Genomic DNA, 57671 nt, shown 5'->3' on the forward strand with positions numbered 1-57671 from the left:
TCCCATCGCGTTCCCTGAGCGTCGACGAACGCTGTGGTGCCGGGGGGCTGCGCGTCGAACTGGGGGCTGAGCAGCAGCCGGCCGTCGGTGTCGTCGCGCCAGTACAGGCGGCTGAGGGTGACACCCTCACCGGCGTTGATGAGGAAGACGCCGGGGTCGATGGGCGCCGCCACTGCGGGCCCGGTCTCGGATCCCACTAGCGTCCACGTCGCGCCGTCCAGCGAGGTGAAGAAGCTGAACCGGGCTTGCCCGCCGCCGATGTTCTGCTCGTAGCGGCAGCGCAGCCACCGCCGCTGACGGGGGGTGAGCTCCAGCGCCTCCGCGCTCACGCATGCCTCGAAGTCCTCCTGCGGCGCGCCTACGGAGGCGCACATGCCCAGCGACGTCACTTGCACCTTGATCCGGGCAGTGATCGTCCTGTCCTGTAGGGACAGCTGCTCGATCCACAGGGACCAGGGGTCCTCGGTGGTCGGGCGTAGCAGCAGCTGAATGTCGAGGTCGCGGGTGGGGGCGCGGACCTCCAGGTTGTCGACCATCAGTGTGAGGGTGCCGGGGTTGGTGATCTCCGCAGTGCCGGCGGCGCGTACGCCGATCCGCCCGGCAGCGGTGATGGTGCCGTCGACGGCGTGCACGCGATTTTCCGGTGGCCGGGTGTCGGTGAACGCCTGCGCCATCAGCACGTGGCCGATGACGCGCAGCCTCAGCGTGATCCACTGCCAGGGGGCGTAGTGCAGCGGGGCGTCGTCAGTGGTGGTCTGGACCTGTTCGGCGGCCAGCCCCGTCCGGACGCCGGCGTCGATCCGGTCCAGCGACACCGCGATCTGCCCGTCGACGCGGAACACCAGGTTGGCCCGGTAGTAATCGCCCGACGAGACCCCGCGGGCGATCAGCCCCGCCGTCACCGGCGCCCCGGTCGGGGTCTGGTCGACGCGGAACGATGCCCGAACGTCGACGTCGGCCAGCACCGGCTCAGTCACGAGCCGAGTGGTGCCCGGGGCGCGGGCGATCGTCGCCTCGTCGACGTGCAGCAGGTGGGTCACCGCCGGGGTGCCGGGCAGGACGACGTTGACCGCGGCCCGGACGGTACCCGCGAAGGTCGACGCCGCAGTGAGCGTCAACCTGGTCCAGGTGTTCGCCGCCACGTTCACCGGCGCTGCGTTGGAGGTGCCGAGGTAGGTGTCGGCGGCGTCGAACCAGTTGATCGACAGCTGCACGGTGCGAGCGACCGGGCACCGTACCCAGGCGGTGGCTTGCCAGTCCACGCCGACGGCCGCGCCGACGATGTGCTCGGACTGCACTCGGGCCGTATCCGTACCCCCGGCGGGGGTGAGCAACAACGATCCCGTGCCCTCGTGCGCCTGCGCGGTCGAGTGCGTCGCGGTACCGCCGAACGCCGTCCACCCGGCCACGCCGGTCTCGAAGTTTGGGTTGCTGTTGGCCACGTCGATCACCCGGATCTGCCCGGCGCCGCCGGACACCGACAGCGCCGACGCCGCACCTTGCAGCAGCTGCCACGGCCGGGCCGGCATCGCCGTACTCCCCCATCCGGCAGGGACCTGCCGGTCGAAGCCGTCGGTGCCAGCCCGCACCGACATCGTGTCGACAGTGATGGCGGCGCGGGCATCGCCCGACCCGGCACCTTGCGGGCGCAGACCCTCGCACGGGGCCGGGCCGCCGTCGACCGGTGCGGGGGTGTCGGTCACCTCGATCACGGTCAGCTGCGCCACCTGCAGCTGGGCGCGCCCCGGTCGGCGGCGCACCGACGCGGACGGCACCAGCACCGTCGACAGCCAGCGGTGCTCGAGTTCGTCGCGGACACACACATACGGCACCGACTCCCACACCAGGTCGCGCAGCTGCCGGAAGCCGGCGTCGAGGGTGGCGGTCGGGATCGCGGCGGCGTTGACCAGCACGGTGCGGGTGAACTCGATCCCACCGCGTTCGACCGGCCGCATCGCCACCCGGTAATCGCGGCCGTACATCGCCTGCAGGTCGACCTGCGCCGCCTCCGGGAAACTGAAATCTTCGGGGGTGCGCCGGTCCCAGCTCATCACGTACGCCAGGTTCGCCGCCGGCCGCGCGTTGCTGGTCATGATGAGCACACCGGTGTCGACGTTGCGGCCGGTCACCCCCGGCACAGGGATCGTGGCGGTCACGGCCGGAGTCCACGGCCCGCCGATGCCGGTGCGGTGCACCGCCCGTACCCGGTAGCGGGTGGCGACCCCGACACGGGCCTCGTAGTCGTCGACGCCGGTCAGCTGCGGTTCACGGACCCGGGCGATGACCTCCCACACCTGGGCGGGCATGGTGTCGTCCTGGCGTTGCACTTCGAAGAAACCCCAGCCGCGCACCATCGGCGAGTTGATCGGATCCCAGCGCAGCCGGTAAAACCGGATGCCCGTAGGTACCGGCGCGTCCGGCCGGCACACGTCGGCGTCGACGACGGCCAGGTCCTGCACTGCGCTGGTGAGCGTCAGCCCGGTGACCGGGTCCATGTCGCGCGCCAAACTGATGGCGAGGTCCGCGGACAGGTCGTTTTGCCTGTCGAGGCGCGCGGCGCCGGCCTCGCCGTCGAACGATGCCCAGTTCGCGAGGGCGGTCAGCTGCGAGGCCGGGTTCGTGTCGGCGCCGAGGACCTGCCACGGCGCCGACGCGTCTCCCAGGGATGAGAACCCGAACCGCTGCGGACTGCCGTCTCCGGTGAGGACCACCGGCGGGTCGAGCCGCACGGTGACCTTCTTCCAACCGTTGGCGGCCTCCGGCAGCGCGTCAAAATCGGCCACGCTGATCGACCCGGTGGGGCCGATCGAGGCCCATTCGTCGTCAAGGTCGATCTGCTCGACGGTGAGCGGGGCGGCGGTGCCGGGCGTGGGCCGGGCGTAGAACGTCGCCCACACGTAGGCGCCGGCCGCCCGGTCGGCCAGCACCTGCGCGTTGGCGCTCGGCGCGTACTGCTGATGGCAGTTGCCCACAGCCTGCGCCGTGTACGGGTGTGAGCCGGCCTCGACGACGTTGTTCGGTGCGATCAACACCATCGCGGGCATCAGCGTGCCCACTTCCATCGTCGGCGTCGACCCCTCGCGCAGGGTCTTGCGCAGCACGATGCCTTGATGGTCGGTGTACTGCCCGAGCGTGCCGAGCCGGTCCAGAACGACCGGTACGGGGGAGGTCAGCGACAGCGCCCCGGCATGCGCCTGCGTCACCGTCACCGCAAACACGGCGCCGCGTATACCCAGGTCTACGAAATGGCCGAAGTTGCCCATCTCCCGGATCGGCACGTCGAAGTGATAGCCGCCGTCGGCGTGCACCGCACCGCCGGAAATGTCCAGGCCACCCGCGGCGATGCGCGACTCCTCGCAGAAAGTGACCTCCAGCGCGACATAGTGGAGCTGAAACACGGCCCCGGCCGGGACACCAGGGGTAGTACCGAACCGCACGGCGATGTTCGCGCCGCCCGCCGCCGCGAGGGCGTCGAGGCCGGTGGTCGGGGTCGGCGCGAACGGCGACCCGAACGCCCGAAACGGCAACCGCATCGTCGTCGCAGCCGGGGTGAGCGTCGGCGACCACCACGGATTCAGGTCCCCGAGCGCGGCCCGGCGCACCGCCACCCCCGCCCGGGCGGTGGCCGGGCCGGTCACCGTGTCGTCCATCCACCAGGTCAGGTTCGCCGCAGGCCGTTCCAAGCCGACGGTCATCGCCGCCGGCACCTCGTCGAACGGCCCGGACACCGCGTACCGCACGCTCACGTCCAAGATCCGCTGGTACTGCAACGTGGCGGCGTGCGCGGCGCTCATCGCGAACCAGAACCGCGCCCCGGCGTTCGGCCCGGTCAAGGTCACATGCCCGGCGTCGGACGGGTTCTGCACCCCCGCCGCCACGGTGCCGGCGCCGCCGCCCAGCCCGGCGCCGGCCACCGCCGCCCCGGACGAGCACGGGATCACCAGTTTGCGGACCGGGCCCGTCGCGGCCTCCGAACCACTTACGTACAGGTGCACCGCCACACACTTTTGTGCCGGCTGGCCCGGCGGGGGCTGCACCAGCACCCGCACCCGGTCCGGGCCGATCTGCATCTCCTGCCAGTCCGTGACCGACCGGAACCGGTATCCGACCTCCGTGGCCGGGTCGAGCAGCACCTGGTCGGCGACCAGCGGCGCCCACTGCATCCCCACCACGTACGGCAGGTCCGGGTTGTAGTTGCCCATCACATCGTCCTCACCGTTGTCGCCACGTCGCGGCGTGCCAATGTCCGCGCGACTCCGTCACCGACCGCCTCACCCACGCGCAGGGCTTCCTGCCGGGTCGGTACGACACCTTCGAACGTGATCGAGATGGCACCACGGCCGAACACCACCGCCCCGCCACCCGCCTCACCGGTACCGAGCAGGTCAGTCAGCCCGGACTGCTCGGCCAACTCGCGGGCCCGCCGCGGGCGGGTCAGCGGGATGACGACCTCGCGGCCGGCCTCACCGAGCACGGCGAGGGTGGTCCGGTTCACCACCGCACCGTTCGCGAGGTACGGGATCCGGGGCAGGGTGCCGGGCAGGTAGCGGTCGATGTCGCCGATCCCGGCGTTGATCCGGCCGATCACCGAGTTGAGGCCGGAGCGGACCGCCGCGGTGATCGACCCCGCGATGTCGCCCAAAGATCCGACCCGGCGCAGGCCACGCATGAACCCGGCGATCAGGTTCGCCCCCGCGGTGACGAACTTGCCGGCGAGGGCGGACAGCCGGCCCGCGGCGCCACTCACGTACGACACCACTGTTGCGATACCCGAGGACGCCGCGTTGCGGGCTGCGTTGAACGCGCTGGTCAGCAAGCCGCCCAGCAGGCCGGGCAGCCGCGACCAGGCCGCGCTGATCCGCCCCGGAAGGCCGTTCGCGAACGCGACCAACGCGGCGATGCCTTGGCCGGCGAGCGACGTCGCGTTGGCCCAGATCCCGGCGAAGAACCGGCCGATGGACCCGGCCAGCGACTGCACCGCCGTCATGATCTTGCCGGGCAGGGTGTCCACGGAGAACACCAGCAGCCCGATCCCGCTCCCGACCGCCTGCAGCCCCGCGTCGAAGGCGAACTTCAGTACGTCGACCAGCAAATCGGGCAGGGCGTCGAGCGCGGCGAGGAGCCGGCCGGGCAGCGAGATCAGGAAATCGCCCAGGCCGGTGAAGAAGCCGACCACGGCCTGCCACGCGCTGGCGAACGCGCCGCTGATCGCGGCGCCCACACCAGCCCAGTCGATCCCGGCGATCGCCGTCGACAACCGGCCGATCCAGTCCGCGACGTCCGACAGCGGCGCCAGCAGCTCGGCGAGCCCGGACGCGATCAAGGAGATCAGCGGCGCGACCGCCTTCGACACCAGCAACTGCACCAGCACCGCGACCAACTTGATCAGAGGGGCGAGGATCTGCGCCGCGAGCACCAGAAGCTCGGCGAGGACCTTCGTCAGCGGGGCCGCGGCCACCACAATCTCGGTGATCGCCGGAACCAAATCCACAATGGCTGGGATCAGCGGCATCAGCGCCTCGACCAGCGCCGTCACGACCGGGCCGATGGCGTCCAGGGTCGGCTGTAGGGCGGTGCCGAGCGCGGCGACCAGCTCACCGATCACCGGGCCGAGCTGCCGGAACAGCTCGGCGAGCAGCTTCGCGATGGGGGCGAGCGCGTCGGACAAGGTGCGGCCGAGCTGCAGCAGCACCGGACCCAGGGCGGTGACCAGCGGCGCGATCAGCGGACCCAACGCCGACAGGGCCGTCGCGAGCGGGCCGACCAGCATCGTGATCAGCTGACCAACGATCGGCAGCAGCGGCGTCAGCGCCGACACCACCGAGGCGATCACCTCGCCGACCGGGCCGAGCGCCGGCGCCAGCGCCTTGATCCCGTCAGCCAGCGCGGACACCAGCTGCGCGGCGACCGGCGCCAGCGCGGCAATCGCCGGACCCAGCCCGGTTGCGAGGGCCTGGATCGCGGGAACGACCGCGGCGGCGACCTCGCCCAGGGCAGGCACGATGGAGCGGGCGATGATCCCGAGCAGCGTCGTCAGCACCGGGCCGAGCCCCGCGGCGAGCGTCGACAAGGTCTGGAACAGGCTGGTCAGCGCCTGCTGCCCGACGCCCGAGTTCAGGAACGCCTTCAGCTGGCCGGTGACGGCGACCAGTGTCGACAGCAGCTGCCCGCCGCCGCCGGTCGCGGCCGCGCGCAGCGCGGCGGAGATGATCCCGCCGACGTTCGCCGCGACCTGACCCAGCTGAGTCAACACCTGTACCGCGTTCTCCAGCGCGGCGGTCGCCGCGCCGGAGGCGGCCATCTTCGACAGCCACGCCCCGAACTGCGCTGCGAGGGGGCCGGCGAGCTGGACGAGCCGGGTCAGGGTCGGCAGCGCCACCACGGCCAGGTCCCGAAACCCGGCAAGCAGCGGAACAACTGCCTGCCCGGCCCCGGCGACCGCGGTGCGGGTGGTGTCCAGGACGGCGGTCAGCGCCGACACCGACGCGGACTGCCGGACGAATTCCAACGCCCGGCGGGCGATCGTGCCGTATTCCGCGGCGATCCCCGCCAGGCCGGCACGCAGCGGACCCGAGATCACCGCCGACGTCGCCGTGATCTGCCCGACCAGCCGGCCCGCAAACGCGTCCTGCGCGCTCGCGCGCACCGCGTCCAGCGCCGGCTTCACCCCGCGCAGCTCCTGGGCGAGCTGCTGCGCCCGCGGCGACAGCCCTTCGAGCGATTTGGAGAACGCGGCGGCGTCGCCGGTCGCCGCCGCCGAGAACGCCTCCCCCAACCCGGACGTGGCGAGTTGTAGCGCGCCGATCGCGGCGGACGCGACCGCGATCCCGGCCGGGATCGCCACCGCCGCCCCACCCACCTGAGCGATCGCCCCCGCGACCCCGATCAGCTGCGATGACGCGACCGCCGCGACGGACGTGACCGCACTCAGCTTGAAGATCGAGGTCAGGCTGCGGCGCAAGTCAGGGGCGAACTTCGAGACGTCCCCAACGATCTCGATGTACGCCCGCCCCAACGCCATCGCCCTAGATTAATACGGCCGCCATAGCTGACTGTGGCCGTGTATAACGTTCCCTGTCCACAGCGGAGGTCGCCTGCACGAGTGCGGCATCCCGCCAGGGCGGTCTCACCTGGTTAAGCTGCGCGCGTGCAGGCGACAACGGCGGGTGCCGTTCAGGAGATCGAGGTCAAGTACCACGTCTCTGACGAGGCGGCGCTACTGCGGGCGCTGGACGAGCGGGGCGTGGTGCTGTCGGAGCCGGTACGCCAAGACGACCAGGCGTACGCCCCGGCCGGTTGGCGATACGGCGTGAGCAAGATCGGCGTGCCGTTCGCGCGACTTCGCACCCAGGACGGCATGCACCTGTTCACCGTGAAGCAGCCGATCGACAACGAGATGGCCTGCCTAGAGCACGAGACCACGGTCGCCGACCGCGAACAGATGCACGCCGCGCTTACGACCATGGGGTACGTGCCGACTGTACGCATCGTCAAGAGCCGCCGCAGTGGCCGGTGGGACGACGCCGCTCTCTGCCTGGACACCGTCGACGGCCTAGGTACCTTCGTTGAGCTTGAAGCTATGGTCGGTGCCGACATGTCCGGCTTGGACGTGCAGTACCGTCTTGACCGGCTCGTTCACTCGCTTGGCGTGCCGGTACAACGCACCACGGATACCTACGACTCGCTGATCCGCGACGCAGGTGAGCTGGCGAGAGGTGCTTAGCGCGTGTTGGCCAGGACCATAAGTAGCGCGTTGAGGGTGGTACCAGCGGTGATCTGTCGGTCGCGGATGAGGTCGTAGACGTCACCCAGGGGCACCCAGTCGACCTTGTCGCTTTCGAAGTCGTCGCTAGGCGGGCCAGTGTAAGTGGCGGCGTTTGCTCGGAAGAGGTAATGCTCGGAGCCCATCAGGCCGGGAGAAGGTTGGGTATAGAGCAGTGGCTCGATGGGGCCGTGAGGCTTCCAACCAGTCTCCTCCTCGGCTTCGCGGGCGGCAGCTGTCGCGGGATCCTCGCCGGGCTCGATGGAGCCGAGCGGGATTTCCCAGCCGTAGGTGTCGGTGATGAAGCGGTGCCGCCAGATGAGCAAGACCTTGTCATCCTCAACGACGACAAGGCCGGCGCCGGCGGCGGAGGTACGGATTAGGCGGTGGTCCAAATGTCTGCCGTCCGGGAGCTCTACGTCGGCGGTGAGCAGGTGCACCCATTTGTCCTGGTAGAGGGTCTCCTCGCTGTGAACGGTCCAGCGCATCATCGTCCTCTCAGGCTCAAGTGCTGTTCAGCGCGGTTGAGGAAAGCGTCCACGATGGGATCGGTGGCGTAGAGCTTCACGGCGTCAACGACCTGGGTGACGCGGTCGTGAATGCGTCCCGACTCCATTCCCTCGGCGCGGTCGAGCATGTGGTGTCCCACCGCTGCAGCCTCGTCAGCGCGTTCCCGGCCAGCGAGAACTAAGGCGAGTCCAGCGTAGCGGTGAACCTGCCCTCGGGGATGCGCCGCGGGGGCGGTACGCACCGCTTCACGGGCGTGATCTTCGGCGGCGGCCAAATCCCCGAGCCGCCGGAATGCTTCGGCCGCCTGGGTCTCGACCAGGCCGGGTTGGACGTAAGAGGTCTCCGTGTCGCTGGGTGAAGGTGCAAGCCTGCCGGCGGTGCTGGTGGATTGGCGGAGGTGTTGATGGCAATCGGCGGTTTCACCCATCCGGGCGTACGCCTTACCCGCGAGGGCATGCAGATCGGTGATCAATTCGGGACCGAGCGCTGAGCCGCCGCTACGTAGCGCTGCCTCGGCGTACTGCACCACCAGGATACGGTCGTCGAGGAAGAGTGCCTGATTGGCGAGCAGCGCAACGACATAGGCGCCGAAACCACGATCACCGGCTGCCTTCGCCAGGCCCAGCGCGGTAAACAGGTGCCGCTGGCCGAGTGGTTGCAGATTGGCGTCATAGGCGCAGACGCCGGCGAGGGCAGCGAGGCCGCCGGCGGCGCGAAATAGCTTGCAGCCGATCTCGTTGTCATAGGCCGCTCGCAGCATGGGGACCGCGATCTGGTTCAGGTCGCGGGCCAGCAAGGGCCGCACCGGCTCACCGCCAACGCGACGGTACATCTGCTGGTAGTGACGGCGAAGGTGCCGCAAGGTGGCCACGTCAGTGTCATCGATGCGTCGGTGCCCTTCACGGAGCAGATCGAGGCGGTGAGGTGGACTCACCCAGTCCCAGACCGGTGCTGTGGCATCCGGCCCGGTCAGCAGTGTCTTAGGGACCCGTCCTCGAGCTTCGCCTGTCCACAGAGCGGCGGCTTGGGTGATGAGACGAGCGGCGGGGTTGTGCGAGCCACGATGGGCAGCCATGCCAATGTCGGCGCGGGTCACCGGCATGCCAAGTCGGTCGCCCAAGATCCGACAGATCATCTGTGGTACTGGCTCGCGGGGGATTTGGTGATCACGAATCCAGCGCGTCACAGAGGCATGGTCGTAGCTCAAGTACGGCGCAGCGGTGACAATCTCGCGGGCCAGGCGCGAATGAGAGAGCCCTGCACGGGTGAGGAGCTCTTCGAGAAGCAGGTTAGCCTCCGCCATCACCGCAGGCTACGGCTTGACTCCGATCAACAGAAGTGCTGTCAACGGTTCACACCCCGTGTGGACCGGCGTGCGTCACACGGCGCATTCACACGCTGCTGATCACGCCCCATGCTGGGCTCCTATATAGACAGGCTGATCGAAGGCGGTTTCAGTGCCGAGCCGGGGGCGACCCACTAATGCCAGTCAGGAGGGATCTTCTGAGCCTCTTACTGGCTGGAGATAAATAATTGTTGCCCCAGGAAAACCGCACCGCCATCTGATAACGCCACATCGCTACGAGTTGAACGACGCTACTCCCGCTCACGTTTGGCCGGCCCGGCCCTAGACGTGAGCTGAGGAAACGGCGGGAGCGCAGCCCTACGAGTGCGCTCCCGCCGCCCTCGGAAGCGCAGGTTGTAGCCGCAGACCGCACCGTTACGCGAGCCGCGGGCTGTGATGCGACGAGACCGAACATCGGCCCCACCAGAACGTGAAGGAGTAGCCAGTGAGGATCGAGCTTGGCCGCTTGCGGACCAACCGGTCGGACAGCGCAGCCGAGGCGACGGCGCCCGCCGCTTCCACGCAGACGCTTCTGAAAATGTTGATCTCTAGGCCGCAATTTCAGGCAAGGCCGGGGCTAGGTCGCGGTGATCGATCGGCTGCTAGCCGCTTATCCAATGGAGACCAGTTGAATCGTGCACTCGCCGGCGTGGACGGCGGCGGTGAATGCCTCCCACTCGGCCGGGGTGAACGTGAGCATGTGGTCGTCCTTGGCGACGGCGGTGCCCGCACATCCGGGCTGGATCCACCGGTGGGCACCGCCGGAGCCTGCCGCCTGGGTGAAGGTTCCCCACTCCTGGTGGGACATGAGCAGTTCCGGCCCGTCGGGGTTCTTGCTGTCCCGTACGTAGACGCCGTTGTTCTGGATGGACCACTCGACGCAGTTGCCGCCGGATCCACCGGACTTGGTGCTCTTGGTGTATCGCCTGTTCGTCATGCCGGGTACTCCATGATCGGAAGAGCTTGGTGTTGGACATGGTCGAAGATCGTGGCGTAGCGGTCGAGGTCGACTTGTTTCTGCAGGTAGGCGGCCGAGCTGGGGCTGTCGACGTAGACCAGGGGCGGGTCGTCTTCGGGGTCGGCGAAGTCGAGGATGACGAAGGCGGTCTCCATGGCGGCGTGGGCGCCTGCGGCGAACGGCAGGACTTGGATGGTGACGTTCGGCCGGGTCGCGGCTTTGCGCAGTCGTTCGACCTGGTTGGCCATCACGCTCGCACCTCCGACCTGGCGCAGGATGACGGCCTCGTTGAGGACGACGTGCAGCTGCGGCGCGGCGGGCTGGTCTCGGGTGAGGATGGCTTGCCGCTCCATGCGCAGGGCGACGCTGCGGTCGACCTCGGTGGGATCGGCTTCCGGGTTGCGGGCGCGGTAGACCTCGGCCGCGTAGTCAGCGGTCTGCAGCAGTCCGGGGATCAGTTCGGCCTCGTACGTGCGGATATGCGTGGCGGCCGGCTCAACGTCCAGGTAGAGGCTGAACCATTCCGGCACGGCTTCGACGCCGAAGACGTCCCACCAGCTGTCGCTCTGCGAGGCGAGGGCCAAGGTGGTGAGCGCCTGAGTTTCCTGTTCGTCGGCACCGTAGTAGTGGCAGAGGACGGTGACGTCCTGAGGCTTTGCGGAGTTCCGCCCGCCCTCGAGCTTGAACAGCTTCGCGCGGGAGATGCCCAGGCGCCGCTCGGCAACGACCTCATCCACCGACTGGCCTTTGCTTGTGCGCAGCCGGCGGAGGCGGCGTCCGAGTTGACGCCGAACCACCGTGGGACCGGCAACGGGCGCCGACATGTTCGCCTCCTGACTGCTCACCGGCACATTCTGTCTCATCGTGAGACTGCGCACCAAAGCGATTCCAAACGATCATGGAATACTCTTTGAGCGATACTTGTGCTCTGAGAGTATCAGTGCAAGAGTAGATTTCAGTTACGACGTGCAACCACCTCACTACGTGCGCTCACGTTTAGCTGGCTCCAGGCCCTAGACGAGAGCTGCGGAAACAGCAGGAGCGCAGCGACATCGCTCGCCTGCGCTCCTGCTGACCGCTGATCACAGCCAGCTACTGAGCACTTCGCTGTCGCTCCCGGGACCGCTATCCGGCTGTCCACGTCTCCACGCTGGCGAACGCCACGACCCCTGTTCAGGAGGCGCCCCCGTGCACCCGAGCCAGAGCACCACAACTCACCGCCCTGTCGGCCACCCGGCTCCTCACAGGGATCCGACGCCCCGTCATGCCGCCGTTCAGGCTGAAGGCGTCCTAATCGCCGCCGCGGACCCGCCGATGCCGTCCCCAACGATCACCCCGATGGGCCGTGCACGGGTGCCTTCGCGGTGGCCGTTGATCGCCGATGACCTGTTCCGCGTAGCGCATGACGACTGGGGTCGCCTGCGCCTGCACGCCGATGTCGTCGGGGCGGCGTTGGGCGCGGCAGTGCTGGCCGAACTTGTGCTGGAAGGCTTCGCCACCACCGTGGACGGCATGGTTGCTGCGCACCCGGACGGCGAGCCGGTCGACCCGTTCGCCGCGACGGTGCTGCGGTTAATCCGAGCGGAGCGCCGCGCGTGGTCGGTGCGGGACTGGATGAGGTACCTGACCAGCGGGACCATGCCCGGCGGGGACTCGTACGAGCAGGTCACGCGCCGGCTGGCCCTCGCCGGTCACCTGCACACCAAACGCAAGGGCGTCTTCCGCCGCAAACTTCGGTGCACACCTGTCGACGTAAACGCGGCGGCATGGCCCTGGGTGCGGCTGTCCCGCGCGGCACATAGCCAGGAGCGCTTGGACTCCGCCGACACGGTGCTCGCCGGGCTGATCCTGGCCACCGACCTGCACCGCAAAGTCCTCACCGGCGCCGCCGGTGACCTCGAGGACTGGCTGCGCAGCAATGTGGACGACGTTCGCGTCGACTTGCGTGACCTCCTGTACCAGGCGGAGACCGCCGTGGCGGCCGCCGTCACCACAGGCGCCTGACCGGCGACCACCGACAGCACCCACAACCACACCGTCACACCCTCTGCTCCTCCTGCCTCAGGAAGGACTCTGTATGCCCGCGATTCTCACCTCCGCTGCACCGCCGGACGGTGTCGCCTGCGCCCTGGCAAGAGCCCGCCTCGGCGTTGCCCCGCTCGTGACCACGGTGATGGCAGCGGCGGCACCTCTGACCGTGGTGGCCGGTGGTGCGAGCGCCGGCTTTGCGGTCACCGGTAGCACCGGCATCCCCTTGGCCTATCTCGTCGTCGCGGCCATCCTGGCGATCTTCGCCGTCGGCTACACCGCGATGGCCCGACAGATCGTCAACGCGGGCTCGTTCTACTCCTACATCGCTTACGGCCTTGGCCGTCTGTGGGGCATCATGTCCGCGTTCGTCGCCGTCACCGCGTACGCCGTCATGATGGTCGGCCTGTACGGCGGTTTCGGAGTCGTCGCCGCAGCCTTCGCCAAGACCCAAGCAGGCGTGAACCTGCCCTGGTCGGTGTGGGCGATGCTGGTCTGGGCCGTGATCGCCGGGCTGGGCGGACGCCGCATCGACCTGAACAGCCGCATCCTCGCTGTCCTGCTGATCGCGGAGGTCGCGCTAGCGATCGGGCTCGCTGCCGTGCACGTCACCCACCCGGGCGGCGGGACCGTCACCTACACCACGCTGAGCCCGATCGCCCTCTTCGGGTCGTGGGCGGGTGCGGGGGCCGCGCTGGTCACCGGCATCGCCGGGTTCGTCGGCTTCGAAGCCACCACCGTGTATGGCGAAGAGGCCCGCGACCCGCAACGCACCGTGCCCCGCTCCACCTACCTCGCGCTGGCCGTCATCGGTGTCCTCTACGCCGGCTGCGCCTGGGCCATGTCGGTCGCCACCGGCCCCCAGCACATCGTCGCCCGCGCCACCACCGACGGCTCCGAACTGATCTTCACCCTGGCCGCGCCGCATGTGCCCGGATTCATCATCGTTCTAGGGCACCTGCTGTTCATCACCAGCCTGTTCGCCGCCACCCTCGCTTTCCACAACACAGGAGCCCGCTACCTGTTCGCCCTCGGCCGCGAAAGCGTCCTCCCGAGAATCCTCGGCAGCACCAGCCCCCGCACGAAAGCCCCCCTCGCAGGCTCACTCATCCAGACCGGCATCGGGCTCGCCGGCATCACCGTGTACGCGATCGGCGGCTGGGACCCGTTCACCCGCATGTTCTTCTGGCTCACCGTCCTCGGTGGCCTGGGCGTGCTGTTCCTCATGACCGCCACCTCCCTGGCCGTAATGGCCTACTTCTCGCCCCGCCTCCGCCGCCGCCACGGAATCGGCGTGCTGCGCGGCGTCATCTGCCCGGCCATCGCCACGCTCCTGCTCGGCACGGTGGCGGTCGTGACGCTGTCGCAGTTCGCCACACTCCTCGGCGTCGAGCCTGCCTCGTCGGTGCGCTGGCAGCTACCCACGATCTACGCAGCGGTCGCCTGTCTCGGGGTGATCTGGGGCTGCGGGCTTCGGGTGTGGCGCCGCGACGTGTACGCGCAGGTCGGACGGGGCGCCACCCGCACCGCCACCCCCACCGGGAACGGCGTCGCGCGGTGAGCGGCATCGACGCCACCACGATCCGCCCGGCCGAGCTAGACGACCACCAGGCCATCGCCACCCTGCTGTCCGAGGCGTTCCTGCACGCCGACCTCGCCCCTTGGCTGATCGCTGATGAGGACGACCGCGCCCGCATCTACCCCCGCTACTTCGCGTTGCTCGCCGAGCAGGCCCTCGCGAACGGCCACGTCGAGATGACCTGCGACGGGGCCGGTGTCGCCGTCTGGTACATCCACGACGGCACCCCGATCCCCCCTCTGCCCGACTACGGCGCGCAGCTTGCCGACATCACCAAGCCCTACGCCGCACGGTTCGCGGCGCTCGACGACACCATGCACCGCCACCACCCCACCGACGAACCGCACCACTACCTTGCCCTGCTCGCCGTGCACCCGGCCGATCACGGCGGCGGCTACGGCAGTCGGCTTCTCGACCATCACCATGCACAGCTCGACGCGACCGGAACTGCCGCCTACTTGGAGGCCACCGGATACCGCACCGACGCGCTCTACCGCCGGCACGGCTACCAACGCCGCCAGCCGTATCTCATCACCCGCGACTCGCCGGTGCTGCTGCCCATGTGGCGTCCTTCCAGCCCGAAGGCTGGGGAGCGTTCATGACCGCCCTGATGCAGACCGGAATCGCCTGGTACGGCAACAACGAAACCGGCAGCAGACACGACCATTGTCGGTCAATGCGGTACGACCCGCCGCCGACTACCTGGCCCACCAAATCCGTGCTCACCCTGCCGTGCACCTGCGCCCGGTCCCCGACGCACCCGGCATCCGCGCAGCCAGGCGACCGTTGAAGGTCATGCCACGCGCGACGCCGCGCCCCCGCCGAGCACCTCCCACCTATGCAGCCCCGTCCACCGACCCCGTCCACGGAGAAAAGGATTCTGATGACCACGACCCGAGAAGATGACCCCGTCGCTTTGCGCGCCGCCATGGTGGCGTCTCTGCACGCCCAGGACGTGCTGCACTGCGACCGGGTGGCCGCCGCACTGGCGACGGTTCCCCGACACGAGTTCGCCCCGGGTGAGCCGCTGAGAAAGGCGTACGACACGCACACCACCCTCGTTCCGGTGCGGGCCGCGGACGGCACGGAAATCAGCGTTGTCTCGGCCTCGCACATCCAGGCGATCATGCTGGAGCAGGCCCTGATCGAGCCGGGGATGCGGGTGCTGGAGGTCGGCTCGGGCGGCTATAACGCGGCGCTGATCGCGGAGATGGTCGGCCCGTCCGGACAGGTCACCACGGTCGACATCGACCCGATCGTCATCGAGCGGGCCCGAACGTGCCTCGCCGCTACCGGTTACGAGCGGGTCAACGTCGTGCTTGCCGACGCGGATGCCGGGGTGCCTGAGCACGCCCCGTACGACCGGATCATTGTCACCGTCGGCGCCTGGGACATCCCACCGGCCTGGCTCGACCAGTTGTCCGGCACGGGCCGGATTGTGTTGCCGCTGCGCTTCGCCGGGATATCCCGGCTGATCGCGTTCGACCGCACCGGCGACTTCCTGACCGCCGCCGACTACCGGCTCGGCGCGTTCGTGGCGATGCAGGGCGACGGAGAGACTAGCGAAAGGCTCGTCACGATCACCGACGACATCGGCCTCTACCTCGACCCGCAGCACACCCCGTCGTTCGACGTGTCCGCCCTGCGGCAGGCGCTGCACGGCCCGCGCATCGACCTGTGGGCCGGCACCGAGTTCGACATGCCCGACGAGCTGGCCTTGTTCCTGCTCACCAACGGCGGCGAGCAGATGGTGATGCTGCACGCCGCACAGCAGGCCATCGACGACGGCCTCGTCGAGCCCGCCGTCCGGCACGGCATGCCGGTCCTGGTGCGCGGCGGCAGTTTCGCCTACCGCCTCAAGCGCGACAGCGCCGACTTCGGCAGCAAGTTCGAGGCCGGTGTCCGCGCGCACGGCCCCGACGCCGCAGCCGTCGGCGATGAGTTCCTGACGTTGGTGCGCCAGTGGGGCGGCGAATACTTCCGCCGCAACGCCGCCCGCATCCAATACCACCCAACCGGCGCGAACAGCACCATCCCGGCCGGGTGGAAGACCGTCAAGCGGCACGGGACGCTCACCGTCACCTGGCCCTGACCATCAGTTTCCGGCCCGCCACCCGGCCCGCCCGGATGGTCGTTAGTCGCCATCGATGAACAGTTGCACCGTAGCAATCACTTAGTACGCATGTTCTAATCGGCCTCTGTCGACCGCTTCGATCATCGAATGCGGACTGCGCGCAGCGCTGCAGCCGACGCGCAGTGCAATACATATTGCATGTTTCGCGTAATCTGTCCACGTTGGTCCTTTTTGCAACGTGCAAGGCCCACACCCCTCCCCGTGAAGGAAGACCATGTTGTATCCCAAGATCGGACGCGCACGGCTGTTTGCCGTGGTGGCCGTCGCGGTCCTTGCGCTCGTCGGATCGACTCCCGGCGTTGCGCTGGCCGTCGTCCCGTACGGCGTCGATCAGCCCATCTACAAAGGCCCGAACTACTCGTATGGCGAAGCCAGCTGGGACCAGGCAATCGACAACCTGGGATCGCTGGAGGCACACCCCGGAGGCGCGTTCGCCAGCAGCCACTGCCTGGCGACGATCTTCGACTGGAAAACGGCCGACAGCGAGCACTTCGACGCGCGGATCGCGAAGACCTGCAAGTCGTCGATCCACATCGACGGCAACAGCAATGACTCCTACCAGCCCGGCAGCACTCATCGCTGGCTGACCGGCATGGTCAAGTTCGGCGCCTGCTACGGCCCGGTGAACGCCACCAACACCACGGCATCGAACTGCAACGACTTCTGGTCTGCCGACCGGACCGTTTACCGCGACGAGGACATCTTCGGCGACGCGACCGGCCCCAACGCCAACGTGCCGAACCAGTGCGCCCGCTCATGGCGTGTCGACGTCAACGGCACCGCCGTTCTCTACAACAGCGGCGGCATCTCGAGCTCGTGCAGCAGCTGACCCATATCCCCGACTCCGAAAGACACAGGTCATGAAGAAGATCATCACGGCGGGTGCGGCGCTGACCATCGGCGCGTTCACCGCCGGTTGCGCAAATTCGGTCGCCGCCGGCGCCCCGGCTGAGCCAGCCGCCGCCGCGCAGGGCCGCAGCCTATTCGAGCAAGTCAGCCTCAGCCTCTACGGCTCGGCCGACGACCGGCTCGCCGCCGAGAAGGACGTCGCCGCACGCTTCCAGGGCGCCCTGGCCCGATGTATGAAGGAAAAGGGCTTCACCTACCAGCAGGCCCCCTCCGAGCAGCAGAACGGCGGCCCGATCGCGCCCGGAGACCTCGCCAGCATCACCGAGATCACCGGTGACTTCGGCATCGCCACCGCCAAGCGCAACCAGGCCGAAGTGGCCGACAAACTGCGCGCTATGAACGCGAGCAGCACGATGACTGCCGAGGAGGAAGCCGCCTACGGCAAGGCCCTGGGCAACTGCACCCCGGAAGCGTCCAAGCAGCAGCCTTTCACCCCCACAGGCCAGGGCGACCTGATGAAGTGGCTGACCACTACCTTCCGCGAGGTGGAGAAAACACCCGCCGTCGCCGACGCCCTCGACACGTACGTTCCCTGCATGAGCAAGGCTGGGATTCAGACAAAGTCGTACTTCACCACCTACCAGCAGACCCTCGACAGATTCCCGCGAGCGGATCTCGGCTTGGCGTCGATGCAGGCCGACCCGAAGTGGCAGGAGGCCGTCGAGTTCGAGAAGAAGGCCGCCGCCGCGGATGCCGCCTGCCGCCGCCCAGCGCAGGAACAGGCTTTCGCCACCGCTGCCCCGGAGCTACAACAGTTCGTGACCAAGAACCGGGCGCAACTCGACGCCGCTCGAACGGCCTGGACCCAACTGAGCGAATAGCGCTCAGGTGCGGAATGCGGCTGGCCTGCCACCGGCAGGCCTGCCGACTCCGTCTTCGACACTTCGCCGCTACATACTCGACTCCGGCATGCCGCGATCGCCGCGCACGCCACGATGGCAGTCCGCCGCAACCCGCAACCCGCAGCCCGGATCCGCGTTCCGCCCCAGCCATACTTGACTGTCGCACACTGGTTGCACGACAGGTTGACTCTTGACTACTATACCGGCTGTGGCGACGAAGAAGTTGCAGCTCGTAGGAGCGCATGAAATCCGCAGGATGCTCGGCGAGATCAGCCGGCAACGCGTGTACCAACTCACCAGCCGACGAGACTTCCCGGCACCGATCGCCGAGCTGGCGATGAGCAACGTGTGGCTTGCCGCCGACGTCGAAACGTGGATCGCTGAGCGGCCATCTCGCGCCGACAGAAGCTGATCGAGCGACACCAAACGCAGCCGCTGCTCTGCGCCACGCCAGCCCGGCACCGCACGTCGGGCAAACTATCGAGCCCGGCGCAGGGCATCTCAGCTTCGCCGCGTGTCGAGCAGGTCGCCGAGCGCAGCCTGGAACTCGCGGAGCGCGGCGACGTCGCGCGCGGTCCAGTTACGGACGGCACCCGGCGGACCCGGATCGATCGGAACCCCGGAGGCGAGCACGACGCTGAACGCGTCCAGATACCGCCTGGCCGCCGCCACGTACCGGGCACGCGGCAGCGGTTCCTCGCGCTCCGATCGAGTGTGCCCCACCCACGCGATCGTACATTTGTTCTAAATCTAGGTGGCGGGTGCCCTCGTAGGCTCTTCGCTGGTCGGGCTGTCGAGAGGCCCGCCGGAGCCGGCGAGCCTCTATGATGTGCGGTCAGTGGCCTGCGGAACGGGCTCAGCCCCACCTGCCGCGCGGCCGTGGCCGGCAGCCCGTTCGGTGACCTCGCCGACGCGCTCGACTCTTCCCTCCCCGCGCGACGCTCGCAACCCGCTTAGTCGCGGCTGTGGATAACCTGTGGGAACAGGCTGGCGTCGCGCCCGTGACCAGCGACGACAGCCGGACGATGGTGAGATCACCGACCGCGCCGCGACCGGCCACAAAATGCGTCGCACCCTCGCGTTACAGTGTGATCACTGCCCCCCAAGCAGTCGCTCCACTCTCGACGAGAGGAGCGCTGTGGCCGAGCCCATCACCTGGCTCGTCGACATCTCACACTGGCAGGGCGACATCGACATCGCCCAGATCGCCCGTGAGGGATATTCAGCGTGCGTATGCAAGGCGACCGAGGGCACCAACTACAAGGACCCGACATTCGACCGCAACATCACCGCGGTGATCAAGGCGGGCATGATCCCGGGCGCCTACCACTATCTGCGTGCCGGTGACGGCGCCGCGCAGGCCCGCCACTTCTATCAGCAGGTCCGCCAGCTCGGCGGCCCCGACGGCTGGCTAATCCAGTTCGACGCCGAGTCCGACGGCTACGGCACCGAAATGACCGCCTGGGCCGCGGAGTGGAGCCGGCTGACCGGCAACCATCCGTTCTTCATCTACTCGGGCAGCTGGTGGTGGCCGCGCACCAGGGGATTCCGCGGCGCGGACCTCACTCCGCTGCTGTGGCATTCGCACTATGTGGACGGCAGCGACTACGGGTCGGTGCTGTACCGCAAGGTGCCCGCCTCGTGGTGGATGCCCGGCTACGGCGGTTGGCCGAAGGCCACCATCCTGCAGTTCTCGTCGTCCGGCAAGGTTGCCGGCCGCCGGATCGACGTTGACGCGTTCCGCGGCACCGTCACCCAGCTACGCGCGCTCACCCGCACCCCGACGCCGGCTCCGGCGCAGCCCGCCACACCGACACCGCCGCCCAAGCCGATGCCGCAGATCCTCCGGGAGCTGCCGGTGTTGCGCCGCGGCGCGAGCGGCGCCGGTGTCCGCGTCCTGCAAGCACTGCTCCGCGTCCGCGGCCAGCACCTGGCCCTCGACGGGCAATTCGGGACGGCCACCGAGACCGCCGTCCAGGCCGTCCAACGCGGCGCCGGGCTCGCCGTCGACGGGGTGGCCGGTGCCAGCGTCTACGCCGTCCTGCTGCTCGGCACTAACCCCACCTGACCCCGGTAGCGGCACTGGTGCCGCTACCGGCTATCCATCCCGTCACCCTCGCAAGGGAGTACGCATGGTTCCGCAGAATCCGACCGCGGTCGGCGTCGTGGTCTCCACAACGATCAAGGCCGTCCTGGTCGCTGTCGCCGCCCTCAACATCCTGCCGCTCGACGATGACCAGATCACCGCGGTCACCCTCGCCCTGGCCGCCGTCGCTGACCTCGGCGTTTATTTCGGCTGGGTCAAGCCGCGCGTCGACGACCAGGTGGCCACCGCGCTGGCCACGCCGCCGCCGGGCATCACGCCCCGGTCGCCGCGCACCCGCGGCGACCTCTGACCCCGGTTATCGAACACCAGGAAAGGAGCCGACCATGGGCCAGCCGCTTTGCGGCGACCGTAACCCCCTCGACCACGCTGGTGAACCCGTCGACGACGGCTGGGACACCGAGTCCCCGCCCGCCGACGGCCCGGCAGACCCGCAGACAGGAGGTGACAAGGATGGCGTGGATTCTGGTGGCAGCCCTACGCAGTCTCTTTAGCGAGTTCAACAAGCGGGCACCCCGCCGCAGGAAGGCCAGTGACGGGTCTATCGGCAACCAGGCACACGCCGTAGAAGAGTCGGATCACAACCCGGACGAGACCGGCCTCACGCCGACGGAGGACGCAGACTCGATTGACGAGGTCCACGCAGTCGACGTGGATGCGGACCTGCGTGAGCCGGGCTGGTCGATGGACCGGTGCGTCCAGATCATCGTCAACCGGCACCGACAGGGGCTCGACGACCGGCTCGAATACGTGATCTGGAACCGCAAGATCTGGGCGCGGTCGTGGGGCTGGACCGCCCGCGCCTACCACGGCGACAACCCGCATACCGGGCACGCGCATTTTTCCGCCCGCTACACCACCGCCCAGGAGAACAACACCCGCCCGTGGGGCCTACTCGAGGAGGACGACGTGACCAAGAGCGAGTTCATCAGCTGGATGACGGAGTGGGCGCGCAGCAGCGCCGGCCGCGACGCCCTGGCCACCGCGGTGCTGGCCTACGATCCGGGCAAGGACGCCACTGGCAAGGTGCCCGGCGCTGCCGTGGTCAACCCTAACGACGACGCCACCACCAACCCTACTGTGAGGCCAGCCTGGGCGCTGCACCGAGCAGTCATCGCCTCGAATGTGGGCCACGACATTCGCAATCGAGTCGACAAGCTCCAGACCGGCGTGGCGACGCTCCTGCAGCGCAGCGCACCGCCGAGCTGATAAGGCGTTTCGCTTCTTTGATCTAGCATGAAGGACGGGTGGTTGGCAGCTCGCCGCCACCGCACAATTCGGGCCTCGGGCGGCGACGGCTCTGGCGCATCACATAGTTCCCTACGCAGCGATTCGCGGAAGAGCCACACGCCTGAAGTGGATACATCCCGAGAACAGCAACCCAGGTAGGCGTCTGTCAAGAATGCCGAGATGGAGTCCTGTCGGCGACAGGCTCACAATCCACCTTTAAAGATATATCACTTCGCAGTAATCGCTAGCATAGCATCCGTATTTTTCGGAATATTTGTCAAACAGTTCCCGGAGCTTCCGGGAATCTTCGGGCAAAGCCTCGACCAGATTTGCCCAACCGATAAAGGTGATTCGCTTCGGCAAGGGAACCAGCCCCCTGATCGCGTCCCAGAAAGCATCCCAGTTATGGCCGTACCATAGCGGGAATTGCAGTTCTTTGCGCAGCAGCTCATGCAGCTGTCGAGCGCTGGAAACTCCGTGCAAATCAATGCAGATTTGCTCGGGTACCTCCATTTCTTCTTCTTCGTCAATTTCGGTGGGTTCGCTATTCATGCCGCGGCTCCTACAAGTGGTCGAGGCAGGCGGACAGCCTGCCTCGACCTATCAAATACTCCTAGTTACTTGTACGTTCCTACATAATATACCGTCTGGTAGTGATCGGTAGATACGTATAGCAGCCCGTCACTGGAGTACAGAAGGCGGTCACCTGGATTGTTCTTGCGTTTCTTGGCGTAATCTTGCCCGATGTCGGCCTCGTACCAAGTGCGGCCTTCGGCGTTGGGCAGAACATTTTCTTTGTTTCCGAAGACATCGCCTCCGAGCGATTTTCCTGGTGCCTTCGGGGCGAGTGCCGCACCCTTTTCCCAACCGTACATCGCCCTGGCTTCATCCTGTGTGATGAAGTGAGGCGGGAGCTTTCCGGTGGTGCGCAGGCTGTCCACCATCCCGTTGGCCTTCTCGATGACCTCCAGGGTGCCGCGGAGACGGAAGCCATTGAAAGCTGCGTCTGCCCCTTTGTAGATCGGCTTGACGAGACGGAAGACAATCAGCCCCCCGAGAACCCGCGACAGCGGATCCACATCGCCGCCGGTCACGAGGTTCTGGCCCGTAGCCGCTTCCTGAAGGCCCTTAACGTCGCCCACGCCCGGAATGAAGTCGAGGAAAAGAGATGCGTACTCTTCCTCCTGGACCAGCAGGTCCTCGATCCGGTACTGGTCCACCATCTCTACCGGAAGTTGGTACTTTTCCCACGATCTGAAATGATTCGATAGGCTTTTGATGGATTTGTTCATCCCGGCGACGGAATCGTTCGTTTGCCGCATTGCAACGTTGAGGTTGTCCACCGCGGCATTCATCTCATTGATGCCGACGGTGATTTCCTGAACGCCTACGTTCAGCTCGGCCATCCCCTCGTTGGCCACGTCGATGGCCTGCTTCGTTTCGACGAGAGAGCGATTGACCTTCTCCAAGGCGACTATATTCTGCGCCATCGCTTTGTTGATGCCATCAACATGGCCGTTGAGTTCGTCGAGTGTCTTCGACGCCTCAGGTACCAGCTTTGCCATTCCGGTGATGGCCTCACCGAAGTCGGCGAACGCCTGAAGCCCGGCGCGAAGCGCCTCCATCGTGCTTAGCGTCCGGCCTGCTTTTTGATCCAGTGTAGCCTTCATTAATTGCAGGTCGGCTTGCATAGCCTGCAAGTTTTGCTGACTTTCCTGCCAACGCGCCTGATTCTCCTTGCCCCAGGCGGAGAGGTCCCGGTGCAGATCTGCGTTGAGAGCCCGCAATGCACTAAAGGTCTTGACATAGTGCATGAGTTCAAAGTTGGTGCCCGTGATCGTCAGACCGGCTTGGAGAGCGCAATCCTTGAATCGCGTGTAGCGGTCCGCCCAGGCTTCCGCCGTCATGCCGACGATGAAGCAGCCTGTGACCGCTACAGCCGGGAATCCTGAATCCTGGACGCATTGGCGCAACGCTGGGAGATGCAGAAGGGTGGACCCGCTGCGGGCCTCGACCTTCGCTACGCACGTCCGTAGCTTGCCAATGACGGATTCACTGTTGGTGGTAGATGCCGCCACCGGTCGCGGCGCGGCTAGCGCGCCTGAAGGTGATGCGACACCGAGGACGGTCAATAGCACCACGAGCGGTGCTATTCGTCGAAAGAGCATGGACATCCCCCGAAGTAGTCGTGAACTCGACCAGGCATGTTACTGACCGGTAGGTCAAGAAAGTTGCCAGCAGGGTGACACTTGTGACCGCCGTCTCGACGACCGGTAGCTGCGTACGCCGGAGCCGATAGTCGCGCGAGGGCTACCGCATGTGCCCGTCCAAGGCGCGGGCGAACGTGTCATCGACTTCGTCGTCGGACCACTCATCGCGCTCGCCGAGGTCCGTGCCTGACGGTGGGGCGTATAGCGCAGCGTCGAACTTCGCGACCTCGCTGTCTAGTGCGTCGCCGATCCACCAGGCGTAGATCAGGTTTAGTAGCGACGGCAGCGGCAGTTCGAGCGGGTCGCGGCCGCCCCTGAGAAGCATCTGGCCGTGGAAAACCGGCCAGCGGGCGACAGCCAGCTGAATCAGCCGCCACCCGACCCAGTAGGGGAACCCGACCACTGCTCACACACGTACTCGAAGATCTGCATGGCGTGCTCGAAGTCGAAATCGTCGCGGGTGTTCAGCAGCCGGCGGCGGAACACCATCAGTGACGCCGGATCCAGAGTCTGCTCGAAAAAGTCCAGGACGGCGGCGACCTGGTCCTGTTCGCTGCGATGCGACGACGCCGCCGCAACCAGGTACGCCACCTGCGCGTTCTTCGGCGCCTGACACACCATCTGCACCCCGTCGAGCACGAACTCGACCGCCGGCAGCCGCGCCCCAGTGTCGGAGGCGACTTTCGTACTCGTGGTGAATTCCCGCATCCTTGTTCTCCCCTTTCCTCAGCGGCGCACGATCCGGAACCCGGACCGGGGCCCTTCGTGCTCCATCGCTTCGCGTAGCCACGGCTGCGCCCGCGTGCCCGGGTGACGCACGACCGTGGTGAAGACGACCTGCCCGCCGGCCTCGAAGCGCAGCACCCCGCCATGGCGGCGTGGCCGGATCGTGTGCGGGCCGGTGCCGTCGTGCACGTGTGCGGCGTATTCGACGTCGTTGGTGACCAGCCCGTACACGGTGCCGTGCCGCACCCCGACTTCTTCGCGGTGCGCCGAGCGCAGCCGGCCGCTGTCGACCGGGCAGGTCAGCACCGACCGGGTACGGACCCTGCGGGCGACCTGCCGCACGAAGGTGAGGACCGGCCCGACCGGGCCGGTGAGCAGCCGGCGGATTTCCGGCTGGAACAGGTCCAGGCGGGCCTTGACCGTGACGGCCATCAGCGTCGACGCGGTCCGCGACCCGGCCGGGCACCGTCTGCAGCAGCGTCAGAACCCTGACCACCGTCACCGGTGCTGGGCTGGTCTGCCGGCCCCGCCGGATGCGACCCGTCGTCGTGCGGCGCCAACGGGGTGGGCAGCAGCTCGTAGCGGCCGGCCGCGACCATGGCGGCCAGGTACGGACCCCACCTCACCGTCACAGCCGCCCCGTCCGCGATACCGGGCATCGGCCACCGCGCCCGCACCGTCACCACTTCACCCATTGCCGGTATCACCAGGCACCTCCATCGTCGACACACATCACGGTCAGCACCGTCAGCAGGAGCTCTTGGCCGACGCAGCCGCCGGACGGCCCGACCGACGACTGCTCCGCCATGAACACCTCGTCCACGCCGTCCACGCGGCGCAGGTCGCGCAGGACGCTCCGGCGGATCCGCGCGGCGTCGTCGGCCAGCGTGCGCGCCGCATCCTCCAAGAGTTCGTCGGCGGGCGGGTTGCCGTAGTCGTCGGCGGACGGCGCGCAGCGGGCGCTACCCGCCCCGAGTTCGACCGCCCAGGACACGCCGTCGTCGCAGCCGTCGCCGACCGCCGTGCCGCGCGGGTTCGGAAACTCCGCCGCGGTGGTCGGATACACCCGCACGATGCGCACCCACGCCTGCCCGGCGCAGCAGTCGTCGATCGCGACGTCGCGGCCGGGCACCACCGCGCACGACGCGGGCGCCCCACCGACCGCGTCGGCCAGCGCGGCCCGCAGCAGCGACCGCAGCCCGGTCGCGATCGGCCACGCCACCTCATCAGCGGTTACCGGCGCGGTCACGACGTGCGCCTGCGCGGGCCGGGCAGGTCCGGTGACCAGACCACACTGTCGCGGGGCAGGCCGTGCGGGTTGACCGCGGCGAGCCACCCGTCGACCTCCGGGATCCCGGTCATGCCGTCACGGGCCAGCTTGGCCGGGTCGACGAACTCGGTGTGCACGCCTTGACGCACGATCGCCGACACCCGGCGCGGGAGCCGGCACTTCGCGTCGCCGACCGCGGCCCGCGCAATCTCGCACGCCAGCTGGCCGCCCGCCCACCGGCCCGCCGCCGGCACCGGCACCCCCCGGACGTAGGTAACCGTGAACGCGCCCGGCTGGTCGTCGGCGATGGTCAGGTCCTGCTGGGCCGGCCACGACGCGCCGTCGGTGCGCAGCAACCACCGCCGGTTGTCGACCCGGTACGCCGCAGCCGGCAACACCTTCCCGTCGACGCGGACCTCGAGGACCTGGTAGACGCCACCGGGCAGGCTCACCTGCACCGCCCGGTCACAACCGCACCCGGCAGCAGGCCCAAGGCCGGGACAGCCGCAGAACGACGTCCAGCCGGGCAGCTCCGGGGACAGGTACAGCTCCCAGCGCCGCCACCGCGGCATGTCCGGATGCCCCCGCGGGATCGGCCGGACCGTGGTCGGGCACACCCCGAACTGGCGGCCCGACAGCATCCGCAACAACTGCCCGGCCACCACCGCGGCCAGCTCCCGCACCGACACCGGGAACTCGTCCCAACCGGTGCACTGCCGCACGTCGACCGGCCACCCGCATTGGTCTTCCGGCGTGGTGGGGCCGGTCATGCGACGGCGATGGACAGGAACCGCTGACCGCCCGAACCGGTGTCGGTGGCCGTCACCAGGTACGTGCCCGCCTCGGCATAATCGTGGCTCGCCGTGACACCGACCGCAGGCCCAGGCGTCACCCAGCCGTCACCCCAGTCCAGGGTGTAGCCGCCGGCCGGGCCGGCGTAGGTGGCGGTGAACGTCGCCTTCAACCCGTTCGCCGCCACCGTCCCGTCGGCCGGCCGTGGCACCAGCCCGGCGGTCGGAGCGGGCGGCGGCAGGGTGGTCCAGTCCAGGTGCAGCAGGTCCTGCTCGCCCATCGGGTCCGTCAACGCCACCACCCCGGTCGGGCGCAGATACACCGGGTACGGGCCGATCCCCCATTCCGGGTTCTCCACGGCCTTGCCGGTCAGGGTGAAGTTCGCGGTGCCGTTCTCGATGGTGAAGTCGCCGATCTGCCCGTCGAGGATCTGCGGCAGCAGGAAATAGCCGAAGCGGGGCCTGCGGTTCACTGCCGATCCCGAGCAGCGTTTCTGCGCGGTTCCGGACCACAGTTCGAGGGCGACTGCGCTGTCTTGGTTGACCGCGGAGGTCACCCGTAGGCCGGTGCTCGTGCCGGTCTCGTCGACGACGATCGGAGAGCCGGTGAACAGCGAGTACAGCTCCGGGTCGACCCGGCACGCCGTGACGGTCACGTTGTAGAACTTGATCCGCCGGCGCGCCGGAACGTACACGCACGAGTCCCCGTTGGCGTCGCGCTGATCGATCTCCTCACCATCGTCGACCTCGGCCGAATACTCGACCGACACGAAACCCTTCGTGACGACCTGCACCGGCCACCCGCCCGCGCCCACGACGGGATCACCGCACGGGCCGAGCTTGGTCGCCCGCAACATCTTGCCCTTGACAGGAGTATCAGTCACCGCAGCCATCTGGCACGTCCTCAACTTCTCAGGAGGTCGGTGCCCGGCCCGAAGCCAGCGGCGATCTTCAATCGTCAGAATATCGCATGTTCACCTGAGTCCCGCGCCACCGGCTCGGCCGCCGCGGGGTCTCCCCGATGCGGTGCAAGCTGTGCGAGCCGGCGCTGCCGGGCGCATACGGCTCGCCAGCCCCGACGCCGCCCGGACACCGGCGACTGAGCGTTGACCTGGCCGGACATCGACCGCGCGGTGGTACACCGGGTCGGCCTGCCGACCGTGCTGGACGTGACCCCAGCAGACCTGGACCGGGTCCATCCGATCGCCGACGGCTCGGACGGCTGGCCGGCACCGCACGACGAAGCGGACGGCACCCTTGCTTTCACCGCCGTTCTGACCTGTATGGGCCCGGCCCGCGCGCTGCGCCGCCAGCTGTCCTGGCATCTCTGGCGATCTTGGGTTGTGAGGATTTTCTCAACCCACGGAAATTTTTCAGCGCCGAAGACGCCCTGGTCAGAACTGTTTAGACGCCGATGATTCACAGCAAGATCTCCCTTGTCGACCTTGGTAAACAAGATCTTTCCTCATCTTCACCTTTGATTCTTCGGCATGTGCAAGATTTCGGCCGAGGCCACAAGCCTCACCCACCACACTTGCCCGGGAGAAACCCTTGCGCGCAACCAAGCTCGCCCTGCCCGCCGTCGCCTTCGCGGCCCTCGTCGGTCTGTTCGCCCCGACCGCCGCCACGGCCGCCGACACCACGGCCGCACCGCGGTCCAAGACCTTCTCGTACAACTTCGCCCAGGGCCAGCAGGGCTGGGTCGCCGACTACGCCGACTACTCGGCGGAGTACTCGGACGCGAAGTTCCACGAGTTCTTCGAGACGGACCACGGCATCCGCCGGATGCCCGCCGGCACCGCGACCGGCACGGGCTACTACATCCAGGGCAACAACCACAGCGACGACCTCTTCATGTACCTGCGGAAGAAGCTCACCAAGGCCGACGGCATCATCCCGGGCAAGACCTACACGGTGAAATCCTCGGTGACCTTCTGGTCCCAGGAGCACGCCGGCCAGTTCGGCGTCGGCGGCTCGCCCGGCGCGTCCGTCTACGTCAAGGCCGGCGCGTCCCCGCAGGAACCCGCGGTCTACGTCGACGCCAGCGACAACCACAAGCGCGTCCAGCTGGAAAAGGGCAACCAGAACAACGACGGCCCGCAGTCGGTCGTCCTCGGCAACATCGAGAACGGCCTCCCGAGCGACAGCCCGAAGAAGTGGGCCAAGGTCAAGCGGACCAGCACCGCCACCAACACGATCACCGTCACGGCCGCGGCGGACGGCACCCTGTGGCTTCACGCGGGAACGGACTCGGGCTTCGAGAGCCTGACCCAGCTCTACTACACCAACATCACCACCACGCTGACACCTCGCTGATCGCGGACGTCACCGCAACCACGGGGCCGGCAGTGGAATACCCACCACTGCCGGCCCCGCGTTCGTCCACCAGCTCGGGTGCCCGCGGCTGCCATAAGGCCAGATCAACCCGCGCGGGCACCGTCATCTCCTCGTCCGACACCTGACTCGGCCAGCTTGCGGGCACTGACCAGCACCCGCCAGGCAGACCACGTTCGTCGTGCTGCACCGCCGATGGGCGGTCGAGCGGACCTTCTTCTGGATCAACCGCTGCCGACGCACCGTCCGCGACTATGAACGCCTACCGCAGCACCACGCCGCGATGCTCCCATGGTCCATGATCACCACCATGACCCGGCGCCTCGCCCGCCACCGACACACCTGAACCGCTTATTTACCAGACCTTAGGAGCGATCCCAGGCGACAGCCCCACCGCGCCTAACTTTTGCTCCGGGCACCGTGTCGGCCCCACCGAGGACAGCCGCAGGGCCGACACGATCCCTCATGCGCTCCGGCTGTCAGCTGCACATCAACGTGTGCACCGGAGACATCACGCTGATCGGCGGCAGAATTGTCTACGTGAGTTCTCCACGGCGACTACCTGTTTGGGTACCTAATTTGTTGCCGGGTCGTAGCTACCGATCATGGCGCCGCCGGAGTCAGATAAAGAAATACTGCAGGCAGTGACGTGCCGAAATGAGGGGGCCGACCCGTCACACGATCGGGCGGAGCAGGTATGGCGGACGCGGGATGGGAGCTGCAGGCGGCGAGGCAGCTGGTGGTGTCATGTTTCCGCCCGCGCTCAGGTGCGCTGCGGATCCGGGTGATCGGTGAACTGGATGCAGCCGTCGCAGGCCGCTTTCACGACCAAATCAGGGCGCTGTTCGCTGGCCCGCTGGGCAAAGTCGAGTTGGATCTGGCGGGCGTCGGGTTCTGCGACGCCGCCGGCGGCCGGGCAATAATTGCCGCCCGCGGAAGAGGTGTTACCAGCGGGGTGAAGGTGCTGCTGGTCGCCGTTCATCCGGCGGTGCGGCACGTGCTGCAACTGCTCGGCGAGGACCTGTAGCTGCCGAGCACAGCGGACGTGGCTGGGGTGGTCGCAGCATCGTGCAGATGGCAGTCGGTGAATCGCTCGTGCCTGTTGCTGCGCGGGTGAGGCGGATCCGGCCGATATCTGCCCGTCGGCCCCGCCGGACCGTGCCGGGCGCGGCTACCAGACGTTGGCGGGATTATCAGTCTGCAACCCCACCGGAACATCGGCCTGCACGAGCGTGACCCAGCACCGTTTGGCATCGCGGGCCCGGACCCGCACGGTCGCCGACGCGGGTGCCCGGTCACCGCGACGTTCGATCACCCATTGCACGGTGTTGCCGACTTTCATCCCGCCTGGCTCGACGACGGGGGCTACCTGCCCCCCGGTGGCGATGTAGGTCGGCACCCATGCCGTCTTGATCGGGAACGCGGCGCCGTGGTCGATGCCGTCGACGCCCTGGCCGAACATCAGGCCGTCGTCGAGCAGTTCGACATCGACGCGGCCGCGAACATCGACGGGGCCGTCCAGGCGTAGGCGGAGCCGGTACCAGCCGCTCACCTCGTTGATGTCGGCGGTGAATGTCGGCCAGTCCTGGTAGAAGCCGTCGCGGTGCTCCACCCGCTTCGCGCGACGCAACGCTGCCGCCGACAGGACCGCCGCGACCGTGGAGACGCACAGCGCGAGCCAGGCTGGCACGTTCCCGAAATCTGCTGCTGCCACGTCCACCGACCGCCCCCGCCCCTCAGCCGCCCTACGGACAGCTCAACGAACCGGACAGGGATTGGCAATCGTGACATCGACACTGATCGCCCCTCATCACAGGACGGTAAACCCTGCCGGGAGACACGGGGGTTCTGCCGCCGAGGCGATGCCCAGCGGATTGGTGAAACAGGCGCGCCTACAACCTCGTAGGGGCGGTGTGTGTGGGGGGGTAAGCGCATGGCGGAGGTGGCTCTCGCTCACGGACCCGTCATACGGCTCAGGTCACGCACGCCGATGCGCGCACGATGGGATGTCCCGAAGGAGAACGGACAGAGTCACGGCACCGCGTTTCCGCTAGCAATACAGGGCTGCAGCGTCGATGCAATCTGTCCGTTCTCCTGTCCACCCGATGTGCTCGCACCTCCTCTTCGGCCCGGGCGGGCACCTCGGGGCTCACTGCTCAAGCCAGGTTCCGAGTCAAGGCAAGCGCGGACTGCTGGCAGGTGCGTGGCTGCCCCTCCACGCGCCCGCCGGCATGATCAGCCCCGCGCGCAGATACGGCAGATCGGGTATCGGGGCGCGGGCTGCGCCAGGTTGACGTCGACCGGTGCCTGCTGGCCGCACTGGATGCACGTCAGGTTCAGCGTGCGGGGGGCTTGCACGGCGATCACTTTCCAGTCGGCGCGTAGCACGGTGTCGCACAGGCGTGTGCTGTCGCCGGTCTTGATGCTCAGGGCACGCAGATCTGGTGCGTCCTTGAGCGGTTGTACGGTCACGATCCGGATGACCCGGCCGAACATGAGGACGCGATCACCGGCCTGCAGCTGGTCGACACGGATTCCGGGCGGCTCATCGACGTCGACGTCGTCGCTCACCGGACCGCCTCCACCCATGCGGTCCGCATCTCGATGTCTTCGGCGCACTGTCTGCCCATGCCGCGCAGCAGCTCGAAGTCGACGGTGGCGAGGTGGTGCCAGCGGGCGCGGGCGGCAAGGTAGACATGCAGCGCCCCGTGTTCGTGCTCCCACAGGTACGCCCATTCGCCGCGCCGCCACGGCTGGTCCTCGCCGACGTGCCCGGCTACCAGGCCCACGTCGGCGCCGAGCCGGTAGCCGTGCCCGAAGCCGCGCACCCATTCGTGGCGGGGATCGCGGGGTCGGGGGTGGGCGGTCACGTTGATTTCGGCCCAGTCACGGGCCATCAGCAGGTTGGTCACCATCGGTGCGCCGGACGAGTGCCAGCAGTACAACAGAGCGAGGTTCACCAACGTGTGGGTCGGCTGTCCATGCGTGCGTACGGGCCGGGCAAGGAAGTTGCGAGCGTCGGGCTGGAAACGGCCGACCAAGGCCGGCGTGCTGGTGGTGGTCATCGTCGTTCCCCCGTGATGGTGTTGCGCTCAGTGCGCCGCCGCGCGTACCCGGCGCGCTGGACGGCGGCGAGTTCCGCGTCGGTGATGGCGGGCAGTTCGTGCACGTGCCAGCAGTGGATCGCCACGAAAGCGAGCCGGTAGCGGGGTCGGGGCACCAGCAGGTAGCCGTGAATGCGGTGGCCGCTGATCAGGTACGCCCATTCCTGATCGCCGCGATGCTCGTCGGCGAGGCAGCCGGCGAGCGGAGGATCCGGAAACTCCGAGGGTGTGCCGATGGCGTTCCCGGGGCCGGTGAGTGCGGCGGGGTGCCGCAATCCTGACCAGTGAGTTGCGGTCAGTGCGGCCACCGCGGCTGTCAGGTCGCCGCCGTGCACGTGGTGCACGATCGCGGTCAGGCTCGGCACGACGGCTCTCGGGTAGCCGTCGTGGTGGATCCTGCGCGCCAGGTATCGGCCTGAGGGATGTTCGGTGCCGATCAGTGCTCGTGTGGACATCGTTCCTCCATGACCGGCACCAACCCTGCATGAAGACGGCCGCTGTGACAAGTGCGGCCGTATATTTCGAGGAGAGGGGTTGGTGCCGATCTCGTGGTTGTCGAGGTGCCTAACGGTCGGGTCAGAGGAAAAGAATGTGCAGTTCAGGACGGTGCTGTAAGACGCCACCTTGGCTGCCGTGTACGACGAAGGCGATGACGGGATGCCGACCGCTGGTGAGTCGCTGCAACTCGGTGATGACACCGCTGTGTTCGACCTTGGGCCGCCTTTCGGCGGCGGGCAGAGTGAAGTAGACCTGGTCGCCGATCGCGGCGTCGCCGACGGCGTGGCCGCTCATCGCTGGATGCCGTTGGCGAGGTCGCCGCTGGATGGGGCGTCGCGGGCCGTTCGCCTGGTCGAACAGGCCGAGCGCGGCGCCGGAGACGGGATAGGGGGTGCGGCAACTGTCGTTGCAGTAACAGGTGTCGCGGCCTTGGCAGGCGCACCCACGCGGGCCGCTTCTGCAGAAGCCGTGCTCTTTGCGGCCGGAGCACAGGTGGTGGCTGTAGGTGGCGTACGCGAAGCATTGGCCGTGCCGGTCGCGGGTAGCGGCCAGGCGCGCTGCCGCTTCGGCGAGGACCGGGTAGGTGCCGCCACCCGGTCGGGTATCGCCGACGTCATGCGGCTCGAAGTGGCCGCCGAAAAGGATGTCTCCAGTTCTGGTCATCCTCACCTGGGGCGCGAGGACGAATCGGGGGTCAATGGTGAACTCGTACGCCCGGCAGGCAAGTTCCAAGACCACGATGGAGGTTCCGACCTGAAGTGTGGAGCCGTGTCGTGCGATAGTCAGGACGAGGGCGTCGACCTCGCCGTGGTTGTCGGGTCCGATGTACATCACGCGTTCCTTTCCGCCTCTCCGAGGCGACCAAGTGTATATATTTATTGTATACAAAGAACCCATTGTCGTACATATTTTATGTACGACAATGGATTGGAGAGGGCAGGTCAGAGACCCGCGGAGGCAGTCAAACCGAAAGCTCGACTTCGGTGTAGCGCGTTACGCGTTCGCCCAGGGCGCGTCTCTGCGACCGCCTGGGCCGGGGCTGTTTCTAAGCGCCGCTCACACACCTTCCCGACGCGGCTCACCACCCGCACGGCGCCAAGTGTGGAACCGGAGCTCGTCCTCACGCGCTGACACACCGTCGGCGAGAAGCCTGGCCAACACCGTCGCCAACGGAAAGCCCGGATCGGTCTGCAACGCTCGAGCGACGGCCTCTTTCGCCAGCACGTGGTTGCCGGAGAGCCACGAAGCGAAGGCAAGCAGCGTGGCTGGTCCGGCGACCACGCCCTCGAGGCAGCGCCGAGAGACATCGCTCCACAGTTCCACGTGCCACGGGTCACGCGGATTGATGCTGCGCAACCCGCTCAGCCGTGCTTGCTCGGTCAGCAGGTGCACCGTCAGCCAGGCAAGTTCGTCGTCGTCGAGCCGCCCGCCGTCGCGGTACCGGGTCACCGCGGCCGCGATCGCTGCGTCGGCCGCCCGCTGCACCCCGTCCAGGCCCTGCGTATCGGCCAGCAGCAGCACCCGGTGCGACGCCCGGGCACACGCCGCGCGCATCGCCGGCTGTTCGCCGTCGCGCGGGGCGATGCTGGCCATCAGCGCCGCACGGCTCGACCGCGCCACCAAGCCTTGAGCGACGGCGGTCGCGGTCACGGGGCTGGCCGCGAGGTCGACGGTGGTGCCTTCGGGTGGGCAGCAACGCGCATCGGTGCATCCCAACGAGACCACGCGGCCGTCGGTGACCCGCATCAGGTCGATCACGTCCAGACTGTGGCGCCGACACAGCACCGCGGCGGCCTGTAGCGCCGGCTCTACCGCTGCCGGCTGTCCGTAGCCGATGACGAAGACCGCCGACGCTGCGGCGCGGACTGCCTCATGCACCATCACCCGCAACTGCGGCGGCTCGTCACCGTCGGTTCCCGGCTCGCCGAGCATGGTCGCGGAGACGAAGTCCACCTTGCGGTTACGGACGCCGACCATCACCACCTGATGGTGGGGGTGATAGCCGAGACCGACCGCGACCGCGGCGAGCACATCGTTCATGGTCCGAGCCGTGACGGCGGCGCCGCCGGTCGGCTCACCGGGATGAGCGGGTTGGTTCATCGAAACTCCTGAGGGGTGTGAAGGGCCGGCGGGCCGTGCGGCATCGCCGGAGAAAGAGGGGCCGCCTCGGGTCAGAACAGGCGGTCCTGTTGGAAAGCGGCCGCGGGTTCGAACGTCGACGAGTGCGGCGGTGCGGGGATGCGCGCCTTGCGCAGATGCCGCAGAAGCGGGTCCTCGGGTGGAGGGAGGCCGAGCACGTGACGCATGAGCGCCATTTGGCGGGCGATTTTGAAGTAGCGCAGGAGTTCGTCGATCGCTGCCTGCCGCGCGGTCAGCGCCTCGCCGGTCCAGGCATCGAGCAGACCGTCGCCGCAGCCGATGACCACCTGCCAGCCGAGGTCCCACAGGTCGGTGTTGACGGCACACAGCGCCGCGGCCATCGGATCGATGTCGTTAGCCCACCACTGCGCCTCGGCGGGATTCAGGCCCCGCTCGCGCATGGCCCGCGCCGCGCCGAGCAGCATCCGGCCGGTACCGGCTGCCGGGTCCATCACGCTGCGCCCCGGCTCGGGACCAACCATCCGCCCCATGAGCTCGGTCACGGACTCCGGCGTGAGGAACTGACCGTTCGCCTGCTTCGCCTTCGCCGACGTGATCACCTGCAGCACGGTGCCGAGCAGGTCCACCTCGTGCCGGCGGTCCTGCTCCGCGCCCAGGTCCCAGACGCCGCGCCGCAGAGCCGCCTGGCCGACGACGTGCATCGCCCGCAGCTGCGCATCGTCGAGGTCGTCGTCGAGGCACGTCCACAACAGGCGGGCGCGGGGGACGAGGTCCGGGCGCGCGATCGACCATTCCAGCCAGATGCGTTTGATGAGCTCGGCGAACCGGTTCCGGTCCAGGCCCGCCACCAGGGTGGGCAGATCGGGATCTGGGTGGCAGCGGTGACCGGCCACCGCCAGCGCGGCCACGACGCTGATCGCCAGCTCCTGGCGGGAACTTCCGTACTGGTGATGCCACGCGTCCGCGACGGCGTCCGCGATGCTCCATGCGTGCTGTCTCGGGTCGGCGGGCACCTGCAGCGGGGGCCGCCGTGGGCTGATCGTCGTCATCGGATTCTCCCGGCGGAAATGGGACGCGCCCTCCGCGCAGCGGGGGCTGCGGGGAGGGCGCGTGGAGGAAAGCTGGGGTCAGCGGTTGCTCTGGATCGCTTCGGCGACCAAGGCCAGGGCTTCGTGCCGCTCATGAAGTCGCACGAGGGCGTAGTCGTGGCGGGCGGCGAGTTCCGTCGTGGCGTGCTGCGGCGCACCGCCGATCGAGGTCCAGGTGTTGCGCGCAGTGGCCTGGTCCGCGCCTTGCTGTGCCCGCTCGGCGAGGTCATTACCGGTCTGCACGACGCGCTGCTCGGCCTGCACGAGGCGGTAGATCAGCAGCTTGATCCACCGCGGTGTGGCCTCTTCCTCGGTCAGCCCGAATTCGGCCCTGATCTCTTCCATCCGCTCGTCACTCATTTTGAACTCCATTCATTGACCTTCTCGGTGTATATATTCATTGTATTCCGAGGGCGTATTGCCGTACATTTTTGAACTTTCAGGAGGCCGTGTAACGCGTCACGCGGGCGCCGTCGCGCCATCCCCCGCAGCGTCGCGCTCGTCCGCGCCGCGGACTGCCTCGGCGGCTGCGCCGCCGCGCGCAGGGATGAGGCAGTGCGCGCTGCGGGCGTCGACGATGGTGATGGAGAGGCCTTCCGTGATGACGTGTCGCCGCAGCTCCTCCCAACGTGACGGCCACAGCCGCCACATCTCGGCGTCGAGGTTCGCCCCGATGCAGACGGTGTACTGCTGCTCGGCCGGCCACTGCTTGTCGAAGACGTAGAGGCTGTCGCCGGCAGCGATGACGTACAGCCTGTCGCCTTCGAACAGCTGCGTGGCGAGGGTGGCGGCGCGGTTGCCGCTGCTGATCGTCGCGTCCGGCCCCGCCGGCTGGTCAGCGGCCGCAGGGGTGGTCACGTCGTCGGGCTCGCGGTGCCGAAAGACCTCGATGGTGCCGAGAACGTCGGCGTACTGGGCGTGTTCGCTGACCCTGTCCGCGACGGCGGCTTCTGCGGCCGTCCGGGTGAGGTACGGGTTGCACTCCATGTACACGTCGAGGCCGTCGCGGCCATGCAGGTGGTCACCGGCAGGATCGCAGTACGGGGAGTTGCGGATGGTTACGGTCCACACGATGCTGTGCGTCGGGTAGTGGAAGGCGTGCGCTTGGACCGAGTAGTGCGGCGAGGCGGCGGGCGGGGAAACAAGGTCGGTCATGCGGCTTTCTCCGTTTCTGAATGGCTTGCTGTATATATTCATTGTATTCAAATCGGCTTCGCGCATACATTTAAGACCACCTATAGGGCCGTGTAGCGAGTCACACAGACCCCGTCGTCGCCCAATCGGGCAGAAACGGGGGAGCCGGCCGCGACGCCCACATGCGAAAGCCCGGCCCGCTGAAGCGCGGACCGGGCTGCTTCAGGGTGGAGGTACCGGGCGAGCCCGGTCCCGCCGGGAGCATCACCGACCGTTGCGCGGCCGCCGACCTCCCGAGCGGGCCGTGCCACGCCCCGCCCGAGGGGAGCCGGCTTCCGGCACACCCCCGTCCTGCGCGCCGGCAGTACCAGGCTCGTCCAACGAATCCGCGTCGCCTCCCGCACCGGAAGGCTCCAGCCCCGGCATGACGACATCCGAACCGTCAACCTGCGGCCGGTCGGTACGCGGCTGCGGCTTCGGGTTCGGGTTCGGGTTCGCGGACACCCCGAGGACGTCGCTGGCGAGGTCGTCAGGGACGTCGAAGGCGAGGCGGCCGGCACCGCCGGTCGTCGTACGTATCTCGTCATGTCGGGTCGGCCCGGCCGCCGTCAACAGCCGCTGAGCCAGCCGCCGCGCGTCGTCGCCATCGGTCGGATGGATCGTCACCGTCATCGTCATTCCCCTGTCCTCACGCCGCCGTGTCCGGCAGCCGCACCTTCACCGCCGCCTGCGCGCAGCCCCACCCGACCAGGTAGGGGCGCTGCGCGACGGCGAACACCTCATTGGTGGCCGTTGACAGGGCCTGCGGCAGCGTCGGCAGCGACACCGGCCCGCGCCGCACCACCACCGGCCCGGTGGCGTATAGCCACGCGTCGCTGGCGGCGGGCAGTTGCCCGTCTGGGCCCGCCCCGCTGGTGTGCGCGAACACCATCGGGTTGCCCAGCGGCGCCACCATCCGCGGCCCCTCGACGCGGGTCAGCTGCGCCCCAACCAGGTGCGCCGCTGCGGTCCGCGGCGCCCACACCACGCCGATCGCGCCGGTGCGGTCGGAGATGAACGCTTCCAGCAGGCCCAACCCGGCCGCCGCCGACACCGGCGCGGCTGCGGAACCGCCGAGGATCTCGGTGTCCGGGTCGGCGAGCCGCGGCCGGTTCCCGGCCTCGCCCGTCCACGCGTAGTGCTCCACCGACTGCTGCTCGATCAGACCGAGCTGCTGCCGCGCCCGTTCCAGCAGATCCTCACGGCCCGGCAGCGCGCACGTGAACCCGGTGTACAGCCGCATCGGTGGACCGGCCTGCGCCAGGTCCACCCCGGACGGGAGTAGCATCGGCGGCCGGTCCTGTACGCACGCCTGCGCGAGGGTGGCCGGCGCCGGCGCGTCCGCACACACCGGCTCCCACTGCACCCCCGCCATGAACTCTCGGCCATCAGTCGGGTCCAGCACCGCGGCCGCGGAGAACAGCCCGTACCGGTACGGCACCGTCGCCGGCGCGGTGACGCTCACCCACGGCTGCGTCACCACCCCCACCCCCAGCGCCGGCTGGTGGGGGTCATGCGGCGACGCAGTCGAACGCGGCCGGCTGCCCGGTCACACCTGTCGGGCACAGCGGCACCGTCAACTTGTAGGAGGCGTAGCACCGCTTGATCAGCAGCGTCGCCTCCTCCGACCACAGCGCGATGTACTCGTTGTCGCGCAGCTTCGTCGAGTCGTACACCGCCGCCAGGTCGATGATGCCGCGGGTGCCCTTCACCCACGTGCCCGGCGCGTACATCAGCAGCTGCACCGAGGCCGGCCACCGCTGCGGCGACGCGATACCACCGAACCCGGCCCCGGCCGGGTCGACGTAGCCGTCCTGCCAGTCGTACACCCACCGCGGCATCACGTTGCGCCGCTGGAACCACGACGTGATCTGCTCATCGGTGACGTCGAAAAAGTTCTGCCCAGCCCGCCGAGCCATGTCCGCGCGAATCCAGTCCAGCAGCCACGACGGCGCCGGCATCTCCAAGGTGGCGCGGCGGCCCATCCGGTACCGGTGCCGGTAGTCCGTCGCCGCGACCGCCACCGCACCCAACACCCCCGTCGTGGTCTGGTCCCCGTCGACATCGGAGCCCAGTGGCAGAGTGAACGGCGTTGAGCCGGTTGGGGCGGCCATTTTCGCGATCAACCTGGCGTTGATCTTGTGGTCGTGGGCGACCATCGCCCGCCGCACCGTCTCGCGCGTGTTCTCTGGCCACACCTCGTTCTGCACGATGTCGTGCTCTAGGCAAACCCCGTCGACTTCAAGGCGGGTCTCCGCGAAGTCCGGGCACGGCACCCGGTAACAGGACTTATCCGTGCCGGCGACCGAATCGGCCTCGGTCTGCACAAACCCGACCGCGCTGAAGAGCTCCCGGAACTCCAGTCCGGTCGGGTAGCGCAGCCCGCCACGAGTCACGGTCACGGTCGGAAGGTCCAGGATTCCCTCCGAAGTCTCCAATCCAGGGCACAGATCCCACAGCGTTTCCGACGGTGCACACCACCCACCGGCCGCGACCAGGTTCCCGCCTGATAGCCGGGTCTGCGACGCGGCATGCTCCACTACCTCGAAGTCATCACCGGCCGACACAACCAAGCCCTGTTCAGCCGGGAGTTCGATCCGGGCCACGCCCTGACGGATTCGGGTCCGCACCGCCGCACCGCGCGGCATCGCCGCGAACCGCTCGTCCACCGCCGACGCCAAGTCTTCGACCGAGGCGAACAGGTGCCCGTTCGGCACGTTCGGCACGTCCGGGGCAGCCTTCACCCGCGCCGAACGCGCCGAGATCGCTGTACGTGGCTTCGGTTGCCTGGCCGCAGCGCGCCGGGCCAGCGACGCGAGCACCGGCGCACGCTCCCGCTCGGCCACGTCCGCAGGCGCCTCGTCGGAAAGCGCGGATTCCTCGCTCGACTGTGCCTCGCCGGTGCTCAGATCGGGTTCGTCGCCGTCAACTTCGTCGCCGTCCTCGCCATGCACCTGACCGGCGAGATCTTCCAGCTCCGCGGCCACCTGCGCGGCAGCGGCCATGATCTCGTCCCCACGAGCGCGGATCTGCCGCACGAAGCTGGCCAGCTCTCGCAACTGCACGAGACCGTCGCTTGTCAGATCCGGATCGTCGCGCATGCGGTCGAATGCAGCAACCGCGTCGCTCTCCAGTGCGGTCAATGCATCTAGATCGAGACCGTCAAGGGTCTCGGGAATTTCGAACTCCACCGGTGGCTCTCCTCGCGCGCGGTTGGGACAACAGTCCCGACCGGCCCGCAGCCAGCATCGGCGGTTTCGGATCAGACTACTTACCTCAAAGTTCAAGTGCCATCCGGCACCTCGATGCACTCTCGTCAACGACAGATCAGGAGGGGCAGACTCAAGCACCTGACAACTAAGGATTCTTCAGCCCATGCACCCGATGTCGTAGCGGACGAGAGTGGGCACGAGCCGTGGGTGGTCCCGGCACTTTGCCCGGCCCACCCATCCCCACGCCCCGGTCGGCAGCCTGGTCGAGTTCCTCGACAAGAACACAAGACGAAACGTTCAGCCTTGAGCCGGATGCCGTTGACCAGCAGGTGCACCGCGGAGGTGTCAGCCGCTGGAGGTAGCTGACCAGGCTGCCACGCAGAAAGCGATGTGGTGCGCTGAAACCAGCGCACCACATCCGCTCAGCAAATTTCCGCCCTGAAGGGGTCTAGCAGGTCAGGGTCATGCTCCCTCAACCTCGCTTCGAAGGCATCCCATCCGTGACTGTCGACGTACTGCACTTCAGATTCAGCGACCGGAACTAGCCACACAATCGCGATTCCAACGCCTTTTTCATTGGTGATGGAGTCGAATTCTTCATCGAAGTATCCCGGAATACAGGCATAGACTGAGGACATACTGCTTCCATCTGCGACAGTACCAGGGAGTGATAAAACTTCACCGCGCGAGACTGCCTCGTGCTTAGCAAGCAAGGCACTCGCTACCGACTGAACTACCTGGGGAAAGCGTGCTGGAGCTAGAGCGCTATGGGTGGTCATCAATAATTCTAACCATACCGACTTCTCGCGCCCAGGAACTGCGAGCTTGTGCTCGCTTAAACCTACCGTTGCGTACGAAGTCGAGCCTTCGAGCTGCCCCCCGCCCGAAAATTCTGCTACCTGGAAGGGTAGTTCCTTGCCGCGCAAGTCCCGGGTCCATCCAGCCTTAATTCGACCAAGTCTATTCTCTAAATGCGTGACCAGAAGGGACGGGGTCTCACTCATCATCAATCAGCTCCTGCGCCGCGGTTGCATGGTATGCACTCTAGCCCACCACCGCGGTGGTAGCGATCGATGACCTGGGGACGCGTGACGTTAGGAGGGAACTGCGTATTACTCCATGCCGCTCCTTGGTCATGGCCGTAGTCCCAGTCCCGATCTTGTTTGGAGCCGGGCTTTACCATTACTTCGCCTGCACACTTCGGACCACTTCGCCGACACATCCGTCCGCCATTCGGCCCGGGTTTTGCTTCATTCCAGACTTGTTTCGCCTTGCTGCTTCGAAGGCCCGGCCGGCTCGTCACATATCCGGGTTCATTGGTCCCTCGCAGCTTGCCGTCTGCATCCAGGGTGCCAGGCTTGGTCTTATTAGGATCTGCTTTAAACCGACCGTCCGGGCCACGAAGTTTGCCAGGATTAGGTTTCGGCTTAGCCTTCGCGGAACCGCTGGGCCGCTTGATTGCAGGCTTCTTGCCGCCGGATTTTTTGCCACCGTTGGAGCGGGACGGGGTGTTGGCCTTTGGCCGGCTTTTTGGTTTTGCCTTGTTGCCTGAGTTCGGGTTCTGCCGGATTTTAGGCGTGTTTTTGGGTGCGGCGGGGCGCATGGCTGGCCGGCTGCGGCTGTATGCCTTTTCGGCTTGCATGTGTTCTTGGTTGCGGATTTGCCGTGGGAGGCGAGGTTTGGGGGCGGTGGCTCGGGAGGGTTTGGGTGGTCGTCTGAGGATGCCGCCGCCGAGGCGTGGCATGGATCCGCCGCCGGTGATGGCTGGTCCTCCTCCGCCGCCTTTGGGGTCCCAGGCGAGTCCGGTGGGGTCGGAGAAGCTGATGGGGTTGTTGTTGGCGTAGGCGTAGGCGTGCAGGGTTTGCGGGTCGTCGGGGTTGGTGAGGGGGTCGACGGAGGTGAAGCGGCCGGTGGTGGGGTCGTATTCGCGGGCGCCGAGGTGGATCAGGCCGGTGGGGTCGGCGGTGCCGCCGACGAAGGCTTTGTTGTCGGGCCAAACCGGGTTAGTGCCGCGGCTTTCACCGAACGGGGTGGTCCGTCGTCGGGTGACGGTGAGGTCGCCGGCGTTGATAGCCAGTTGGGCGGTGCCGTGGTGGTCGCCGATCTTCCAGCTCAGGCCAGTGTCGGAGGCGCGGACGGCGTTGCCGTAGTAGCGGGTGGCCGTCGTTTTGCCGCTGGTGTCGACGCGGATTTCGCTGTGGCCGAGTTCCAGGGTGGTGGCGGCGGGGTCGGTGGTGATGAGGCGGGTGCCGTCGGCGTCGTACAGGTAAGTGTGGGTGCCGTTGGCGGCGGTCGCGACGCTTTGCAGGTTGCCTTCGGTGTCCCAGGTGTAGGTGTCGGTGCCCGCGGGGGCGGTGCGGGTTGCCAGGTTTCCGGCGGGGTCGTAGGTGTAGTTGGTGGCGGGGCCGCCGCGGGTCTGGCGCCGGGTCAGGGTGTGGGGTTGGGCGGTGCCGGCGGCGGGGCTGTTGTAGTCGCGGATGGTGTCCCCGGCGGGGGTGTGGCTGGTGTCGGTGGTGCGGTTGCCGACGAGGTCGTAGGTGAAGGATTGCCAGTAGGCATCCGGTCCCCCGACTGCGGTTTGCGTGGGGCCGGTTTGGCAGGTGTCGGCGGTGGTGGTCCAGGCCTCGGTGAGCCGGCGTAGGTAGTCCTGCTGGAAGCATTGCTGGCTGATGGTGGTGTTGCCGGCGGCTTCGTTGACTTCGTGGATGGCGGTGATGCCGCCGTCGGGGTTGAAGGTGTAGCGCTCGGTGAGTTTCTCGTCGAACACGCCGCCTTGCGTGGGGCGTTCGGTGGAGACCTGCGCTTTGGTACGGCGCAGGGTGGAGTCTTCGAAAATGTCGGTGACGCGGACGCGTTTGCCGTCGCTGCCGAGCAGGCGTTGGGTGACGCCGCCGTGCCAGGCGTAGGTGGCCGCCGCGAGGTAGGTGTCTTTGCCCTTGACGGTCGTGATGTCACCGGCGTCGGTGTAGGAGAGGGTGACGGTCTCCGCCGCTAGGTCTGCGATGGCCGGGTAGGTCATCGACGCCGGCGAGCCGTCCGGCAGGTAGGTGTAGGTGGTGGTGTAGTCGCCGGACAGGCCGGCATGTCCCGCGGGGACGGTGACGGTGACCCCGGTGGGGTCGTAGGAGTCGTTGTAGCCGGTGACCGTCTTGGTGTACTGCTTGCCGTTGGCGTGCCGCACCGCGGAGGTGAGTTCACCGGTGACGATGGTGTCGTAGGTCCAGGATGCGCGTAGCGCGCCGTCGGCGTTGTCGTCGCGGCGTTCGGTGGTGCGACCCAGGACGTCGTACTTGTTCCAGATCTTTTTGCCGCGGCCGTCGGTGCTGGTGATCATTTGGTCGGCGGCGTCGTAGGTGTTGGCGAGGGTGCCGGCGTCGGGGTCGCTGCTTGCGGTGAGCCGGCCGCGCAGGTCGTAGGTGCGGGTCCAGGAGTTCCCAGCCGGGTCGGTGATTTTGGTGAGGTTGCCGAGCCGGTCGTAGCCGTAGGACGTGGTGTCCATGGGATCCTGGGCGCCGGGTCCGCGGTGCTGGTGCAGCTGGGTGATCTGTCCGGCCACGTCGAGGTGCCGGGTGGTTTTGGTGCCGCCGGCCGGTGGGGTGACGGTGATTTTGTCGCCACCGTAGGCGGTGGTGGTGGCCCACTTCTTAGCGTTGCGCGCCCAGGCTGCCTGCTCGGTGGGACGTTCGAGACCGTCGTAGCTGGTGCGTTCCTGCAGGTCGACGGCGGCGTCGTCGAACCCGACAAGGGTGCCGGTGGGTCCGGAGGCGTTGTTGTAGAAGGCGGTGTCGGCGACGGCGAGGCCGCGGGAGTCGTAGCGGGTGTCGGCGATGGCGCGTTTGCCGTCGGGTGCGGTGCTCTGCTGCTGGCGGGACCGGCCGAGTCCGTCGATGATGTCGTAGGAGTCGATCTGGTTACCGTTCGGGCCGAGCTCACGGGTCCGGGTGTGGCTGGGCCCGTGAGTGCCGTTGACCGTGTACTCGTACTGGATGTTCGGGGTCTGACTTGTCGTGCGGCCGGGTAGCCACAGTTTCGTGAGCCGGCCGAGCGGGTCGTACGCAGCGTGGGTGGTCTTGTCGTTGGAGTCGACCTCGCTGGTGGGTTGGCCGCGCAGGTCCAAGTGGGTGGTGGTGGCGTGTCCGGCGGGATTGGTTTGCTTCTCGGCCGTGATCGGCCCGCCGGCTGCGGGTGTGTACTCGGTCTTCGTGACGCGGTTCAGCCCGTCGGCTTCGGTGACGGTGCGGCCGTAGGCGTCGTAGGTGGCGGTGCCAGCGATGGCCCAGTTCGCGGTGCCGCCGTCGAAGGAGGCCAAGTCGTCGGTGCGGGTGTCCAATCCCCGGGTGGGCGCCGCGCCGAGGGTGGTCGAGCCGTCGTAGTAGGTGCGTTCGCCGCCCAGCACATCGGCCGGGCCGGGGTTGGCGGCGCAGTTGGTGATCAGTTCTTCGGCGGGGTAGTCGATCAGCCATGCGGCCGGGTTGGTGTTACGGGCGTACGTCGTCGTGGTGCACACGTCGTCGGTGTCGGAGCCGACGAGTCCGCGGTTGGTTTCCTTGACCTGCTGGCCGTGGGTGGACTCGAACCCGAACTCGACCTCGCTCTCGCGCCACGTGCCAGCCGCGGGCAGGTACTCGAACGTCTCTTCCATGAAGACGTCCTTGAAGTACGAGCGCGACGTGGCCGGGGCCAGGTGCGCGGCGGCCTCGACGCGCTGGCCTGTGGGATGGTTCCACGGCCGGAACCGGCGCTTGACCAGCGCAGTGGTGCCGTTGCTGTCGTAGTCGATCTGTTCGAGTAGCAGCCCCGCGCGGTAGGCGTAGTCCGTGAAAGCGGAGTTCTGCGAATCGGTGACCGATGCTGTCCGGGCGGTCTCACCGGCGTCGGTGCGGTCGCCGTGCATGCCCCGCAGGTACCGGTACTCCGACTTGGTGCGCGTCCCTCCGGGCGCTCCGGTGTAGACGGTGACGTTCGGGTAGCCACGCCAGTCCGACCAGGTCCGCAACGGCAGCGATGACGCCCATTTCTCGCTGTCGTTGTGGTGCCACAACACGCTCGTGTTGGACCCGGTGGTGCTGTAGGTGTAGGCGTGCTCGACGTTGGGTGAGCCGCCGACAAGGTCGCGTTCGGTCACCTTGGCGACCCGATACTTGTTCCACCACGACCAACCGGCCGGCGAGCCGGGCGGGGCGTAGTACTGCGGGAAACACCGCTTCGAGTTATTGTCCGGGTCGGCCTGCGACGTGACGGTGCAGTCCGATCCCTCGTAGGCGATCTGCAACTCACCGCCGGTCTCCGACGTGATCCGCGTGATGCGGTACTTGTTCGACTGCGGCACCGCCGCGGCAGTGTTGAAGTCGGTGCGGTTGGCGTTGCGGGTGCCACCGAAGTCAACCCTCGGTAGCGGCTGGCTGCCGCCGGCCTTACCGGTACGGGTGATCGTGGCCAGCCACAACGACGGGTCAGTGCCATCACCGGTGGCCGGGAACTGGTGCGTGAACACCCACTCGTCCACCGGCGCATACGTCCCGCCGGTCAGCACCGACGTGGTGACCTTCGCCAACCGCTTAGCCGTCCAGAACGATGGTGCGGGGTTGTTGTTGCAGGGCTCCGCGCTGCAATGCAGGTCCCACGGCGTGTCCGGCCAGTTGGCCGCATTCGGGGTGGTGCCGTTCCAGCAGCTCGTCATGCACCGTTCCGCGGTGGCGAAATCGACCTTCATCGGCGCCCTGGCCGTGGTCTCACTCCCGGCGCGGGAACCGTACTCGATGCGCTCCAGCCACCCGCCACGATCGTAGGGCGTGGCGCTCGCGGTACCGGCAAGCTTGGCCCCGGTTATTTCCTTCTGGTACCAGTACGACATGGAATTGCCGTCCGGATCCACGACATAGTCGAGATTCCACCGCCACGCCATCGCACACCATGACCCGGCGAAGCCCCCGGTCTTGAAGCACGGCTCGCCGGTGCGGTTGGCGAACACCGGTGCACCCCACACCGACGACGTGATCGGCTGGCCCTCCTGCCAGCCCGGCAGGCGACTCTTACCGAACCAGAACTGGGTACCGTCCGGAGTCGTCAGTTTCCAATGCTCGTTGTTGTAATTCATGGTGCCGGCGCCGCCGGTCACCAGCTCCAAGTACGATCCGTCGTCGTCGGCGAGCCGCCACCGGCCCGTCGCGTCATCCAAAATGAGTTCGGTGGTCTGCCCCCGCCAGGACAGGGTGGCATTCTGATCCCGGAAACACAGGTCGTTCGTGGCATTCGTGTACTGCGCGGGCGTCGCCCCGGTCACATCATCGCGACACGCCCGATACTGACGCTCGATATAGCCCGGCTCGAAGTCCCAGCCCTCACCGATCCACGACGGCTGCGTGTTGGCGCCGTTCGTGCGACCATCCACGGCTCCCGAGCTGTAGTTGAGCTCCAGCTCCGGTTCCAACTCGCCAGGCGCAGGCGGCACCTCCATCGGATACGACCAGCTGAAATCGCCGGACTGCCGGCCCGCCGACCACGAACCCGACTCCGACAGACTGCTCCTCGCAAACGTCCCGGTATCAGCGCCAGCCGCCAGCGACGTAACCGCCAGCACCGGGGCCTGCCCGTCCTTCGCAGGCGCCACCATCGCATCAGCCGTCAACGTCGCCGCTTTCGCATCCTTCTTCGCGGCGACCGGGGTGATCGTCTGACACTCCGCCTTCTGCGGCGTCTCGACCGCACACGCCGGTAACTGCACCAGCTGCGACCGTCGGGCCCAGTTCGCGCCGAACGCGTGCTCCACCGTCGAGTAATCAACCTCGACCGACACCGGAGCCGGATTCGTCGCGTCCTCGTCCGCGCGGGACAGCCGCACCATCAGGCCGGTAACACCAGCGGCAGCAGCCTTCTCCCGGCTGAACACCTCCGAGCTGATATCACCGACCGGCTCCACAGCATCGAGGCCTGCAACCCCGGCCGTGCGGCGCGGGTCCTGCGCCCGACGTCCCACCCGGACCGGCTGCCCCGGCACTGCGACCAGACCCGAAGCCTTGACCTGCACCTCGGCCTTACCCGCGGCCGGGCCACCGCACCTCAGGGGGTGTCCACTGATCCTGTTGCGACTGCGACACCCCCGCAGCGCGCTTCTGCACCTTCTCGACCACAACCGAACGATCCTTCACCGGGCCCGGCGCCGGTGCGGGTTTCGCCTGGGCCTGGCCCGCGAACGGCAACAGACCTGCAAGAACCACCAGCGCCACCGCGATCGCAGAACTCCGGATCCACCACCACAGCACCGAAAAAACGCGCGACGAACCCACCTGAGAATCCATGCTCGGGCAATCCCCCCGTGATCCGAACATTGAGAGATGGAGATCCTACGATTGGCGTCACCATCCACGCAAGGTCAACTACGGAAAGTGATCGACTGGCTGTCGCGGCCCTGCCTACTAGCCCCCGAAAGGCCTGCTCAGGGCCGTCGGGGACGCTACGCTTCGTCGCACGGGGCCACACTGACTCGCGTCTGCGCAGGGGGCTGCGCAGGCAGATCAGTCCATGCCACACTGCGGCGTGCATCCGGGACCTGACGCCGTCGATGACCCCATCAAGTTCGACGACACCTTCGACGTACCAGTGTTCGTCAAACACAGCAGTCCCATGGACGTGCAGGGTCGCCCCCGGCCCAGTCAGGTGGCGTCGGCAGCAGCGCCATGGCCAAGCAGAGGCCTACCCAAGACCGGGAGCTACCGCGTCACCACCTCATGGCGGGCGATTCTGCATGCCGCCATCACCGTGGGACGGGACGTCTCACCGTGGTTGGCTCATGTCCCTCACCTCGCTGGTCACGAGATCTTGTCTCGCTGCGCTCCCCTTCAGGCCTACCTGCGCCGAATTCCGGTCGCTTGTCTAGGCCCCGACCCGCGTTACGCGCTCGTGCCCAATGAGGTGTATTCGCTGGGCACTGAGGTAACGGCCAAGGGGGCATTCAGCTACCGCATCGGCATGACGATGGCCGAGTGGCTCTGCTGGGGACAGATCGGCATGAGCCACAGCGTGCACGCCGAGTCCACCTATCCGCTAGGCGTAGACCCGGCCGACTGGGATGAGCGAAGAAACAAGCCGGACCTGGTGGGTATGCAATCCCTAGCGCCGTCCGGCTGGCTGATCGAAGCCAAAGGGGAGCGCCGGCTGAGCAAGACCAAGCTCCGCGAGGGGGCCGCCCAACTGGACCTCGACGGACTGATCGACGGCTCGCACCGTCGGGTGCTCTGCGGCACGAGCATCGAAGATAGGGTCTTCATGACCCTCGATATCGACACCCGATACGACGCTGACCTGGACCTGACCGCTACTGATCCCGACCCGATGGCTGGCCCGGATGTCAGCAATGACGATGACGCGTTGTACCAGCTGGCTCGGGCCAGCATGCTGATCTACCTGGTCTTGCGAGAGGCCGAGCAAACGTCCATCGTGCCTGTCGGTGTCGCCGCCGATCGGCGCGGCCCGGCCGCACAGGTAGGCGGCTCCGGTGCCGTCACGCTGCTGGAACGAGACTGGTCGACGTCGTCACTGCGAGACCGTATGCGCCGAACACCGAGCTCACGCCGACTGCCCAAAGAATCAGGCATCGACATGCTCACTGCTGCGGTTCCCGGAACCGGGATGACTGTGGGGTTGTCTCGGCGGGTCTACGCGGCGTGTTCCGCGCTGCTGGGCTTGGAGACTGACCTGGCGAGGCGGGCAGAGCAGGAAGCCAACGAAGCCGCAGCCCGATTGTGGCGAACAACGGACGGTGCTGCCCCTGACGAGGATCCGCCGCTGCGGCAGGACACGACAGCGGTCGAAGAGCGCATAAGCGTCCGGTATCACGTTGTCTGGGGCACGACACTCTCGCCCTCCGCGCCAGGAGCGGAAGGAGCCCAGTGGGTTCCTCGCACGGACGTCCGCAGTGAATACGAGCGGATTGCGTACAACCGGCTCCAGCAGGATCATCAGGAAGAATTGCTCGTCACCGCTCGGGAAGCATTCCGCTCCGCCGACAGCCACGACTGGGAGTCCGTCGCGGCACGCGACTCCCCTCTTACGATCGACGGGCCTCCTCGGCAACTGGAGTCCGCAACCGCCGACACGTATCTGGCGATCAACCCAGCGCTCATCGTGTGATCTCCGAGGGACAATCTGCTCGTGCAGAGCCGTCGTCGAGGCGGCCAGAACCACACCATCGGAAGTCCGGGCCGTCCGCCCCAGGGCAGTCGACGCATCCAAGCCTAGACCGTCGAGGTCTCGCAAATGCAGCGGCCAGGGGAAGGCCGAGCAGGACTGCGCCATATCCAACTCCACCGGCGGCACTCCTTGCGAGCGGTAGGGACCACAGTCTCGACCGGCCCGCAGCCAGCATCGGCGGTTAGACCCTTACGTAATCTGACCGGCCATTGTGGCTGGAGCGGCATGACCGCTAGACCAGCAGCGAGCCTTGCGGCCGGAGCTCCGCCTTCCCCAGGCGCCCAGCTCGCCCCACGAGCCGCACACCCGCGCAGCCGGTGGTCCCTGCCGCAGCTCAAGATCCACGAATATGTCTATCGATCTACCAGACAGCAAGCACAGCAGATCCCTCGAAGGAAGACCCCCACTGTGGTCGTGAGCCCCGTACAGTAACCCTGTGCATCGCAGCCCCTTCGAGAACGACGCGACGGTGCTGTGCCGCGCTCTGCCTCAGTGCAAATGCGCCGCACCTGCCACCCCACAGCCCGATTTGGTCACCACAGAGCCCGATTTGGCAGCCAACCTAAGCGTGATCATCAAGAGTCCCGACGCGATCGTCGAGCGGCCGCGAGGCCGAGGAGCTGCGGCGCCGGTGCGTCGTGCTGACTGGGAAATCGCCTTCCCCGTGGTCGCCGGGAATTCTGCCCACTCCGCCATCATGGCCATCGAGGCCAAACAGTCGTCGAACTTCTGGGCCTCCGCCCGCATGATCAAGCGGGTATTGAAGTGGTCATCCACGACAGACCATTCGGTCGCCGAGGTGCCTTCGCGAGATTCATCCAGCGGCATCGACGACCCCGCGAACTTCGGCTGCGGAGACTTCCCGGGACTTCTGCTTGAGCTACGCGTAGCGCACGCGGTGAAAAAACCACAGGTTTTTTCGGCCCACCGCCGTATTTTTCGGGAAGCTCTTAAGAAAGTATTCGCTCCGTCGAAGATTCTGCCCGTATCGCTCCGCGAGCAGTTCCAACAGACGTTCCGGTCGTCGCGATGGTCGGCAGCCCAGGCCACCAAGCTTCGCCAAGCGGAAGCTGTGGAGATCGCCCGGGCGATCTCCACGCTAGCGAGGGTCGCCACATCCCTGTGCGGACTGCCCTCCGCGGCGACGCCGACGCGGCCGCCTGGCGAGTTCATGCGCACGCATCCCCGAGTGCCTCGTGGGCCTAGTACGGCCCTGTGGGACCTTCGGCCAGCCGGCGGGGTGTTGAGCACGGGATAACCGACAAGCTCCCTGCGCCGTCGGGTTTCTTCGCGCACAGGGAGTCACGTTGTCGGATCCAACTAGATGGATGGCGGCCTTCATAGACACCGATGAATCTGCAGGTCATGCAACACCACTTCGGTTCAGGCCATGGACACCGATGGTGGTCGTCCGCTGCGCGGCGGCGACGAGATGAGGCCCGCCGGTTTCGCCGTTCTCCTCGGATCATTCGGCTCGCTCGGCCTCATGCTCGGAAGTTGGGTCGACATGCCTTGGGGAGCTGGCCTGTCCTACGCGCTCGTCGCGGTGCTACTCATCGCCCTGATCGCATTCGTCGCCATCATCATGCCGCAGGACTCGAACGATAAAGTTCTCTGGTTGGAAGTGCTGCTGCAGTGGCGCACCCGTACCACAAGGCCAGCTTCGGCAGTCTCGGTGGCCCCAACGGTGCAGCCCGCGAGAAGACAGCGGGAAACTGCTAAGCGTCGACAACGGACTACGGTTCGGCAGCGACCGCCGACCCGGCCACCATGAAGCCGCACAGGGCTGAGGCAATGGACTGGTCTTTTGCGAGGCCGCCTCATCAGTGGGCGGCCAACTGCACCAGCGGCCGGTTTGCGGGCGAGCGCGCGCACCGACATGCCCGCGAGTCGCGGCGGATCGCCGCGAACACCTCGACCTTCGACATCGGGGAGTTGAGCGCGGCACGGTGCCGGTCTCCGTCGAGGAGGTTCACCTTGGCGGGCGAGGTATCAGGCGGCGGCGAGCAGGAGCACGCACGGGCGTCGGCTCATCCCAGGGCGGTGCGGCGGCCCGGTCATCCCCGTCGTCGCTGACACCTTCGTCTTCGTCGTCGCCGTGAACTGCCCGGCGAGATCGCCAAACTCCGCTGCGACCTGCGCGGCCGCGGCCAAGATCTCGCCTTCGCGGGCACGGACCTGCCGGACGAAGCCGGCCAGTTCCCGCAGCCGGACGAGACCGTCGCCGGTCAGCTCCGGGTCGTCACGCAAGGCGTCGAACGCGGCGACCGCGTCGTTCTCCAGGGCTGTCAACGCGTCCAGGTCGAGACCGTCAAGGGTCTCGGGAATCTGGAACTCAACCGGTGGATCTCCTCGGCACGGTAGGGACATCAGTCCCGATCGGCCCGCAGCCAGCATCGGCGGTTACCGGGTCAGCGTACCGAACTCTTCGGCCGGCTCTCTAGTCCGCGCACGCAACGCGGCCTTCGGCATCATTGATCTCTCACTGTTACGCCCAAACCCAGGGAACGAACCTGTTCAGCCAATTTGTCGGCCACGGAGGCGTCCACGACTAGCTGCAGAGTGCCTTGCAGATACGAGATGTTGCCCTCGTCCAACATCGAGTACATGGCTCGGAACACCTGCGCCATGGCCTCGCTCTTGTCCGGCTGTTGGAAGAGGTTGCCCATCAGCGGGAAGGTGACGAACTTTTCGGCAGGCTCGGTGTCGGCGGGTTTGCCTGCGCCTCCGGTGTCTGCCGGCGACCCGGAGCCCTCGGAGGCGTCTCCTCCGCGCGGGCCGCCGGGTTGTTCTGTCGAGCCGCCGAAGGTGCCTCCCGCGGATGTTCCCGATTCCTCGCGGGTGCGTGGCCGCGCAAGGCGAAGCCCGACTGAGGCGAGATTGACCTGGCTCGGATCCGTTACCGCAACGGACTGGTCGGATCCGTCCACGATACTGAGTTCATTCGATTCGACAGCGCCGTAGATTGCCTCTTGCAGGTCGGCTTCACCGGTGTAAAGCAGCGGGAGGCGAGGTGTGTTCCAAAACGCGTCTCGGATCTCGGACAGTGGGCGGCCGTAATCTTGGTCCCGTAGGTGATAGAGGAGCACGCGGGCGGTGAACTGCCCGGCATCGAAAACCTTCTCCTTGTCGGCGAGAGCCTTCCACACCTGGGTGCCGTCCAGCGCGCTCTGGCTCTCGTCCTCGAAGGTGATCTGGTCAAGTGCCCGGTCGGTGTCGGGATTTGGCTGTGCCAGGTACACCACGTGCTGGTATGCACGTTTGACTGCCTTTTCCAATTCAAGCTTTGCGGTCGCGAATTCCTTGTTGCCTGTGCTGGTCAGGTCGGCGTCGGCTTGCACCTCGGGCGCCAGGAGTGCTCGCTGCCGGGCCAAATATTCGACGGCGAGGGCACGCGCCCGGGCTCGGCGTTGAGTGTTGGCAACGGCGAATACTGCGGAGGAGGCCCATTCGACCGGCAGTCTTGCGGTGCCTTCTCCCAAACCAACGGCCACCTTGAGCGCTTGGACGGTCTGCTGCTCGATTCCATTACGCAGGGAGAATTGGGCTGGGTCGAGGATGATTAGACGGGTGGTCCGAGCGTCGTCCAAGCCGGCAGTGGCGACGACTTCGGTCGGGGTTCGCACGGGGTCGGCGGCGATGAACCTCTTGACCTTGAACGGTCCTGTGTTGGCGAGCCGCTGCGCGAATTCGACTATGGCGTGGTCTCGCTCGTCGTCAGTGATGGTCTTGCGCAAGGAGTTAACAAGCGTGCGGTAGGTCAACTTGGTCGACAGGTAGTAGCGGGCTGGCTTATTGTTGCCCTGCCCGGCAATTGCTTCGACTGCGCTCATGCCCTTGTCCTGGTTGACCAGGTCTGCGACCACGCCGTCGGCGTCGGCGAGTGTGAAATCGGGGTCCGGCGCAGCGAGCGCTGCCTTGACCTCGGGTGCGGAAGCGCCGCGTCGACCGCCCGGCCGGGAGCCGACGATGCTGGTGAGGAAGATGAAGGTCGCGCCCCGTTCGGCGGCTCTGAGGTTGGTGGTGGCCCACGGAACAGGTTCGCGTTGCAGGTCAAGGCGGCGTGCTGCCCCGCCGTCGTCGTTCTGATTGACGATCTCGTTCTCGGCCAAGGCCCGAAAATTCGCTACGGTGCGTTGGTCGCCGACAAGACCCGAGCCGAGGATCGCCTCACGTACATTGTTATCCGACAGCGGCAGATCGCCGGGGCCTATGAGTACAGGTGCCCACGCTCCCGATTTGCCCCGTTGTTGCAGGGCGTAGACGGAGGCGGCGAAGATCCGGATCGTAGAGCGGACTTTTTGGAAGCCCGTCACGGTGGCCCATTCGTGTTCGGCTAGGTACATCAGCATGGGATGGAACGGATAGGTCCGGCTAACCTCTTCGGGGAAGTCGTTACGCCATGACCCAGGGATGTTTTCCCATACGTTCTTGGTCCAGGGTTTGTCAGTGTGGATACCGGCGAACGCGCCCGCAGCGGCGGCGACAATCTCTCCCGGGGGCGCCTGATCGAACAGCCGCCTGCGTAGGATGTCAGCGAAGTCGGCGTTCGCGGTAACCGTGGCGGGGAGGCCGTTGCGCTCCAGTAGGTCGTGTAAGTCTGTGCGCCGATCCTTGGCCGCCTCAGTGCCAAGCGCAATGGTGTCGGAGCCGATCATGACGACGAGCATGGCCACGTTTGGCACGTCGTTCGCCGCGTCAAGCAGGGCCCGCAGGAATGCCATGTCTTGGGCTACGAGTTCCGGTTTCCCCGTACCGTCAAGGCCGTTCCCGACGTAGTCCATAATTTCATCTACGATGATGAGGACGGGGCGGTTGACCGCACGAAGAGCTTCTACGATTTTACTTTTGTCGTTGAAGAACGGGGCGTAGCGCTCATAGAGCGTGTAGTCCTTCGAGAACAGTCGCCAGAGGAACCGCTCGTAGAGGTTGTACGCGGGCCCGTCGAACTCCTTGACGGGGGCGCCGGGTGTCATGTTGTCGCACGGCAGCACAACGACGTGGGGCTTGTTCAGGTCGGGCGGCAGGCTGCGGCCGAGGATGCCGGCGGCTCTGCCGAAGATAGCCTTACCCAGGTCGGTTTTAGCCAGGTTTGCGGGGTCGCGAGCGAGCTGCCAGCATCCGATGCAGGCGTGCGACTTACCACCGCCCATACCCTGGTCCAGACGGGTGAGGGCGCGCGCCTTCGTGTAATCAGTACCGCCCCCGAGGCGAACGGCGATCTCGGCGAGCAGCCCGACGAGCAGGTCGGTGGGGTAGGTGATCTCTGAGTAGTAGATGGCGTCGGCATACGCGGGCCGCAATGCGCCGGTTGCGTAGACGGCGTTGAACAGCGACATCTGGACGTCATCGATTTGCCCGGCAGCGCTGATGATCTCCGGTCGGATACGGATCGCGTCCCACCACTGGGTCATCCTGGTGCTGCCCATCGTCGTCCCTTCACGTGGAGCACATGTGACGTTGCGGATGCCTCGGTCGAGGCGAAGCCTTCTGTAAGTGCGGTCAGAATAGTGGTTGCTGTGCGTCGTGTGCCGACCGCACCGCGCTCGCAGACTTCGCCGCGCTGAAGACCCCAGACTGATTGCGTAGGATCCGGGTCCATCCAACTGCGTCGGTATCGCGCTCTGGCAGTCTGTCCACCAGGAACTTCATTGCAGCCCACAGGTAGGGGTCCTCGCTGTCGCGCCCGGACGATGACAGGATCTCACCAACGGCGCCTAGGCCGTCGAGCTGCGCCTTGCCCATCGCTAGCACGACGTCGATGACTGGGGAGTCGGTGGTGATGGCTGCCTTGAAGCGCGTCGATGACACGAACTGACAACCGTCGCTCCCGCCCGGCACGAGGTCCTTGACGTCGCCAATCGCCAGGTCTGCAGCGAGCACCTGCCAGCGGAGCTCGGACTTGGCGACCACCTGGCGGCCGAACAGGCGTACCCACCACAGGGCGAATCTGGTGCGTGGGTCGAACGCCTGCAGCGGATGCCGATCGACGTCTACGGCCATTGCGTCCTGAACGGCCCGACGGGCAATGACAAGATACCGATCGATCTCAACAGGATTAGCGCGGCTGTCAAGGATGCGGGAGTAGCGTCCGACGATCTCCATGGCCGGGCCAGCCGAAGCCATAAGCATATCCGTCGGCGCGAGGCCAGCGCGTTCCCAGTCTCGTACCCGCCGGGCGATCTCTTCGCGGATCTGCATCTCAACGGCGCCTGCCCTGCCGTCGCCCCGGTTTGGCATTGCCGGACGGCATGCCATCGTCAAGGTGGTGACGATGTTGGCCGATCCTGCCGCAGCACCTCCGGCCTCGGTCTTTGCAGGCCAAGATGCGGACATCACCAGATCAGCGACGGTGATGGCCCGCAATAGACGATGCCATACCTCGGGGTCCCCATGTCCGAAGACGATGGTGACTACTCCGTCGTGTGCGACGACCCGGCGAGCTTCGGTGAAAGCCTGGGCAATCATGCGATCGTAGTGGCTGGCGGTGCGGTGATCGCCTGCCGGACCGCCGCCGCGCTTGACGATGATCTCCGAATCTTTTTCCTGCACCCCGTCTGCGTGGGCGGTGATCGCAAGTGACGGGTCGGCTACCTGCATGGCCCGCTTGGCCCACACGTAGAACATGTCACTGGAGTCGCTGTAGTCAATCATGTCGTCGTACGGCGGATCTGTGACGACGGCGTCCATGGAGCCAGCGCGGAACCGAACGCCGGTAGCGTCGCCGCGTTCGATCGTGGCGGGGATGCTGCCTGCGCGAAGGAGGATGTTCCGCATCGCCGTAATGGTTTGAGACGCCAGCGACTGCCAGGAACCGGGTCCGTCAGAGAGGCCCCCCTCGAACCAGTCATAGGAAAACGAGACCGCAGACTGGTTGACGAAGATGTCGCCGATTTGGCATCCCCCGGCCTTTTGCAGGCGAGCGCCCCGTGAGGACCTGCGAAGCTTCCGCATCATGGCGGCGGTGGCGAATCCGGCCAGCGCGCGCACATAGTCGTTGCTCAGCCCTGCGTCGAGGCAGGCTTGGGAAGATTCGTTGATCGCTCGTGCCAGCCGAACGAGCCCCAGGGTTTGGCGGTCCTCGAAAAGATCTCCGTAGACCTTGTCGCCATAGTTGACGGATTGGATCGTCCGGCTGTTGCCGCCGGGGATGCGTTCGTCGGGGCGGGCGGGGAGCAAACCGAACGGCGGCTCTTCGGCGAGCGCTTTGCGGGCACGTTCCGCAGCCGCGAACTCCATGTCGGTCGGTTCTCGGAAGATCTTCGTCTCGTCATCGGCGATGTCTGCGGCTAGGAGGAGCATGTCGCGTCGTTCGCCGTCGAGGCTCAGACGCGTGTGGGTGTCCTTCGTGTGGACATGTCCGCAGAAGGGACAAACGGCCACACGTCCGTCTGCCGCGTACTTATTTTTTCCAGCCAGAACGCGGGTCGGTGTCCCCCTCGGTGGCCCGTCGTGCACGACGGCGCTCACCTTGCCAACAGTGCTGTCTGCGTCGAGATAGAAGCTTTGCCCTGGGTCGTCTTTCTTGGGCCGTGGCAGCCGCAGATGTAGTTCGCCGACGAGCGGGAATCGGTGTCCGCACTCCTGACATGGCAGCGATGACGCCCATAAGTACCCCCAGGGGAAGCGACCGCTGTGCTGGGGATAGACCGCCGCCATGGCGGCGGTATAGCGGGCCCCTACCTCGTTTAGAAAGATTTCGGCGTCGTCGAGGAGCCGGACGCCGCCGCTCGTCTTAGCACCGAACGGCAGTGGCTTCTCCGCTGACCAGTCTCGGTAGAGCAAGTCGGCGAGCAGTGATCCGCCGAGCGTGGCGAACGGCGAGTAGTCCACGCCGAATGCGTCTGCACCGAGCCTGCCGGCCTCCAACGGGATCATGGCCCTGCCGGAGAACGGATCGAGAACACGAGGCCGACGCCCATAGGTCTCGGTGAGGATCTTGTCAATCTCATCCTGAGCCTTCTTATAGCCGCTCATCGCTGTCCGCACCAAAGTCTGCAGCTTGCGCTGCTCCTGATGGCTGTCCGGCCAGGTCAGGAGGCTGGTGAGGACGGCGGCCTTGGACTGGGCAACCGGGCGTTTGGCGAACCAGACCCACAAGCTCGATTCTGTATTGCCGGAGCCCCACCCGTTGGCACTGTTGTCGGAGACCTCAGCGCACGGGAACCAGCGTTCAATCATTCGGGTCATTCCGGGTTCTCCTGGTGCGGCGCGGTTCGGTACTTGCTCAGGGTGCTGCCGGGAACGCGGAAGACCGCGTCGCTGCGGATCTCTTCAGCGAAGACCTTGACCGGATCCCGGTACATGCCAAAGAGGACGCCTTGGCCGTCATGGCACTGGTCGACGACGTAGAGCCAGTAGTCGGTGCGGTGCTGCGTGGCGATCAGCACCTCGTTGCCCGTCATGCGGATGCCGTTACTGGCAGCGGAGCGCCAAACCCCCTTCACCTCGACGAGGCGTTGCTCTCGTCCGCGGATGGCATGCAAGTCGTAGCCGCGGTTGTCGGCGTGCACGTCGGCGGCACGCCACCCGTCTTCCTGCAGGCTGCGAAGGACGAGCAGCATCGCCACGGTCT

The 57671-nt window shown here is 67.1% G+C and carries 53 protein-coding genes (2 of these 53 only partly in view); 18 read left to right on the forward strand and 35 right to left on the reverse strand.

What is annotated here, in order from left to right; all coding sequences use genetic code 11:
- Both ACIA1L_RS13730 and ACIA1L_RS13735 read right to left on the reverse strand, forming a co-directional pair.
- Positions 1-4202 carry the 5' portion of a hypothetical protein gene (locus ACIA1L_RS13730; RefSeq protein ID WP_396072983.1) on the reverse strand. It extends 34 nt beyond the left edge of the window, so the window shows 4202 of its 4236 coding nt (coding positions 1-4202); the start codon lies at positions 4200-4202; its stop codon lies off the left edge, out of view.
- Positions 4202-7021 carry a hypothetical protein gene (locus tag ACIA1L_RS13735; protein WP_396072984.1) on the reverse strand — a complete coding sequence of 940 codons (2820 nt, stop codon included), beginning with the start codon at positions 7019-7021 and terminating at the stop codon, positions 4202-4204. Before ACIA1L_RS13735 ends, ACIA1L_RS13730 begins: the two co-directional genes overlap by 1 nt.
- Positions 7022-7147: 126 nt before the next feature.
- Between ACIA1L_RS13735 and ACIA1L_RS13740 the strand changes: the two genes are divergently transcribed.
- Positions 7148-7723, forward strand: a complete 576-nt coding sequence (locus ACIA1L_RS13740; protein ID WP_396072985.1) for a class IV adenylate cyclase — start codon at positions 7148-7150, stop codon at positions 7721-7723.
- Here the strand turns inward: ACIA1L_RS13740 and ACIA1L_RS13745 are convergent.
- The 4 genes from ACIA1L_RS13745 to ACIA1L_RS13760 all read right to left on the reverse strand — a co-directional run bounded on the left by ACIA1L_RS13745 (position 7720) and on the right by ACIA1L_RS13760 (position 11420).
- Positions 7720-8253, reverse strand: coding sequence for an NUDIX domain-containing protein (locus ACIA1L_RS13745; protein ID WP_396072986.1), 534 nt, complete (start codon positions 8251-8253; stop codon positions 7720-7722). The genes ACIA1L_RS13740 and ACIA1L_RS13745 overlap by 4 nt on opposite strands.
- Positions 8250-9575, reverse strand: coding sequence for a hypothetical protein (locus tag ACIA1L_RS13750; RefSeq protein ID WP_396072987.1), 1326 nt, complete (start codon positions 9573-9575; stop codon positions 8250-8252). The genes ACIA1L_RS13745 and ACIA1L_RS13750 overlap by 4 nt, the downstream gene beginning before the upstream one ends.
- 652 nt (positions 9576-10227) lie before the next feature.
- The gene (locus ACIA1L_RS13755) at positions 10228-10554 is read right to left on the reverse strand and encodes a DUF397 domain-containing protein (protein WP_396072988.1); all 327 of its coding nucleotides are present in this window, start codon (positions 10552-10554) and stop codon (positions 10228-10230) included.
- Positions 10551-11420: a DUF5753 domain-containing protein gene (locus ACIA1L_RS13760; RefSeq protein WP_396072989.1), complete on the reverse strand. Its 870-nt coding sequence runs from the start codon at positions 11418-11420 to the stop codon at positions 10551-10553. The genes ACIA1L_RS13755 and ACIA1L_RS13760 overlap by 4 nt, the downstream gene beginning before the upstream one ends.
- A 493-nt stretch (positions 11421-11913) precedes the next feature.
- On the opposite strand from ACIA1L_RS13760, the gene ACIA1L_RS13765 reads away from it, so the two are divergent.
- The 7 genes from ACIA1L_RS13765 to ACIA1L_RS13795 all read left to right on the forward strand — a co-directional run bounded on the left by ACIA1L_RS13765 (position 11914) and on the right by ACIA1L_RS13795 (position 18479).
- Positions 11914-12579 (forward strand): GPP34 family phosphoprotein, encoded by a 666-nt coding sequence (locus tag ACIA1L_RS13765; RefSeq protein WP_396072990.1) that lies wholly within the window; start codon positions 11914-11916, stop codon positions 12577-12579.
- Positions 12580-12652: 73 nt separating this feature from the next.
- Positions 12653-14164 (forward strand): APC family permease, encoded by a 1512-nt coding sequence (locus ACIA1L_RS13770; RefSeq protein WP_396072991.1) that lies wholly within the window; start codon positions 12653-12655, stop codon positions 14162-14164.
- The gene (locus ACIA1L_RS13775) at positions 14161-14784 is read left to right on the forward strand and encodes a GNAT family N-acetyltransferase (protein ID WP_396072992.1); all 624 of its coding nucleotides are present in this window, start codon (positions 14161-14163) and stop codon (positions 14782-14784) included. Before ACIA1L_RS13770 ends, ACIA1L_RS13775 begins: the two co-directional genes overlap by 4 nt.
- 281 nt (positions 14785-15065) lie before the next feature.
- Positions 15066-16274 carry a methyltransferase, FxLD system gene (gene fxlM / locus ACIA1L_RS13780; protein WP_396072993.1) on the forward strand — a complete coding sequence of 403 codons (1209 nt, stop codon included), beginning with the start codon at positions 15066-15068 and terminating at the stop codon, positions 16272-16274.
- 256 nt (positions 16275-16530) lie between these two features.
- Entirely contained in the window at positions 16531-17145 is a 615-nt protein-coding gene (locus ACIA1L_RS13785) for a hypothetical protein (protein WP_396072994.1), read from the forward strand.
- Positions 17146-17176: 31 nt separating this feature from the next.
- Complete coding sequence (locus tag ACIA1L_RS13790) at positions 17177-18046, forward strand: hypothetical protein (protein ID WP_396072995.1); 870 nt, start codon at positions 17177-17179, stop codon at positions 18044-18046.
- Positions 18047-18275: 229 nt separating this feature from the next.
- The gene (locus ACIA1L_RS13795; protein WP_396072996.1) at positions 18276-18479 is read left to right on the forward strand and encodes a helix-turn-helix transcriptional regulator; all 204 of its coding nucleotides are present in this window, start codon (positions 18276-18278) and stop codon (positions 18477-18479) included.
- A gap of 89 nt (positions 18480-18568) precedes the next feature.
- Here ACIA1L_RS13795 and ACIA1L_RS13800 read toward each other — a convergent pair whose 3' ends face one another.
- Positions 18569-18790, reverse strand: a complete 222-nt coding sequence (locus ACIA1L_RS13800) for a hypothetical protein (RefSeq protein ID WP_396072997.1) — start codon at positions 18788-18790, stop codon at positions 18569-18571.
- A gap of 415 nt (positions 18791-19205) precedes the next feature.
- Here ACIA1L_RS13800 and ACIA1L_RS13805 point away from each other — a divergent pair, with 415 nt between their 5' ends.
- From ACIA1L_RS13805 to ACIA1L_RS13815, 3 genes are all read left to right on the forward strand, one after another.
- Entirely contained in the window at positions 19206-20135 is a 930-nt protein-coding gene (locus ACIA1L_RS13805) for a GH25 family lysozyme (RefSeq protein WP_396072998.1), read from the forward strand.
- Positions 20136-20199: 64 nt separating this feature from the next.
- A complete protein-coding gene (locus ACIA1L_RS13810; RefSeq protein WP_396072999.1) occupies positions 20200-20463 on the forward strand; it encodes a hypothetical protein in 264 nt (87 codons plus the stop codon).
- A 161-nt stretch (positions 20464-20624) separates the two neighbouring features.
- Entirely contained in the window at positions 20625-21380 is a 756-nt protein-coding gene (locus tag ACIA1L_RS13815; protein ID WP_396073000.1) for a hypothetical protein, read from the forward strand.
- Between the two features lie 237 nt (positions 21381-21617).
- On the opposite strand, the gene ACIA1L_RS13820 is transcribed toward ACIA1L_RS13815, so the two are convergent.
- The 9 genes from ACIA1L_RS13820 to ACIA1L_RS13860 form a co-directional block, all read right to left on the reverse strand.
- Positions 21618-21953: a barstar family protein gene (locus tag ACIA1L_RS13820; RefSeq protein WP_396073001.1), complete on the reverse strand. Its 336-nt coding sequence runs from the start codon at positions 21951-21953 to the stop codon at positions 21618-21620.
- Positions 21954-22018: 65 nt separating this feature from the next.
- Positions 22019-23308, reverse strand: a complete 1290-nt coding sequence (locus ACIA1L_RS13825) for a pre-toxin TG domain-containing protein (protein ID WP_396073002.1) — start codon at positions 23306-23308, stop codon at positions 22019-22021.
- 403 nt (positions 23309-23711) lie between these two features.
- Positions 23712-23936, reverse strand: a complete 225-nt coding sequence (locus ACIA1L_RS13830) for a hypothetical protein (protein WP_396073003.1) — start codon at positions 23934-23936, stop codon at positions 23712-23714.
- 41 nt (positions 23937-23977) lie between these two features.
- Complete coding sequence (locus ACIA1L_RS13835) at positions 23978-24319, reverse strand: hypothetical protein (RefSeq protein ID WP_396073004.1); 342 nt, start codon at positions 24317-24319, stop codon at positions 23978-23980.
- Between the two features lie 18 nt (positions 24320-24337).
- Positions 24338-24769 (reverse strand): hypothetical protein, encoded by a 432-nt coding sequence (locus ACIA1L_RS13840; RefSeq protein ID WP_396073005.1) that lies wholly within the window; start codon positions 24767-24769, stop codon positions 24338-24340.
- The gene (locus ACIA1L_RS13845; RefSeq protein ID WP_396073006.1) at positions 24769-25032 is read right to left on the reverse strand and encodes a hypothetical protein; all 264 of its coding nucleotides are present in this window, start codon (positions 25030-25032) and stop codon (positions 24769-24771) included. Before ACIA1L_RS13845 ends, ACIA1L_RS13840 begins: the two co-directional genes overlap by 1 nt.
- Before the next feature lie 8 nt (positions 25033-25040).
- The gene (locus ACIA1L_RS13850; protein ID WP_396073007.1) at positions 25041-25586 is read right to left on the reverse strand and encodes a hypothetical protein; all 546 of its coding nucleotides are present in this window, start codon (positions 25584-25586) and stop codon (positions 25041-25043) included.
- A complete protein-coding gene (locus ACIA1L_RS13855) occupies positions 25583-26377 on the reverse strand; it encodes a hypothetical protein (RefSeq protein WP_396073008.1) in 795 nt (264 codons plus the stop codon). The genes ACIA1L_RS13850 and ACIA1L_RS13855 overlap by 4 nt, the downstream gene beginning before the upstream one ends.
- Positions 26374-27282 (reverse strand): PKD domain-containing protein, encoded by a 909-nt coding sequence (locus ACIA1L_RS13860; protein WP_396073009.1) that lies wholly within the window; start codon positions 27280-27282, stop codon positions 26374-26376. Before ACIA1L_RS13860 ends, ACIA1L_RS13855 begins: the two co-directional genes overlap by 4 nt.
- A 222-nt stretch (positions 27283-27504) precedes the next feature.
- Here ACIA1L_RS13860 and ACIA1L_RS13865 point away from each other — a divergent pair, with 222 nt between their 5' ends.
- The 4 genes from ACIA1L_RS13865 (at position 27505) to ACIA1L_RS13880 (ending at position 29759) form a co-directional block, all read left to right on the forward strand.
- A complete protein-coding gene (locus ACIA1L_RS13865; protein WP_396073010.1) occupies positions 27505-27816 on the forward strand; it encodes a hypothetical protein in 312 nt (103 codons plus the stop codon).
- A gap of 133 nt (positions 27817-27949) precedes the next feature.
- Positions 27950-28714 (forward strand): hypothetical protein, encoded by a 765-nt coding sequence (locus ACIA1L_RS13870; protein ID WP_396073011.1) that lies wholly within the window; start codon positions 27950-27952, stop codon positions 28712-28714.
- A 199-nt stretch (positions 28715-28913) separates the two neighbouring features.
- Complete coding sequence (locus ACIA1L_RS13875) at positions 28914-29078, forward strand: hypothetical protein (protein WP_396073012.1); 165 nt, start codon at positions 28914-28916, stop codon at positions 29076-29078.
- Positions 29079-29429: 351 nt separating this feature from the next.
- Positions 29430-29759: an STAS domain-containing protein gene (locus ACIA1L_RS13880; protein WP_396073013.1), complete on the forward strand. Its 330-nt coding sequence runs from the start codon at positions 29430-29432 to the stop codon at positions 29757-29759.
- Positions 29760-29903: 144 nt separating this feature from the next.
- Here the strand turns inward: ACIA1L_RS13880 and ACIA1L_RS13885 are convergent, their stop codons facing one another.
- From ACIA1L_RS13885 to ACIA1L_RS13955, 15 genes are all read right to left on the reverse strand, one after another.
- Positions 29904-30422, reverse strand: coding sequence for a hypothetical protein (locus tag ACIA1L_RS13885; RefSeq protein WP_396073014.1), 519 nt, complete (start codon positions 30420-30422; stop codon positions 29904-29906).
- 545 nt (positions 30423-30967) lie between these two features.
- On the reverse strand, positions 30968-31303 hold the full coding sequence (locus ACIA1L_RS13890; protein WP_396073015.1) for a hypothetical protein: 336 nt from the start codon (positions 31301-31303) through the stop codon (positions 30968-30970).
- Positions 31300-31797: a hypothetical protein gene (locus ACIA1L_RS13895; protein WP_396073016.1), complete on the reverse strand. Its 498-nt coding sequence runs from the start codon at positions 31795-31797 to the stop codon at positions 31300-31302. Before ACIA1L_RS13895 ends, ACIA1L_RS13890 begins: the two co-directional genes overlap by 4 nt.
- Complete coding sequence (locus tag ACIA1L_RS13900) at positions 31794-32291, reverse strand: hypothetical protein (protein ID WP_396073017.1); 498 nt, start codon at positions 32289-32291, stop codon at positions 31794-31796. The genes ACIA1L_RS13895 and ACIA1L_RS13900 overlap by 4 nt, the downstream gene beginning before the upstream one ends.
- Before the next feature lie 121 nt (positions 32292-32412).
- Positions 32413-33165 (reverse strand): hypothetical protein, encoded by a 753-nt coding sequence (locus tag ACIA1L_RS13905; protein ID WP_396073018.1) that lies wholly within the window; start codon positions 33163-33165, stop codon positions 32413-32415.
- A gap of 225 nt (positions 33166-33390) precedes the next feature.
- Positions 33391-34434, reverse strand: a complete 1044-nt coding sequence (locus ACIA1L_RS13910; RefSeq protein WP_396073019.1) for a DUF4192 domain-containing protein — start codon at positions 34432-34434, stop codon at positions 33391-33393.
- 71 nt (positions 34435-34505) lie between these two features.
- Entirely contained in the window at positions 34506-35483 is a 978-nt protein-coding gene (locus ACIA1L_RS13915) for an N-6 DNA methylase (protein WP_396073020.1), read from the reverse strand.
- Between the two features lie 78 nt (positions 35484-35561).
- On the reverse strand, positions 35562-35882 hold the full coding sequence (locus ACIA1L_RS13920) for a hypothetical protein (protein ID WP_396073021.1): 321 nt from the start codon (positions 35880-35882) through the stop codon (positions 35562-35564).
- A 99-nt stretch (positions 35883-35981) separates the two neighbouring features.
- Positions 35982-36677 carry a hypothetical protein gene (locus ACIA1L_RS13925; protein ID WP_396073022.1) on the reverse strand — a complete coding sequence of 232 codons (696 nt, stop codon included), beginning with the start codon at positions 36675-36677 and terminating at the stop codon, positions 35982-35984.
- A 243-nt stretch (positions 36678-36920) separates the two neighbouring features.
- Complete coding sequence (locus ACIA1L_RS13930) at positions 36921-37334, reverse strand: hypothetical protein (protein ID WP_396073023.1); 414 nt, start codon at positions 37332-37334, stop codon at positions 36921-36923.
- Positions 37335-37344: 10 nt separating this feature from the next.
- Positions 37345-38175 carry a hypothetical protein gene (locus ACIA1L_RS13935; RefSeq protein ID WP_396073024.1) on the reverse strand — a complete coding sequence of 277 codons (831 nt, stop codon included), beginning with the start codon at positions 38173-38175 and terminating at the stop codon, positions 37345-37347.
- A gap of 31 nt (positions 38176-38206) precedes the next feature.
- Complete coding sequence (locus ACIA1L_RS13940) at positions 38207-39886, reverse strand: major capsid protein (RefSeq protein WP_396073025.1); 1680 nt, start codon at positions 39884-39886, stop codon at positions 38207-38209.
- Positions 39887-40329: 443 nt separating this feature from the next.
- A complete protein-coding gene (locus tag ACIA1L_RS13945; protein ID WP_396073026.1) occupies positions 40330-40914 on the reverse strand; it encodes a suppressor of fused domain protein in 585 nt (194 codons plus the stop codon).
- Complete coding sequence (locus ACIA1L_RS13950) at positions 40914-46934, reverse strand: RHS repeat-associated core domain-containing protein (protein WP_396073027.1); 6021 nt, start codon at positions 46932-46934, stop codon at positions 40914-40916. The genes ACIA1L_RS13945 and ACIA1L_RS13950 overlap by 1 nt, the downstream gene beginning before the upstream one ends.
- Before the next feature lie 7 nt (positions 46935-46941).
- Positions 46942-47205 (reverse strand): hypothetical protein, encoded by a 264-nt coding sequence (locus ACIA1L_RS13955; protein ID WP_396073028.1) that lies wholly within the window; start codon positions 47203-47205, stop codon positions 46942-46944.
- A 223-nt stretch (positions 47206-47428) separates the two neighbouring features.
- Here ACIA1L_RS13955 and ACIA1L_RS13960 point away from each other — a divergent pair, with 223 nt between their 5' ends.
- The 3 genes from ACIA1L_RS13960 to ACIA1L_RS13970 all read left to right on the forward strand — a co-directional run bounded on the left by ACIA1L_RS13960 (position 47429) and on the right by ACIA1L_RS13970 (position 50870).
- The gene (locus ACIA1L_RS13960) at positions 47429-49036 is read left to right on the forward strand and encodes a hypothetical protein (protein ID WP_396073029.1); all 1608 of its coding nucleotides are present in this window, start codon (positions 47429-47431) and stop codon (positions 49034-49036) included.
- A gap of 496 nt (positions 49037-49532) precedes the next feature.
- Positions 49533-50354 carry a hypothetical protein gene (locus ACIA1L_RS13965; RefSeq protein ID WP_396073030.1) on the forward strand — a complete coding sequence of 274 codons (822 nt, stop codon included), beginning with the start codon at positions 49533-49535 and terminating at the stop codon, positions 50352-50354.
- 132 nt (positions 50355-50486) lie between these two features.
- The gene (locus ACIA1L_RS13970; protein WP_396073031.1) at positions 50487-50870 is read left to right on the forward strand and encodes a hypothetical protein; all 384 of its coding nucleotides are present in this window, start codon (positions 50487-50489) and stop codon (positions 50868-50870) included.
- A gap of 218 nt (positions 50871-51088) precedes the next feature.
- Here ACIA1L_RS13970 and ACIA1L_RS13975 read toward each other — a convergent pair whose 3' ends face one another.
- From ACIA1L_RS13975 to ACIA1L_RS13990, 4 genes are all read right to left on the reverse strand, one after another.
- A complete protein-coding gene (locus ACIA1L_RS13975; RefSeq protein WP_396073032.1) occupies positions 51089-51388 on the reverse strand; it encodes a hypothetical protein in 300 nt (99 codons plus the stop codon).
- 179 nt (positions 51389-51567) lie between these two features.
- Positions 51568-54525, reverse strand: a complete 2958-nt coding sequence (locus tag ACIA1L_RS13980) for a DUF499 domain-containing protein (protein WP_396073033.1) — start codon at positions 54523-54525, stop codon at positions 51568-51570.
- A 73-nt stretch (positions 54526-54598) separates the two neighbouring features.
- Positions 54599-57286 carry a hypothetical protein gene (locus ACIA1L_RS13985; RefSeq protein ID WP_396073034.1) on the reverse strand — a complete coding sequence of 896 codons (2688 nt, stop codon included), beginning with the start codon at positions 57284-57286 and terminating at the stop codon, positions 54599-54601.
- Positions 57283-57671, reverse strand: the final stretch of a protein-coding gene (locus tag ACIA1L_RS13990; RefSeq protein WP_396073035.1) for a helicase-related protein. 2845 nt of this gene lie beyond the right edge of the window; 389 of the gene's 3234 nt are visible here — the last part of the coding sequence; its start codon lies beyond the right edge, outside the window; the stop codon is at positions 57283-57285. The genes ACIA1L_RS13985 and ACIA1L_RS13990 overlap by 4 nt, the downstream gene beginning before the upstream one ends.

This window comes from Actinoplanes sp. NPDC051859 (assembly GCF_044452725.1).
Taxonomy (GTDB): Bacteria; Actinomycetota; Actinomycetes; order Mycobacteriales; family Micromonosporaceae; genus Actinoplanes.

What these genes read in the sequence shown, in the direction of transcription:
- ACIA1L_RS13735 (WP_396072984.1), bottom strand. Translation starts at nt 7,021, where the DNA reads ATGGCGTTGGGGCGGGCGTACATCGAGATCGTTGGGGACGTCTCGAAG.
- ACIA1L_RS13745 (WP_396072986.1), bottom strand. Translation starts at nt 8,253, where the DNA reads ATGATGCGCTGGACCGTTCACAGCGAGGAGACCCTCTACCAGGACAAA.
- ACIA1L_RS13750 (WP_396072987.1), bottom strand. Translation starts at nt 9,575, where the DNA reads ATGGCGGAGGCTAACCTGCTTCTCGAAGAGCTCCTCACCCGTGCAGGG.
- ACIA1L_RS13755 (WP_396072988.1), bottom strand. Translation starts at nt 10,554, where the DNA reads ATGACGAACAGGCGATACACCAAGAGCACCAAGTCCGGTGGATCCGGC.
- ACIA1L_RS13765 (WP_396072990.1), top strand. Translation starts at nt 11,914, where the DNA reads ATGGGCCGTGCACGGGTGCCTTCGCGGTGGCCGTTGATCGCCGATGAC.
- ACIA1L_RS13770 (WP_396072991.1), top strand. Translation starts at nt 12,653, where the DNA reads ATGCCCGCGATTCTCACCTCCGCTGCACCGCCGGACGGTGTCGCCTGC.
- fxlM (WP_396072993.1), top strand. Translation starts at nt 15,066, where the DNA reads ATGACCACGACCCGAGAAGATGACCCCGTCGCTTTGCGCGCCGCCATG.
- ACIA1L_RS13785 (WP_396072994.1), top strand. Translation starts at nt 16,531, where the DNA reads ATGTTGTATCCCAAGATCGGACGCGCACGGCTGTTTGCCGTGGTGGCC.
- ACIA1L_RS13790 (WP_396072995.1), top strand. Translation starts at nt 17,177, where the DNA reads ATGAAGAAGATCATCACGGCGGGTGCGGCGCTGACCATCGGCGCGTTC.
- ACIA1L_RS13810 (WP_396072999.1), top strand. Translation starts at nt 20,200, where the DNA reads ATGGTTCCGCAGAATCCGACCGCGGTCGGCGTCGTGGTCTCCACAACG.
- ACIA1L_RS13815 (WP_396073000.1), top strand. Translation starts at nt 20,625, where the DNA reads ATGGCGTGGATTCTGGTGGCAGCCCTACGCAGTCTCTTTAGCGAGTTC.
- ACIA1L_RS13820 (WP_396073001.1), bottom strand. Translation starts at nt 21,953, where the DNA reads ATGAATAGCGAACCCACCGAAATTGACGAAGAAGAAGAAATGGAGGTA.
- ACIA1L_RS13825 (WP_396073002.1), bottom strand. Translation starts at nt 23,308, where the DNA reads ATGACGGCGGAAGCCTGGGCGGACCGCTACACGCGATTCAAGGATTGC.
- ACIA1L_RS13830 (WP_396073003.1), bottom strand. Translation starts at nt 23,936, where the DNA reads ATGCTTCTCAGGGGCGGCCGCGACCCGCTCGAACTGCCGCTGCCGTCG.
- ACIA1L_RS13835 (WP_396073004.1), bottom strand. Translation starts at nt 24,319, where the DNA reads ATGCGGGAATTCACCACGAGTACGAAAGTCGCCTCCGACACTGGGGCG.
- ACIA1L_RS13840 (WP_396073005.1), bottom strand. Translation starts at nt 24,769, where the DNA reads ATGGCCGTCACGGTCAAGGCCCGCCTGGACCTGTTCCAGCCGGAAATC.
- ACIA1L_RS13845 (WP_396073006.1), bottom strand. Translation starts at nt 25,032, where the DNA reads ATGGGTGAAGTGGTGACGGTGCGGGCGCGGTGGCCGATGCCCGGTATC.
- ACIA1L_RS13855 (WP_396073008.1), bottom strand. Translation starts at nt 26,377, where the DNA reads ATGACCGGCCCCACCACGCCGGAAGACCAATGCGGGTGGCCGGTCGAC.
- ACIA1L_RS13880 (WP_396073013.1), top strand. Translation starts at nt 29,430, where the DNA reads ATGGCGGACGCGGGATGGGAGCTGCAGGCGGCGAGGCAGCTGGTGGTG.
- ACIA1L_RS13895 (WP_396073016.1), bottom strand. Translation starts at nt 31,797, where the DNA reads ATGACCACCACCAGCACGCCGGCCTTGGTCGGCCGTTTCCAGCCCGAC.
- ACIA1L_RS13900 (WP_396073017.1), bottom strand. Translation starts at nt 32,291, where the DNA reads ATGTCCACACGAGCACTGATCGGCACCGAACATCCCTCAGGCCGATAC.
- ACIA1L_RS13905 (WP_396073018.1), bottom strand. Translation starts at nt 33,165, where the DNA reads ATGTACATCGGACCCGACAACCACGGCGAGGTCGACGCCCTCGTCCTG.
- ACIA1L_RS13910 (WP_396073019.1), bottom strand. Translation starts at nt 34,434, where the DNA reads ATGAACCAACCCGCTCATCCCGGTGAGCCGACCGGCGGCGCCGCCGTC.
- ACIA1L_RS13915 (WP_396073020.1), bottom strand. Translation starts at nt 35,483, where the DNA reads ATGACGACGATCAGCCCACGGCGGCCCCCGCTGCAGGTGCCCGCCGAC.
- ACIA1L_RS13920 (WP_396073021.1), bottom strand. Translation starts at nt 35,882, where the DNA reads ATGAGTGACGAGCGGATGGAAGAGATCAGGGCCGAATTCGGGCTGACC.
- ACIA1L_RS13925 (WP_396073022.1), bottom strand. Translation starts at nt 36,677, where the DNA reads ATGACCGACCTTGTTTCCCCGCCCGCCGCCTCGCCGCACTACTCGGTC.
- ACIA1L_RS13930 (WP_396073023.1), bottom strand. Translation starts at nt 37,334, where the DNA reads ATGACGATGACGGTGACGATCCATCCGACCGATGGCGACGACGCGCGG.
- ACIA1L_RS13945 (WP_396073026.1), bottom strand. Translation starts at nt 40,914, where the DNA reads ATGATGAGTGAGACCCCGTCCCTTCTGGTCACGCATTTAGAGAATAGA.
- ACIA1L_RS13955 (WP_396073028.1), bottom strand. Translation starts at nt 47,205, where the DNA reads ATGGATTCTCAGGTGGGTTCGTCGCGCGTTTTTTCGGTGCTGTGGTGG.
- ACIA1L_RS13960 (WP_396073029.1), top strand. Translation starts at nt 47,429, where the DNA reads ATGCCACACTGCGGCGTGCATCCGGGACCTGACGCCGTCGATGACCCC.
- ACIA1L_RS13970 (WP_396073031.1), top strand. Translation starts at nt 50,487, where the DNA reads ATGGACACCGATGGTGGTCGTCCGCTGCGCGGCGGCGACGAGATGAGG.
- ACIA1L_RS13980 (WP_396073033.1), bottom strand. Translation starts at nt 54,525, where the DNA reads ATGGGCAGCACCAGGATGACCCAGTGGTGGGACGCGATCCGTATCCGA.
- ACIA1L_RS13985 (WP_396073034.1), bottom strand. Translation starts at nt 57,286, where the DNA reads ATGACCCGAATGATTGAACGCTGGTTCCCGTGCGCTGAGGTCTCCGAC.